Origin of the sequence: Mycobacterium sp., from assembly GCF_035697385.1 — a bacterium.
In the GTDB taxonomy this organism is placed as follows: domain Bacteria; phylum Actinomycetota; class Actinomycetes; order Mycobacteriales; family Mycobacteriaceae; genus Mycobacterium.
Window position 1 is genome coordinate 1 of record NZ_DASSCY010000175.1, and the last position, 41,515, is coordinate 41,515.

Here is a 41,515-nt window from a genome sequence, read left to right on the forward strand (position 1 = left end):
CAGCGGCACCCACTTCGGGCATCAGACCCGTCGCTGGAATCCCAAGATGAAGCGGTTCATCTTCACCGACCGCAACGGCATCTACATCATCGACCTGCAGCAGACGCTGACCTACATCGACAAGGCGTACGAGTTCGTCAAAGAGACTGTCGCCCATGGCGGCAGCATCATGTTCGTCGGCACCAAGAAGCAGGCGCAGGAATCCATCGCCGACGAGGCCACCCGCGTCGGCATGCCGTTCGTGAACCAGCGCTGGCTGGGCGGCATGCTCACCAACTTCTCGACCGTGCACAAGCGCCTGCAGCGCCTCAAGGAGCTCGAGGCCATGGAGCAGACCGGTGGTTTCGAGGGTCGCACCAAGAAGGAAATCCTGATGCTGACGCGCGAGAAGAACAAGCTCGAGCGCAGCCTCGGCGGTATCCGCGACATGCAGAAGATTCCGTCGGCGATCTGGGTTGTCGACACCAATAAGGAGCACCTCGCGGTCGCGGAGGCTCGCAAGCTGAACATCCCGATCATCGCGATCCTGGACACCAACTGCGACCCCGATCTGGTCGACTACCCGATCCCGGGCAACGACGATGCGATCCGGTCGGCCGCGCTGCTGACCCGGGTGATCGCCTCCGCGGTCGCCGAGGGCCTTCAGGCCCGCGCCGGCATTGGCGGCAACGGCGACAAGCCCGAGTCCGAGGGCGCCGAGCCGCTCGCCGAGTGGGAGCAGGAGCTGCTCGCTGGCGCCACGGCGACCGCCAGCCCGACCGCCGCGGGTGCAGAGCCCGGCACCCCCGAGGCGGACATTCAAACCGAACCGAAGACAGACGCTTCGTAGGAAAGGCTGAACATTGGCGAATTACACCGCTGCCGACGTCAAACGACTTCGGGAGCTGACCGGTGCCGGCATGCTGGACTCGAAGAACGCGCTGGTCGAGGCCGAGGGTGACTTCGACAAGGCCGTCGAGCTGCTGCGTATCAAGGGCGCCAAGGACGTCGGCAAGCGCGCCGAGCGGGCCACCGCAGAGGGCCTGGTTGCCGCCAAGGACGGCGCGCTGATCGAGCTGAACTCCGAGACCGACTTCGTCGCGAAGAACGCCGAGTTCCAGTCGGTGGCCGATCAGATCGTGGCGGCCGCCGCGGCTGCCAAGGCCGCTGACGTCGACGCGCTGAAGGCCGCCAAAATCGGTGACACCACCGTCGAGCAGACGATCGCGGACCTCAGCGCCAAGATCGGCGAGAAGCTCGAGCTGCGCCGTGTCGCGTACTTCGACGGCACCGTCGAGACCTACCTGCACAAGCGGGCCGCTGACCTGCCGCCGGCTGTCGGCGTTCTGGTCGAGTACACCGGATCGAACAAAGAGGCGGCACACGCCGTCGCTCTGCAGATCGCCGCGCTGAAGGCCAAGTACCTGACCCGGGACGACGTGCCCGAGGACTTGGTGGCCAACGAGCGCCGCATCGCCGAGGAGACCGCCCGCAACGAGGGCAAGCCGGAGCAGGCGCTGTCCAAGATTGTCGAGGGTCGCGTGACCGGCTTCTACAAGGACGTCGTGCTGCTGGATCAGCCGTCGGTGTCCGACAACAAGAAGTCCGTCAAGGCGCTGCTCGACGAGGCGGGCGTGACCGTCACCCGGTTCGTCCGGTTCGAGGTCGGCCAGGCCTGACAGCCGCAAGCACACGCAAAGGCCCCCAGATTCTGGGGGCCTTTCGCGTTGGCTGACCGAAACGGCGGTACGACTTGGTACCGTCGGTGCGTGACATCGCAAATTCATGCCTTCGGCGACGACGCCCTTGGCGACCTTGATGCTGTTGGTCTGGTTGACGCGCTGCGGGCCGGTCAGGTTTCGGCCGCCGAACTTGTCGAAGCCGCCATCGCCCGCACCGAGGCCGTCAACCCAACCCTTAACGGGCTGGCATACGAGGCGTTCGACCGGGCGCGGACGCGGGCGAAGTCGACGCGGCCCTACGGCGGCTTCTTCGATAGCGTGCCGTCCTACATCAAAGACAACGTCGCAGTCGGGGACATGCCGACGATGCAGGGCACCGACGCATGGGACGCGCACCCAGCTTCGATCGACGGCGACTTCGCGCGCGCGTATCTGGCGACGGGCATGCTGCCGCTGGGCAAGACGAGGCTTTCCGAGTTCGGGTTCAGCGCGTCGGCCGAACACCCCCGGCTCGGCCCGGTGCGCAACCCATGGAACCCCGACCACACCGCAGGCGCCTCGTCGTCGGGATCGGGCGCATTCGTTGCGGCGGGCGTGGTGCCGATCGCCCACGCCAACGACGGCGGCGGGTCCATCCGAATTCCTGCGTCCTGCAATGGATTAGTCGGCCTCAAGCCGTCGCGCGGCCGGCTCCCGCTTGACAAGGAGATGCGTCAGATGCCGCTGCGCATCGTCGCCAACGGCGTGGTGACCCGGTCGGTGCGCGACACGGCGGCGTTCTACCGGGAGATGGAGCGGGTGTCGCGCAACCCGAAGCTGCCGGCGATCGGAGACGTGACACATCCGGGCAAGCAACGTCTGCGGATCGCGGTATGCACGCAGTCGATTTCGCGCGAGGCCAGCCCCGAGGTTCGCGAACTCACCCTCAAGACCGCCGCGCTGCTCGAGGAGCTGGGTCACAAGGTCACCGCGATCGACAACCCGGTGCCGCCGCAGTTCATGAACGACTTCCTCTTGTATTGGTCGTTTTTGGCGTTCGCGCTTGTCCGCGGGGGGCGCCGCTCGTTCGGTGCGAGTTTCGATCGGACCCGACTCGACAATCTGACGCTGGGACTGGAGCGCCACGCTGCGCGCAATCTGCACAAGCTGCCACTGGCGATCGCCCGGCTCTCGCGGGTGCGCCGGATCACGTCGCGGCTCACCAGCATTCACGATGTGGTGCTGACGCCGACGCTGGCCGAGGTGCCGCCGCGCATCGGTCATCTCGACCCCACCGCGGACTACCAGCAGATCATCGACCGGCTCATCGAATGGGTGGCGTTCACCCCGTTGCAGAACGCCACCGGCGAACCCGCCATCTCGCTGCCCCTTGCGGAATCCGCATCCGGAGTCCCGGTCGGCATGATGTTCGCCGCGCCGCACGGCCAGGAGGCCAGGCTGCTCGAGCTGGCGTACGAACTCGAAGAGGCGCGGCCCTGGCCGCGCATCAACGCATGAGTCGCTACTACGTCTACGACCAAGGTCTGACGGGACAACGAAATCCGTTGCGTGCGCGCAATAGCGCCGTAACTCGACATCGGATGAGTTAACGCCGCCGACATTCCACGCGGCCGTGGGTGAAACTTTCCGATCCCACCATCCCTGTTGTGGAGACCAGTCAGGTCAGTAAAGCGCCCACAACCGTTCGATCGCCGGCGATCGCCACTGCATCCGGGAACACCTTCGTGTGCCTCGTCCGGTTCGCGTTGGCCAACATCCGTCGCCGCCCCGAACGGTTTGTGCTGTCCGTGCTCGGAATCGCGCTTGCGATCGCCTGCGTGACGGTCGTCCGCACGATCTCGTCGAGCTTCGCGATCACCGGAGCTGATTCGGTCACCGACGTCCTTGGCGGCGCGCAGCTGTGGGCGGTGCCGGCCGCCGGGGTGCACTACGACGCCAACGCACAGGCGCTCGTCGCTGACGGTGACGCGCCCGTGATCACCATCCCGGCCGGCTGGACGGCCACCCGCACCTTGTCGGGGATCACCACCATCGACGGCACAACGGTGTCGTTGCGCGGAAACGACGAAACCCCCAGCGGTCAAGCGATTTTGGGCGCCGCGCTGGCGGAGAGGCTGGGGCTGCACGCCGGCGATAGCGTGGTGGTCGGCGGGCGCAGCCTCGTCGTCAGCATTGCCGGAGGAGGCCAATCGATCACCGTTGCGACGACGCTGGCGCAGTCGATCGTCGGCGACAACGGCTGGTGGACGATCTTCGCTCCGCCCGGAGACGAGAAGCGCCGCGACCTGGCGCAGGTTTTCGGAAGTGCGGTTGGCCTCGAGTCGACATCCGACCCGTCGGTCACGCCGGACCCGAGCGGCGGCGGTCTGATCTACGACACAGTCGGCGGTTCCGGTCCGCTGACATTCGAACAGAAGTTTTCTGCGCTGTTCTCCGGCAAGGTGACTAGCTCAACCCTTGGCCTGATCTCCACCATTGGACTCGGCCTGGGTTTCATCATCGCAGTGTCGTCCTTCCTCGCTGCCGTCCAGGAACGCCGCCGCGAATTCGGCATCATGTCCAGCATCGGACTGGCCGACGAGGTGCTGTACTTCTTTCTCGTCGAGTCGGCCATCGTCTTCATCGCCGCCTACCTGGTCGGCGTGATCAGCGCAGGTGCGGCCGTGGCGCTGGTGATCCCCGGCATTGCGACGCCCACGGCGTGGCTGCAGGGGGCCGGCATGGTCGCCGGATTCCTGCCCGCGATGGCGATCGTCGGCGCGCTCGTTCCAGTACATCGGCTGCTGCAACAACGACCCGTTTCGCTGCTGGGGGACCGCTGATGAGCGCTTGTGCGAAGAAGAGAGAGCACTAATGTTGCGCAAGGGTTTGGCCTACGGATGGCTGGCCGCGCGGCGGCGAATCCGCGAGATGGTCCTACCCGTCATCACGACCGCTACGGGCGCATTCCTGGTGGTGATCGTCTTCGGCATGTCCGACGGGATCCGTGCGCAGTCGGCGACTCTGGGTCACGCCGAGGAGATCGGGCGTGCGGTTGTGCTGATCGCGGTGACCGTGCTGTTGGTCGGTGTCGTGGAGGTCGCGGTGGCGACCACCCGCACCGTCGGCCACCGCACCCGTGAACTCGGTGTCCTCGGCGCCAACGGGGTGCCTCGCAAACCCGTGGTGGCCGCATTGCTCGTCGAGCCGGTGATCGCGGCGGTGCTCGGAGCGCTGGCGGGCGCGGTGCTGGCCGCGTTGACCGGAATCATGCTCGGCGCAGTCGGTTTGGTGGCGACGGGCATGTCCGGAAACGGGCTGATGTTCGGCGCGGCGATCGCGATCGGCGTGAGCATCGTCGCGGCGTTCGTCACCAGCATCGTGCCCACCTGGAACGCCGCCTCGCGACCACCGATTCGTTCCCTGACAGCAGGAGGCTAAGCGATGACCGCAGTCGAAGTATCCACTCCGGACGTCGTGCTCGACGCCGACCGGTCCGCACCTGTCATCGAGATCTCCGATGCGTGGAAGTTGCACAAGCTTGGCGACGAGGTCGTCAAGGCACTCGTCGCTGCCGAACTCACGGTGATGCCCGGTGAATTCGTCTGCCTGATGGGGCCGAGCGGCAGCGGAAAGTCGACGCTGTTGAACATCATCGGAGGACTCGACCGGCCGACCAAAGGGACGGTGAAGGTCGCGGGCCGCGACACGGCGACGCTGACCGAAAGCCAGTTCGCGGCGTTGCGCCACGACACCATCGGCTTCATCTTCCAGAGCTACAACTTGATTCCGTTCCTCTCGGCCGTAGAAAATGTCGAGTTGCCGCTTATGTTCGAGCCGTATGATCGGAAGTCGTTGCGCAAGAGGGCGTTAGAGCTGCTCGAACTCGTCGGACTCGGGCATCGCGTGCACCATCAGCCGACCAAGATGTCGGGTGGTGAACAGCAGCGCACCGCGATCGCGCGGTCGCTGATCAGCAACCCGACGCTGGTGCTGGCCGACGAGCCGACGGCGAACCTCGACCACCGCACGGGGGAGACGGTGGTGCGCATGCTGCGCGACCTGTGTTCCGAGCTTGGCGTCACAGTTGTCGCCAGCACGCATGATCCCACGGTGGCCGACGAAGCGAGCCGTGTTGTCCGGATGAAAGACGGACAAATCGTCAACTGATCTGAATCCCGGCGATATCCAACAACTTTGGGAGCAGCATGACTCAAGAACTCGAAGCGGCAAGACCGTCAGAGCGTGACACGCTCATGACCACTGAGCTGGTCCCGGAGCAGATCCTGCCGAAGGTTCTTGGCACCTTCGGTCTCACGGCAACCTACGTGTTCATCATCTGCTGGATCACCGGCTCATCGGTGATGGCCACCGGCGGCTGGACGGCAATCCCGATGTGGGTTCTTGGCATCCTCACCTTCCTGGTGCCTGCCGGCTTGGCCGTCGCAGAACTGGGCAACCTATGGCCCGGCCAGGGTGGTGTGTACATCTGGGCCTACCGCACGATGGGCGACAAAATGGCGTTCCTGGGCGGCTACCTGTCGTGGGTGCCGGTGGTCCTCAACGCCGCCTCATCGCCGGCGATCTTCATTCAGCTGATGTTGTTGGCATTCCACGCCGAGATCGGGCTGACGTTGAGCATCACCCTGCAACTTGTCGTGCTGTGGACGGTCATCGGACTGGCGATGGCGAAACTTGCTGCCAACCAGCGCATCATGAACGTCACGTTCCTCGTGTACGGCGTATTGACCATGACGATCTTCATCGCCGGCGTGATCTATGCGTTCGGCAACGGTGGCCCCGCCACCCCGTTTAGCCTCCACGACTCGATTGTTCCCGATTTCGCCGGAGCCGGCTTCCTGTACGGCACTGTGCTGCTGTACCTGGTCGGTGTGGAGACGCCGTTCAACATGGGTGCCGAGTTCCTGTCGGTGAAGCGCAGCGCCACCAAGATGATCGCTTGGGGCTCGGCCGCATTGGTGGCCATCTACCTACTGACGACAGTTGGCACCATGATGGTGCTGCCTTCGGAGGAGATCGACCCGGTCACGGGCGTCGTCGGCAACCTCGACGTCTCCGGCTTCCCGGGACTGATGGAGATCGCGGCGATCGTGATGGCGCTGATCATCTTCGTCGCTCTGGTGACCTACCAGGTGGCCTACTCGCGGCTCATCTTCGTCTCAGGCCTGGAACGTCATCTCCCGCGAATCTTCACGCACCTCAATCCCCGTACCCGCAACCCGGTCACCGCGTTGCTCGTGCAGGGCACGTTGTCGTCGCTGATCATCGTCGCGCTGTACTCACAGAGCAGCATGGCCAACGTCACCGTGTATCTGCAGGGCGGCCTCAGTGTGGTTTGGCTGATCTCGGGCTTCTTCTTCTTCATCCCGTTGATCATCGCCCGCTTCAAGTACGCCGATCGCTATGCCAGCGAGGACTTCTGGAGAATCCCTGGCGGAATGCCGGCGGTGTGGGCCACCGTTGCGGTCGGCGTGGTCGCGACCTGCGCAGGCGTCTACTACTCATTCGCCTCGCCGTGGATCGACGTTCCCGTTGCCACGTGGATGACGTGGGTGGGCGGCATCGCGGCGGGCATGTTCGTTCTCGGCGCGATCGTGTACTTCTTCGGCAGGCGCTCGGCGGCCAAGGTCAGTCAGGAGGACGCGCTGGCACATCTGGCGGTTCTGGATCTGAAGAAACCCGAATCGACAAGTCCTGAGGTGGTTTAGCTCGATGACAATGGATAGCACCGTGCTGAGCACGGAAGCGACCGACGACAAGATCTCCTACCCGCTGGACCCGCTGAACGGCGCGGAGATCGAGGCAGCGGCGGCCGTCATCGTGGATTCGGAATACTCCACGCCCACACTGAGATTCGTGATGATCCAGTTGGCCGAACCGGACAAGACGCCGACGCTGACGTTCGACGCCGCGATGGAGGTGCCCAGGAGGGCATTCGTCACCATGTACGACGGTGCGGCCAAGCTCATCTACGAAGCCGTCGTGGACCTCGGCGCGAGGGTCATCGACTCGTGGAAGGCGGTGCCCGGTCGCTTCCCGTCGTACCTCGTCGAGCACATGACCGGAGTGGAGGAGGTGGTCCGTCAAGACCCGAGATGGCAGGAGGCCATGCGCAAGCGCGGCGTCACCGACTTCGATCTCGCCATGATCGACCCCTGGCCCGCAGGCTATTACGGCCCGCAGGACCACTACGACAACGCGCCGCTGGTCTGCCGGCCGTTGACATTCATGCGGGCAGCGCCGTCGGAGCACGGCTACGCGCGACCGATCGAGGGGTTGATCGTCACGTTCGACCTGGATGCGATGAAGGTCATCGACGTCGAGGATCACGGGGTCGTGCCGCTGCCGCCGACGGCGGGCAACTACGCCGAGAAGTTCATGTTCGACGAGAACAACCGGCCCGCGTTCACCGAATTCCGCGACGACGTCAAGACCATCGAGATCACTCAGCCCGACGGGCCGAGCTTCACCGTCGACGGCTGGAAGGTGCAATGGCAGAAGTGGTCGATGCGAGTGGGCTTCAATCCACGCGAGGGCATCACCCTGCACGAGATCACCTACACCGACCGCGGCGAGACCCGACCCATCGTCTACCGGGCATCGCTTTCGGAAATGGTTGTGCCGTACGGGGATACCGAGCCGACGCACTGGAACAAGAATGTGTTCGACATGGGCGAAGTGGGAATGGGCTTTTCGGCCAACCCATTAACCCTCGGCTGCGACTGCCTCGGCGAGATCTTCTACTTCGACGGCACCGTCAACGACTCCTCGGGCAACGCGGTCACCATTCCGAACGCGATCTGCATGCACGAAGAGGACTACGGAATCTCCTGGAAGCACACCGATTTCAGAACCGGTGAAGTGGAAGTGCGACGGGCTCGGCGGCTGGTGATCTCGATGATCTGCACCGTCGGCAACTACGAGTATGGATTCTTCTGGTACTTCTACAACGACGCGTCGATGGAGGTGGAGGTCAAGCTCTCCGGCGTGCTCACCACCGGCGCCGTGCCCGACGGCGAGGAGCCGCGATGGGGAAAGCTGGTCGCGCCCAACATATACGGCCCCAATCACCAGCACTTCTTCAACTTCCGGCTCGACATGAGCGTCGACGGCGCGGCCAACAGCGTCTACGAGGTGGACTCGATTCCCGAGCCCGACCCGAAGCTCAACCCGCACCACAATGCGTGGATCACCCAGGACACGCTGGTGGCGTCGGAAGCAGAAGGGGCGCGGGACTGGGACTGGACGAAGGGCCGCTACTGGAAGATCGCCAACCCGTCGAAGGTCAACGAGCTTGGTAGCCCGGTGGCCTACAAGCTCACGCCGCGCGAAGTGGTGCCGGTGATGGTGCAGGAGGGTTCCTACATCTACGACCGCGCGCGGTTCGTGCAGCACAACCTGTGGGTGACCAAGTACGACGCCGACGAGAAGTTCGCCGCGGGCGATTACATGTACCAGTCACCCGACGCGCAGGGTCTACCGGAGTTCATCGCCGACGATGCGCCGCTGGCGAACACCGACGTGGTGCTGTGGTACACGGTCGGCGCTCACCACGTGGTGCGGCCGGAGGACTGGCCGGTGATGCCATGCGCGTATACGGGATTCCACCTCAAGCCGGTGGGCTTCTTCGACGGTAATCCGGCCCTGGACATCCCGCCATCACCGCCGGCGGCCTGCCACCACCACTGATTTTGACGCAGGTGCGTCAGCGCACCGGCGTCAGCGGTGGATTGCCGGCGAGCACGGCCGCGGCGTTGTCGATCGCCAGAATGCCCATCGCGTCGCGCGTCGCCTCGCCGGCACTGGCGATGTGCGGGGTGAGTAGCAGGTTGGGCGCGTCGAGCAGGGCCGGGTTGACATGCGGTTCGTTCTCGAAGACGTCGAGGGCCGCGCCATGAATCTGGCCCGACTGAAGGGCCTCGATCAGCGCTGCTTCGTCGACGACGCCGCCGCGGGCCGTATTGATCAGGTATGCCGTCGGTTTCATCGCGGCCAGTGCAGCGGTGTCGATCAGGTGATGAGTTTCCGGCGTCAGCGGGGTGAGCCTGAGCGCGTTCTCGTGGACCTACGCGCTAATGCAGATCCCAGCCGGCCGGCTCATCGACCGGTTCGGCGAGCGGCTGATGTACGGAGCCTCGGTGCTGGCCTGGTCGCTTTTCACCGCCGCTACCGGTTTGGTCTCGAGTTTCGGCGCCCTGCTCGGGCTGCGGCTCGGCCTGGGCATCGGCGAAGCAGGCGCGTATCCAGCATCGGCCAAGACCGTCTCGCACTGGTTCCCGTTGCGGCTGCGCAGCCGAGCCACGTCGGTGTACGACAGTGGTGCGCGCATCGGCAGTGCAGCGGCTACCCCGCTCATCGCTTTGATCATCGGCCTGTGGGGTTGGCGGGCAGCGTTCCTGTTCGCAGGCGCGCTAGGCGTGCTGTGGGCCATCGGGTGGTGGGCGTGGTACCGACGCCCCGAGCTCCATGCCGCTGTCAACGAGGCGGAGATGGCGATCATCCACGAAAGCCACAAGGAGCAGGCCGCCACGAATCTCAACCCAGACGCCGAGCCGACGCGCGTTGTCGACTTGTTCAAGAAGCGAACGGTCTGGGGCATGATGATCGGCTTCTTCTGCTTGAACTTCATGATCACGTTCTTCCTCACCTGGTTTCCGTCGTATCTCGTGAAGGAGCGCGGGTTTGATCTACTCAAGCTCGGTCTGTTCGGCATGATCCCTCCGCTGGCGGCGATTTTGGGCAGTTGGCTCGGCGGTATCACCGGCGACTACCTACTCAACCGAGGGTGGTCACTGAACAAGGTCCGCAAGACCTGCCTCGTCGGCGGCATGCTCGTGTGCTCGGTGATCGCGCTGGCAGCCATAGCGCCTGAGGCGTGGCAGGCGCTGGCTCTGATGTCGATTTCCTATGCGGCATCAGCGTTCACGATCGTGACGATCTGGTGCCTGCCCTCCGATGTCGTCGACTCCAGTACCGTCGCGACTTTGGGCGGCACGCAGAACTTCTTCTCCAACATCGGAAGTGCCTTGAGCCCGATTGTGATTGGTGCTCTCTACGGTGCGACCGGATCGTTCGAGGTGCCGCTGCTGTTGACCGGCGTGATCGTCGTAGCCGGCGCGTTGTGCTTCGGACTCCTCATCAAGAAGGTCGAGCCGATCCGACGGGTCTGAATTTCACGCTGAGCGGGGCCCCCGCCCATGGGCCCGCGCGCAAGCTGGGGGGCTGGGGAACGCAGAAGGCCCAATTTCGCAACGAAATTGGGGCTTGTGCGTTCCCCGTTGCACGCGGGGTGGGGGTACCCCCAGCTTGCGAGGGGGAGTGCCCCCAGCTCGCGCTAGACGAGATCTGTGCCGAGGGCGGCCAGGATGCGCTTGAAGTCGTAGCGCTCCCGGTCTGACAGATTGGCCATCAGCCGGCGCTCGGCTGCCTGCACACCGGCATCTGTGCGCTTCAGCAGCTGCTCGCCTTCGCGGGTCAGCTGAGCGGGCAGTGATCGGCCCGACGACACGGTTGCCGGCCGAGTGACGAGTCCACGATCCTCGAGACCGCGCAGGACCATGTTCATCGCCTGCGGTGAGACGTTCTGGGCGCGGGCCAGATCGGCGTTGGACTGTCCCGGGTACTTGGACAGCACCCGCATACAGAGGTATTCGGGAAACGCCACTTCCAGCGGGTCCAGGACGGTCGCCGTCACATCTGCCTTCAGTGCAAACATCACCCGGCTCAGCAGATAGCCCAGCGGCTGGTCCTCAAACGACTCGCTCATATCAAGCATATTGACACATATCAATGAGGTTGATATACACGAGTCATGACTATGCCAGAAAATCTCTTCGATTCCGCATACAAGGGCGAAGCCGTCGAGATGGGTCTCGGAACCCGGCCGCCTTGGAGCATCGGCGAACCTCAGCCGGAGCTCGCTGCGCTGATCGAGCAGGGCAAATTCCGCGGTGATGTGCTCGATGTGGGCTGCGGCGAGGCCGCGATTTCGCTGTATCTGGCTGAGCGGGGGTTCACCACCGTCGGGCTGGATCTGTCGCCCACCGCCATCGACCTCGCCCGCGCGGAGGCGGCCAGGCGCGGCCTGTCCAACGCCAGCTTCGAAGTCGCCGATATCAGCGCGTTCTCCGGCTACGACGGCCGGTTCGGCACGATCGTCGACTCCACGCTGTTCCACTCCATCCCGGTAGAGCTGCGCGAGGGCTACCAGCAGTCGATCGTGCGCGCCGTCGCCCCCGGTGCGTCTTACTTCGCCCTGGTGTTCGACCGCGCCGGCCTGCCCGACGGCCCGGCCAACCCCGTCACCGAACAGGAGCTGCGCGACGTGGTCGCCAAGTACTGGGCCATCGACGAGATCAGGCCGGCACGCATCCACGCCAACCTGCCCGAAAACATCGAGGGATTGCCCATGCCGTTCGGCGACGTGCGCGACGAGCCGAAGGGTCGCAAGTCGGTTCCGGCCTGGCTGCTGACCGCGCACTTGCCTGGCTAATCCGCGAGAGACGGACCCCGTAGCGGCTGCGCGGCCCCCATAAGGCAGGATTAAGGGGATCTCAGCGAGGACCCCGAAGGAGTCGGATGGCGGAGCCAACCAGCCCCAACGGTGACGAGGCTTCCTCTACGCCGATCCGTCCGATGTACTCCCGCGTGCTGCTCAAGCTCGGCGGCGAGATGTTCGGCGGCGGGCAAGTGGGCCTCGATCCCGACGTGGTGCATCTGGTGGCGCGGCAAATCGCCGAAGTGGTTCGCAGCGGTGTGCAGGTTGCCGTCGTCATCGGCGGCGGCAACTTCTTCCGCGGCGCGCAACTTCAGCAGCGCGGCATGGAACGCACCCGGTCGGATTACATGGGGATGCTCGGGACCGTGATGAATAGCCTTGCGCTGCAAGACTTTCTGGAGAAGGAAGGGATTGCGACGCGGGTGCAGACCGCGATCACCATGGGCCAGGTCGCCGAACCGTACATTCCGCTGCGGGCACGCAGGCACCTGGAAAAGGGCCGGGTGGTGATCTTCGGCGCAGGCATGGGCCTGCCGTACTTCTCCACCGACACCACCGCCGCGCAACGCGCGCTGGAGATCGGCGCCGAGGTGGTGCTGATGGCCAAGGCTGTCGACGGTGTCTTCACCGCCGACCCGCGCGTGCACCCCGACGCCGAATTGCTCACCGCGATCAGTCACCGCGAGGTCATCGACCGCGGGCTGAAAGTCGCCGATGCGACCGCGTTCAGCCTGTGCATGGACAACGGCATGCCGATCCTCGTGTTCAATCTCCTGATCGACGGCAATATCGCGCGGGCGGTCGCAGGTGAGAAGATCGGAACACTGGTCACCACCTGACGGGTGGTATCGGGCCGGGCGATAGCGACGGGAGAAAGCACCGTGATCGACGAAACGCTCTTCGACGCCGAGGAGAAGATGGAGAAGGCGGTGTCGGTGGCGCGCGACGACTTGGCGTCCATTCGCACCGGCCGCGCCAACCCCGGCATGTTCGCGCGCGTCAACGTCGACTACTACGGCTCGGCCACCCCGATCACGCAGCTGTCCAGCATCAACGTTCCCGAGGCGCGGCTCGTCGTGATCAAGCCGTATGAGGCGAGTCAGCTGCGCAACATCGAGGACGCGATCCGCAACTCCGATCTCGGGCTCAACCCCACCAACGACGGCAACGTCATCCGCGTCGCCATCCCGCAGCTGACCGAGGAGCGTCGTCGCGACCTGGTCAAGCAGGCCAAGGCCAAGGGCGAGGACGCGCGCGTCTCGGTGCGCAACATCCGCCGTAAGGCGATGGAGGAGCTGCACCGCATCAAGAAGGACGGCGAAGCAGGCGAGGACGAGGTCGCGCGCGCCGAGAAGGATCTCGACAAGTCCACCCACCAGTACACGACCCAGATCGACGAGTTGGTCAAACACAAAGAAGGCGAGCTGCTGGAGGTCTAGTGGCCGATCAGCAAGCAAGTCCTGTGGCCGAAACAACGGAGCCGTCGAAGAAGGCTTCCCGGGCCGGCCGGAATCTCCCGGCCGCGATAGGCGTCGGCGTCGTCCTCGGCGCGATGGCGATCGGCGTCCTGCTGTTCGCACCGATCGGATGGCTGCCCATGCTGGCGGTGGCGATTCCGATCGCCACGCACGAGGTCATTCGCAGGCTCCGAGAGGCCGGCTACGCGCTGCCGGTGATTCCGCTGTTGGTCGGCGGCCAGGCCATGATCTGGCTGGCGTGGCCGTACGGCGTTGCAGGCGTTTTGGGGGCCTACGGGGCCACGATCGTCGTGTGCATGGTCTGGCGCCTGGTGGGGCAGGGTCTTCGCGAGCAGCCGGTGAACTATCTGCGCGATATTTCTGCCGCCGTGCTGCTTGCGACGTGGGTTCCGCTGTTCGCCAGCTTCAGTTCGCTGCTGATCTTCCAGGACGACGGTGGCATCCGAACGTTCACGGTGATCGTGACCGTCGTCTTCGCCGATATCGGCGGTTACGTCGCAGGGGTGTTGTTCGGCAAGCATCTGATGGCGCCGGCGATCAGCCCGAAGAAGTCGTGGGAGGGGCTGGGCGGCTCGATGCTGTTCGGCATCACCGCAGCCGTGTTGACGGTGACGTTCTTGCTGGACAAGCCCGCATGGGTCGGCGTGCCGTTGGGGCTGATGCTGGTGATCACCGGTGTGCTCGGCGATCTGGTCGAGTCGCAGGTCAAGCGCGACCTCGGGGTCAAGGACATGGGCAGGCTGTTACCCGGTCACGGGGGAGTGATGGACCGGATCGACGCGATGCTGCCCTCGGCCGTCGCCGGCTGGATTGTCCTGACGCTGCTGGCGTGACCCCTTGGCGTTGAGCCAACAGGCGGCCGCGCCGACCACCAGGCCTACGGCGATCCCGATGTCGGGCCGCTGGCTCAGGATCAGCCACGACAAAAGGCCCGCGACCGCAGGGATGACCGCGAAAAGCATCGCAACCGCTGCCGCGCCGTAGTTGTTGATCGCGCGCACGTACATCGCCATGCACAAGGTGGCGTTGAGCAGAACGACGGCGGCCAGCGCGCCCGCCGCCTTCCACGGGTCGGTCACGTGCCACGGCATGACTGTGGCCAGCGCCGCCACCGGCAGCAGGGCCACGCCGTTCTGCAGCGCCGCCGAGGCGCGAAAGTCCACACCGGAGCAGAACCGCTGCTGATACACCCCGCCCGCGGCGACGCTGACAAGCGCCGCCAGCAGAAGCAGCACAACCATGTCGACTCCGCCGATCGTCATCAGGCGTCCCGCGCACGCCGCCAGCACCGCGAGGACCCCGAGGACCAATGCGCCGACCCGCGTCCAGGTCAGCCCCTCGCGGAGGAACACGGCCGCAAGCAGCGCGGTGACCACTGGGTTCATCGAGATGACGACTGCGGCGAGCACCGCCGGCGCGCCGTGCATCAGCGCCAGGTACAAGCAGACGAACTGCAACACCTGGGTGAGCAACCCGGTGACCATCACGTGCGCAAACGTGCGACCAGTGGGCCATGTCACCCGGGCTATCAACGCCCAGCCGGCCAGGATCGCACCAGCCAGCCCGAACCGGAAGACGAGCACCGCCATCGGCGACATCACCGAAACCGCAAGTGCGCCAATCGGATAGCCCAACGCATAGAAGAACGTCAGAGCCGACGCGGCACCGAAGGGCATCGTCCGCATGGGCATACGCTCCATAGTTGCGACCAACGCCCGTCATCGCCAATCAATTTCCGCCATGCACAGGTGAGATACTGACGGAGAATCATGGCCATCTCCCTGCCCCTGGTATTCGATCCGCCGCGACGTGCGATGCCGCCGCGCCACCTCGCCGACCTCGACGAGGCGGGCCGCGCTGACGCCGTCGCGGAACTCGGGCTGCCCGCATTTCGCGGTAAGCAACTGGCCAATCAGTACTACGGACGGTTGATCGCCGACCCGCGCCAGATGACCGACCTGCCTGCCGGCGTGCGCGATCAGGTCGCCGACGCGCTGTTCCCGAAGCTGCTTGACGCCGTTCGTGAGATCGAGTGCGACGCGGGCGAGACCCGCAAGATGTTGTGGCGCGCGGTTGACGGCACGACATTCGAATCGGTGTTGATGCGCTATCCGGAGCGCAACACGGTGTGCATTTCGTCGCAGGCCGGCTGCGGGATGGCGTGCCCGTTCTGCGCGACCGGCCAAGGCGGGCTCAAGCGCAATCTGTCGACGGCGGAAATCCTCGAGCAGGTGCGGTCAGCCGCCGTGGAATTGCGCGACCGCGACGGGGACGGGATGGCACGCCCCGCGCGCGGTGGCCGGTTGTCCAACATCGTGTTCATGGGCATGGGTGAACCGCTGGCCAACTACAACCGGGTGCTCGCCGCGGTGCGCCGCATCATCGCGCCTCCACCGCAGGGGTTCGGCATCTCGGCGCGTTCGGTCACGGTGTCGACAGTGGGGCTGGCGCCTGCGATCCGCAAACTGGCCGACGAACGACTCGGTGTCACGCTGGCGTTGTCGCTGCATGCACCCGACGACGAGCTGCGAGACACACTGGTCCCGGTCAACAGTCGATGGAAGGTTTCCGAAACACTGGATGCGGCAAGGTATTACGCCGACGTGACTGGCCGGCGGGTGTCGATCGAATACGCGTTGATCCGTGACATCAACGACCAGCCGTGGCGGGCCGACCTTCTCGGTAAGCGGCTGCACGGCGCACTTGGCCCGTTGGTGCACGTCAACGTGATCCCGCTGAACCCGACGCCTGGCAGTAAATGGGATGCCAGCCCCAAACCCGCCGAACGCGAGTTCGTCCGACGCGTGCGCGAGCGCGGGGTGTCTTGCACGGTGCGCGACACCCGCGGCCGCGAGATCGCTGCGGCCTGTGGGCAATTGGCCGCGGAGGGCTGACCCGGGCCGGAGAGAGGAGCGACCGGTGGACCCCATCGCAATCTTCATAGGCGTTGGCGTCTTCATCGCGCTCATGTTCGTGGTCGCATTGGTCGTGCGCATCGTCTTCCGGCCACCGGGCGTTGCCGCGGTCGTCAAGAAGGTGCGTGAGGTGCTGGCAGCGCGGGATGTCTTCGAGAAGGCGTACAGATTCACGACGGCGTCATCGGCGCAGCAGGTGATCGACGCGATCGAAAAGCGCTGGGACCGCCCCGTGCCAAAGGGCCCACGGGATTTTTACATCGAAAGTACGATCGCAGAGCAACAAGTCATTCTCCTGTACGGAAACCAGGACACACCTCGGGTCTTCGCCGCTCGCATCGACTTCGAGTCGCGGGACCCTGCGTCGGGCACATTGTGGTTCTTCGACGCCATAGTTCTCTCGCCTGGCACGGAAGCCGCCGACCAGTTACGCGCGGACTTCGCACGCCTGATTGCCGAGCTTTCGCCAGGTTCTCTTCTTGAAGAGTGCGAAGGAGACGTCACCCTTGCCACCTGGTTTCCCAAACAGCGCGAACCGGGTCATCGGCGGCAACACGGCCACCATCGCCGCGGCCGGACCGATGTCTGAATTGCCCGCGTAGCGAGCGACAACTGGCACCTACAGTCGGATGCCGCCGATCCACAGGGGTTTCGCTGCAGCGCGAAGTGCCATCACGTGTCGGTGAATGCGGTACTCCGTCGCGCGCGTTACATATCCCGGACCGTAGAGGCCGTGCGCTAGTCGTCGTACCCTCCCGCGTCTTCTTTCCCAGCGCAGGGCGTCCGATATTTGTTTCGACGCCCGCCCACCGATCGCGAATCCCTGCCACTCCATCGCATCGACGAGCTCACCGACGGTGGTAGGGCCATGTTGCAACAGGTACATCGTCAGCGCGTAGCGCAGCTCGAGCCCCTGCAGTGGATGTCTGCTGTCCATAGTCGAACCGTGGCATGTACATCCGACATGTCGACGTTGTCGCTCGCTACGCGGGCAAAATCAGGTGTGCGCTTCCTGAACCCCGGTGGGCGCGTTGGCAAACCACACGTTCTCCTCGCGAAGGTTGCGGCTGCGCCAGCCGCCGGGCGTGCGCACCAGCTCGTGGTGGTAGTAGCCGCCGCAGTAGCTGGGCTCCGTCATTCCCGGCAGCTGCATCGGGTTGTAGAACATCGCCCGCACGCGCGCGCTGTCACCGTCGACGTCCGCCTCGATGTTCGTGATGTAGTGCATGCTCCACGGGATCACCCCGAAGTTCGCCGCGAACCACTCGACGACCTGATCGCGGTCACCCACAAGAGCTCCCGCCGACGAGTAGTCGATGCGCGCGTCGTCTGTGAACACCGACCGATACAGGTCCCAGTCCTTGGTGTCGATCGCGCGCGCGTATCGGTAGAGCAGCGCGGCGATCTCGCGTTCGTCGCTCACTCCAGTCTGATTCACGGCGCCGCCGTGTCCGGCATGCCGATCGTCTTGGCCTCCAGGTACTCCTTGTAGCCCTCTTCGCCGTTGCGGTAGCCCAGGCCACTTTGCTTGGTGCCGCCGAACGGACTGCTGATCCCGAAGTGGCTCTTGCCGTTGATCGTGACGTTTCCGGTGCGCATCCGCTTGGCCACCTCCAGCGCGCGGTCGACATCGCCACTGCTGACCTCACCCGACAGCCCGTAGATCGAATTGTTGGCGATCGCAATCGCCTCGTCGTCGCTGTCGTACGGCGTCACCGTCAGCACCGGCCCGAAGATCTCCTCCTGGGCGACCTGCGAGTCGGGGTCCACATCGGCCAGCAGGGTCGGCTGCACGTAGTAGCCCGTCGGCAGGTTCTCGGGCACGCCGCCACCGGTGACCAACCGGGCCCCGGAATCGATGCCACTCTTGATCAGGCCCAGCACCTTCTGCCGCTGGGCCGCGCTGATCTGCGGACCCTGCATATTGCCAGGAACCCACGGATCACCGACCGGAAAGCCCTCCATCATGGACTTGAGGATCTCGATGCCTTCGTCATACCGGATGCGGGGCAACAGGATTCGGCTCGGCAGGATACAACTTTGACCCGACATGACGCATGCCATCATCGCCGCCATCGGTAAGGCCGAGTTGAAATCGGCGTCGTCGAGCACGATGTGAGCCGACTTGCCGCCCAGCTCCAGCAGCGTCTTCTTCACCGTCGCCGCGCCTGCCGCCAGGATCGCCCGGCCTGTGGCCGTCGACCCGGTGAAGGTGATCATGTCGACCCGCGGATCGGCCGACAGCGCCGCCCCGACCTCGTTGGCGCCTGCCACCACCACGTTGAACACCCCTGGCGGGATGTCGGTCTCTTCGGCGACGATGCGCCCGTACTCGGTGCCCGACCACGGCGTGAGCTGTGCAGGCTTGAGCACGACGGTGTTGCCTGCCATCAGCGCAGGCACCGTCTCGGCGATGTTCAGGTAGAACGGTACATTCCACGGCGTGATCGCGCCGACCACGCCGACCGGCTCGTAGTGGATCTTGCGCCGTGCCGGACCCAATTGAGTGGGGTGGACGCCGGTGTCGACGAGGTACTCGAAGTTCCGGCCGTGCTCGGCCCAGTGCTTGACCTCGTCGATGGGGCTCTCGATCTGGCTGCCGGACACGGTGACGGGACAGCCGACCTCGGTGATCAGGATCCGCCGCAGCCGCTCCTTGTCCTTCTGCAGCGCCTCGTGCAGCTGGTTGACGCAGTGGTAGCGGAACTCGACATCACGCGACCAGTCGCCCGTGTCGAACGCGCGGCGCGCCGCCGCCACGGCCCGCTCCATGTCGGCCATCGTGCCGTCGGTGGCCTGGCCGGCGACTTCCTCGCTCGCCGGATGGATAACGTCGAATTTGGCGCCGCTGCTGGTGAACTGCAATTCGCCGTCGATGAGCATCCGCTCGTCACCGGCTAGTACGCCCGTCTCAGTCTGCACTTCCGTCATGGGAGACAGCTTTACAAACTACGGCCTAAGTGTCAGCACTTCGGCGAAGCCGAAAGATTGAGCCCTGTGGCGAAGCCGAAAGATTGAGCCCTGTGGCGAAGCCGAAAGATTGAGCCCTTCGGCGAAGCCGAACGATCATTCCTGCTGCTTTATCCCCACGGCGTGGCGCAGTTGCGAGAGGAACTGGTCGGCGTCGTCGCTGCGGACGATGTAATGGGAGATGGCAACGCGAATTGCGGTGGCCGCCTTGACCGCTGCGTTTGGTCCGGTCAACAGCCGCTCCAGGCGCGCACGCATCAACGGAATCACGTCCGTCAGCTGGGCGATGGTCACCTCGGGCTCGATGTCGACGACCCGGACCCCGGAGTAGGACTGCTGGTACTCGACGATGAACCTCAGCGCGGCATCCAGTTTGTCGGTGCCGCGAAGTCCCGCGGTGGCCTTGCTTATTCCACTGTCGAACTGGTGCCGTTCGAAGAGCCCGAACGCGTCGAGAAGCTCCTCTTTGGACGCAAACCACCGATACAGCGTTGGTCGCGAAACGCCGGCCTGCAACGCGACCTCGGACAGGCTGAGCTTGGTCTGCCCGTTGCGCTTGAGCACCTCGGAGGTGGCCACGAGGATGCGTCGTCGTGTCGAGGTGTCATCCTCGACGGCGGCTGCTTCGCGCCGTGCGGCCGATTGCTGTTCCACTCCTGAAGCCTTACAAACTCGTGAGCAATTGCGACGTTGTCACTCGGTCACCAGATCGTAGTTCACAGCGACGCCTTCAGAAGCGTCACTGTGCCGAGATCATCGAGCGCCGCGACGCTTCGCCGCAGGCCTTCCATGGCGATGCGCTCGGCCTGCAGCCGCCCATACCGGCGGTGATCAGCGCCGCCACGTACGCATACAGCGCTCCTGTGCGGTAGCGATCCCACAACTCGTCGCGGTCGAGCTCGGGTCCACCCGCCCGCCGCAAGCGTCTGTCGATAGTGGTCGAGCATGTCGTGCTCGGCAGCCTGGCGATCGGCGGTGTCATGCCGGTGACCAGCGTGTAGGCCAGTTCGCGAGCGGGGTGGCCGCGGCGCACCGCCTGCCAGTCCATCGCCGGTGAGCGCCAGCCGAGCGCGCGACGAGGTGCCCGCGTCGCCGGCGATCACCGACACCGAGGTCACTGTGCGCCCCATGATCTTCGACAGCGCTGTCGCGTCGAGATCCTCGACCTTGCGGGGGAGAGAACGAACGCGGCCGACGACCGCGTCGGTTGCGATACGTTGCAACCCGCGCCCCAGGTGCGTGGCCAAGCCGAGGACAGGCGCCGCCCGGCACGGAAGTTGGGGCACTTGGCGAGTTTACAAAGCCGCGCGTGTTTGTAATCTTCTACGGAAGGAAGGCCGATGGCCGGGCCGATGGAGGGCGTCAGGGTCGTCGAGCTCGGCGTGTGGGTTGCGGGCCCGGCGGCAGGCGGAATTCTGGCCGACTGGGGCGCCGATGTCGTCAAAATCGAACCGCCGGACGGCGATCCGGCACGGATGTTCGGCCGGATGCTGGGCATCGAGGGCGGCATGAGCCCGCCATTCGAGATGGACAACCGCGGCAAGCGAAGCATCCTGCTCGACCTGACGACCGAGGATGGGCGCGCGGCCGCACACGAATTGTTGAGCGCTGCAGACGTTTTCCTCACAAATGTGCGGCCCGGTGCGCTGAAGCGAATCGGCTTGGACTTCGAGTCGGTGGCCGCGCGCAATCCGCGTCTGGTGTACGGGCTGATCACCGGGTATGGCGAGACCGGGCCCGATGCCGATCGCCCCGCCTACGACGTCGCCGCGTTCTGGGCACGGGCGGGTCTCGCTCACCTGCTGACCCGCCCCGGTGACACGCCGCCCTTCCAGCGAGGCGGGATGGGCGACCACACGGCGGGCATGACGCTGGCTGGAGCCGTGTGCGCTGCCTTGGTTGCCCGAGCGAGGACAGGCAAGGGGCAGTTGGTCAGCACGTCGCTGTATCGACAAGGCGCCTACACCGTGAGCTTCGACCTCAACACGTTCCTGCTGACAGGGCATTCCATCGCGATCGGCCAACGCGAGTCGATGGGCAATCCCTGCATGAACAACTATTCGGCGGGCGACGGTCGGCGGTTCTGGATCGTCGGCTTGCAGGCGGGCCGGCACTGGCCGCCGCTGTGCAGGGCCGTCGGGCGCGCTGACTGGCTGACCGATCCCCGCTTCGACACCGCGCAGGCCCGTGCCGCCAACGCGACAGAACTCATCGCCGAGCTCGACGAGATCTTTGCGACCAAGCCACTCGACGAATGGGCGAAAGTTTTTGCGGGCGAATCGGATTTCTTCTGGTCGCCGATCAACTCGATCGACGATGTGGTGGCCGACGACCAGTTTCACGCTGCTGGCGGCGTGGTCTACGTGCCCGACGACGACGGCAGCATGCCGATGGTCGCGACGCCCGCCGACTTCCACGGCACGCCGTTGGAACCGCGGTATCGGGCACCTGGACTCGGTGAGCACACCGAGGAGATCCTCGCCGAACTCAAGACGCGCCGGGTTTGATTCCTGCTGCGTGCCGCAACTGTGCGAGGAAATCGTCGTCATCGTCGCTGCGCACCAGGTAGTGAGAAACCGCTACGCGGACCGCCGTCGCGACCGCCAAGTGAGCGTCGGGTCCGACGGCGAGTCTTTCGAGGCGCTCCCGCATGAGCGGAATGACCCGCGAGAGCCGCCTGATGACCTGGGCCGGCTCGATGTCGATCATGCGCAACCCCGGATAGGAGTGTTGGTACTCGACGATGACCCGTAACGCCGCGTCGAGTCTCTCGCTTGCAGGAAGGCCAGAGGTCGCAGCGGCCACCGCCCGCTCGTAGTACTGCCGCTCCCACACCACGAAGGCGTCGAGCAGATCCCTCTTGGAGTCGAACCACCGGTACAGCGTCGGCCGCGACACTCCGGCCTGCACCGCGACGTCGGAAAGGCTGAGCTTGGTCATGCCGTTGCGGCCGAGGACTTCCGCGGTGGCCGCCAGGATCCGCTGACGTGTCGAGTGGTCAGCGTCTGCCGAAGCGTCCGCGGCGACGGTCGCCGGTTCCTGCATCGTCATAGCTTTACAAATTTTCGCTGAAGTGTCACGCTGAGTTTTGTGACTGTAGCTAGTTCGCCGCAGGTTCGTGAGTACAGCCCGCACGATCTCTCGACGCGACGATTCTGGAGCCAGCCTTTCGAGGTTCGAGACGAAACCTTCGCGCAGCTACGCGCAGGCGACGGACTCAGCTGGCATCATCCGTTGCCCACGATGTGGCCGGTGGAGGAGCCGGGATTCTGGGCGCTCACTCGGCGCGCCGACATCGCGCACGTCAGCCAGCACCCCGAGTTGTTCACCTCCGCCCGCGGTATCGCTTTGGACCCGATGCCGTTCGAGGTGCAGCAAATCGCGACGTTCTTCCTGGCGATGGATCCGCCGCAGCACACCACGTACCGGCGGCTGATCAGCTCGGCGTTCACTCCGCGCAATGTGCGCCGTATCGAGGAGCAGATTCAGAAGAACGCCGTCGCGGTCGTCGACGATCTTGTCGGTGCCGGCGATGTCGACTTCGTGACAGCGTGCTCGGGCCGGCTGCCGATGATGACGATCTCCGAAATGCTCGGTGTGGCACCGTCGGAACGTGAGGCGGTCGCGAAGGCCGCCGAGAAGCTGTTCTCGATGAGCGACGACGAGTACAGCTCATTGGAAGAGCGGGCGCAAAACACCATCAACGAGATGATGTTGCTGGTCAACACCGGCATCGAGCTTGCGAAGCACCGGCGCGCTCACCCCTGTGATGACTTGATGACCAGCATCGTCGAGGCAGAAGTCGACGGTCACCAGTTGACCGACGAGGAAATCGGCGCGTTCTTGATCCTGCTCGCGTCCGCAGGAAACGACACCACGAAACAGACCACAACACATGCGATGTTGGCGCTGGTGAACAACCCGGCGCAGCGTGACTGGCTGATGGAGGACTTCGACGGGCGAATCACTTGGGCGATAGAGGAATTCGTGCGATGGGCGACGCCGGTGCTGCAGTTCGCGCGGTTCGCCACCGAGGACACCGAGATCGCAGGCCAGGAAATCAAGGCCGGCGACAAGCTCGGTCTGTTCTACTGCTCGGCTAACCGGGACGAAAGTGTCTTCGACGAACCGGGCACCTTCAACCTGCGGCGCTCGCCCAATCCGCACCTTGGCTTCGGCGGTGGCGGTCCGCACTTCTGCCTCGGCAACCAGCTCGCCAAGGCAGAACTGCGAAACCTGTTCCGTGAGTTGTTGACCCGATTGAAGCGGATCGAGTTCGGCGAGCCCGACTACCTGCTGAGCAACTTCGTGCACGGCATCAAACGCGTGCCGGCGAACGTGGCTTAGGGAGACGTGATGCGCGTCGAAGTAGACCTCGACAAGTGCACCGGACACGGGATCTGCGAATCGATCGCCGAGGATGTGTTCGAGGTGCAGGACGACGGCACCGTGCTGATCCACGCCAACGAACGGCCGGAGTCGGACCGCGGCCGAATGCAGCAAGCCGTAACGCAGTGTCCCGCAGCGGCGTTGTATCTCGTTGATTAGCGCCGAAATAGAATTCCGGGTCGCCAATTCGCGGCGGTAACGACCCGGAATTCTATTTCGGCGAAACCGGCATTGGACGCACCAGTACTGACTGCTGGATGGCGCCGACCGCACCGCTTTCGTCGAACAGCGTGCCGATCGTCGTGCCGATGCCGTCAGGCCCGTAGTTGGTTTCCGCGCGGATGCCGATCCATTCGCCATCGGGAATCCGGTGCACGTGCACGACCAGGTCGGTGTTCATGAACGTCCACTCGCGAATGTCGAGCTTGGTTCCGATGCCGTTGGCGTCGTCTGCCACTGCGAAGAGTCGTTCCAGCGGCGTCAAGGTTTCGCCCTTGACGAGGTCGACCTCCGGCTTGATCCAGGACTCGCCGGGACCTTCGTTCAGCGGCTTGGTCAGCCAGCGCCAGTCCAGGCTGTGCACGTAATTGCGGTCCCAATCCTTCTTCATGTCGCGGCCGCGCGCGTCAGACAGGGGGCGCAGCGGCGACGCCGATGCATGGACCACTGCGGTGGTGTCGATGGTCGCCAGGCGCCATCCGCTGGCGCGGGCCACCGGCCTTGGCTCGCCGTCCCTTCCCGGGGCCAGCATCTCCGCACTGGTCAACTCAATTTGCTTGCCGGAGCGCTCGATTCGAGCACGCACCCATAGGTCGCCCTCGGCGGGGACACCGCCCAACAGGTCGATCATCACTCGGCTCAAGCGGGTGTCATCGCGGGCTTCACATCGCTCAAGTGCACGAACCAGCAGCGCTGAGACCGGCGCGCCGTGCTGTATCGCCGCCGACCACGTGCTGCGTACCAGGTCAGTTGCCCTGAACTTCTCGCCCAGCGGGTCATCGGCGTCGATGAGCTCGTAATACGAGTCGCTCACGGCAGACCGGCGCCCGGGATGTCGACGGTCACCGCGTCGAGTCGCGAGAGCTTGGTCCCGATCAGTCGCTGTGGATAGGCGTCGGTGCTCGACAGCAGGAACAGCGTGCGCCGTTCTGGGCCGCCCAGCGTGCAGGCGATCGCGGTGCGCTCACCCAGGTCGATGCGGTCAGTCACGGTGCCGCCCTCGACAATCCGCTCGAACTGGTTGGCCAGCGTCATCGCCGCCCAGACCCCACCTTCGGCGTCCAGGGTGATGCCGTCGGGTGGCCCGTCGAGCCCATCGGCGAAGATCCGTCGATCCGACAGCGAGCCATCGGCTGCGATGGTGAACGCCGTCAGCCGTCGGCCGATCGACTCGGCAACGATCAACGTCCGGCGGTCTGGCGTGATCACCATTCCGTTCGGGAAGGCGAGATCGTCGGCAACGACGGTGAACGTGTCGTCGGGATCGACCCGCACGATCGTGCCGCCCTCGTATGCCTGGGACCCGACGTACGCACGGCCGATGTCGTCGATCACCATATCGCCGAGGGCCGCGGGCACTGTGTCGGACAGATCGGCGACGCACGCGACGGTCTCGCCGTCGTAGCGCAGCACCTTCCGGTCCTCGGTCGAGGCGATCAGCAGCGACCCGTCTGGGCGAAATCCCAAGCCGGAGGGCGCGTGGCCGGGAAGGCGCAGTGTCGTCATCGCTCCGTGGAGGGTGACGGTGTGCACCGCCTCGCCCAGCATGTCCGAGAACCACAGCAGACCCTCGAACCACCGGGGACCCTCTCCGAAGCAGAAATTATTGGCCAACGGCGTCAGCAAGTCCGCACCTTTACAAAACACGCCATAAGTGTCACGCTCGCTAGGTGCCACTGTCAACTGCCTGCGGTGTTCGGTTGTGAACATGAAGCGCTACCACGGCCACACGCTTCTTTACTTGCACGAGACGATCGACCTCGGATCGGGCCGAAGCGACCGGTTTACGGAAGTGTTCAGCGACGTCTACCACCCGATGATGGAAGAGCTCGGCGCGCGGCTGTTCTCCATCTGGGAGGCCACCCCGTACAACGGGCACTGGCCGCAGGTCACGATCATCTGGGAGATCGACGCGTTCTCCGACTACGCGCGCATCGGGAAAGCCCAGGCGCGTGGTGGCAGCCACGAGGAGTCAGCGGCGAAGTGGGCGATGTTCCTCTCCGAGATCGGGGCATCGGGCGAGGGACGGATCATGTACGCGGGAGCGAGCAACAAGCCCCTCGCCCAGCTGCAAGAAACCAACTTCACGGCCGGGTTGGTGATCCAGGAGATCATGCAGACCAAACCCGGCCGCCAGGACGACTACATCCGTGAGCTGGAGCGGCTGTATGTGCCGTGGTCGGAACGGACGGGCAAGCGGTGGCTCGGTTCGTTCATCACCACGTTCCGGTTCAACGAGGTCATCCACTACTGGGCGCTGGACGGTGACTGGGACTGCTTCGCCAACCACTACCCGTCGTGGAAGGACAGTCCGCCAGCGGAGATCGTCACCTGGATGAGCGTCGCGCCCGCGCTGCGCGACGGTTGGGAAGATTCGATTCTGCAGGCACTTCCGCCCTCGCCGCTGCGATGAATTCATCTGTGATGCAAGACTTCACCTACGATCCATTCGACCCGTCGGTGATGGCCGACCCGCTGCCGTACTACCGCGTGTTGCGCGACGAACATCCGGTGTACTACGTCGACAAGTGGGACACCTACGCATTGTCTCGCTTTTCCGACATCTGGGGTGTGCTCGAGATCAACGACGGCACGTTCGTCGCATCGGAGGGAACCCTGCCCGCCGCAACGGTTTTGGCGCAGCGCAACGGCGGCCCGGTACCGGATCCGCCGCAGCATCCGATGCCGTTCCACGCAAACTTCGACGCGCCGATCTACGACAGCGTTCGTCGCTGCACGTCCAGCCCGTTCCGGCCGAAGTCCGTCTCCAAACTCCACGAGCGGATTCGAACCCTGGCCAACGAACGGCTCGACGAACTGCTGCCGCGCGGGCAATTCGATCTCACCCAGGAGTACGGCGGCATCGTGGCCGCCTCGGTGGTGTGTGAAGTACTGGGCCTGCCAGTCGATCTGGCTGCAGATGTGCTCGCCACCGTGAACGCGGGAAGCCTTGCGCAACCGGGCAGCGGCGTTGAGGTGGCCAACGCGCGGCCCGGCTACCTGGAGTACCTCGTCCCGATTGTTGAGCGCAGGCGCGCCAACGCTATCGACGGGGAGCTGCCGATCGTCGACAACCTCCTCGGCTACCGGTTGCCCGACGGATCCGCGTTTACCGACGTCGAGGCCGCCATCCAGATGCTCGGGGTGTTCATCGGCGGAACCGAGACCGTCCCGAAGATCGTCGCGCACGGGTTGTGGGAGCTGGGCCGACGGCCCGATCAGATGGCGAAGGTGCGCGCCGATCTGGATGCCAACGTGCCCGTCGCGCGAGAGGAGATGATCCGCTACTGCGCACCCGCACAGTGGTTCGCACGGACGCTGCGTAAGCCCTTCACCATCCACGGCACCACCATCAAGCCGGGTCAGCGAATCATCACTTTGCTCGCGTCGGCCAACCGCGATGAGCGCGAGTATCCCGACCCTGACGACTTCGTCTGGAATCGTCCGATCGAGCGCCTGCTGGCTTTCGGTCGCGGACAACACTTTTGCCTTGGCGTTCATTTGGCGCGGCTCGAAATTGCGATCATGGTGTCCGAATGGCTCAAGAGGGTGCCCGACTACCGCATCGTCAGCGAGGCGGCGTCGCGGCCGCCGTCGAGTTTTCAATGGGGCTGGAACAACATCCCGGTGGAGGTATGAACGTGTGGGCCTATCGGCTTGTTGCGCCCTACACCTTTGAACGAGTGGACATCCCGGAGAAAACGGCGGAGTCCCTAGGCGACCGCCAGGTGCTGCTGCGCTTTCTCGCGGCGGGTGTCTGCGGGAGCGACCTGCCCGGATTCCGCGGTACGAAGGGCCGGCTTCCCGGTGATACCGGGGTTAGCGCAGCGGAGATGGACGGCTTTCCGATTCACGAAGTCGTCGGCGAGGTGATCGCGAGCCGCCACCGCGGCCACGGGATCGGGGATCGAGTCGTCGGCTGGGCGTCGGGTTTCGACGGCCTGATGCAACATGTCGTCGCCGACGGTGACGGGCTCGCGCCGTTCGATCCGTCGCTGACTCCGCAGCATGCGGTCGCGCTGCAGCCGCTGGCATGCGTGCTCTACGCACTCGAACAAATCCCCGGAATCAAGGGCAGCCATGTCGCGGTGATAGGACAGGGCTCCATCGGGCTGCTGTTCTCCTATGCGGCAAAGGCTTTGGGGGCTCGCCACGTCACCGGTGTCGACCCCATCGACCGCGACGTGATCGGCAAGGAATTCGGCGTCGATACGATTGTGCGCGCCACCAGTGACCGCTGGGTGAGTCACCTGGACCCCCGTGACCGGCCGGACATCGTGATCGAGGCCGTCGGCCATCAGGTGGCGACCCTAGGGCACGCGATCGAAGCGGCCGCAGCATCGGGCACCGTCTTCTATTTCGGAGTGCCCGACGACGACAGCTACCCGATCAGCATGCGCACCATGCTTCGTAACAACCTGACTCTCAAATCGGGTGTGACGCTGGATCGCCGGCGAGTGCTGTGCGCCGCCAACGAATTCGTTCGCGGCCACCCTGAGTTGCTCCCCGCATACGTCACCCACACGTTCGGTGTCGACGACGTGCAAGCCGCCTTCGAACTGGCCTGCAGGCCGACGCCGGAGCGGATCAAGATCGCGATCGTCGAGTGATGCCGAGCAGACTGCAGGAAGCCCTCGCTGCCAAGCAACAGCTATGGGGCGGATGGGTGGTGGGGCCAACCATCATCGGCCCGGAAGAATTCGCGTCGGCGGGGTATGACTACGTCGGCTTCGACGTTCAGCACGGCTATCTCGACGACGCCGATGTCGCCCTTTTGCTTCGCCGGCTGGAGCACATTCCGATCGCGACTGTGGTGCGGCTGCCCTCACCGGCTCCGGCACCGATCGGTCGGGTGCTCGACGCCGGCGCCGACGCGGTCATCGTCGCGATGATCGAGTCGGCCGAACAAGCCGCGGCAGCGGTTGCCGCGACTCGCTACGCGCCCGCAGGGGTGCGCAGCTTCGGGCCGCTGCGGGCAAGCCTCGGTCTTGACCCCGCCACGCTGGAGGCGCGTGCAAGCGTGTTCGCGATGGTGGAAACCGCCCGCGGCCTAACGGCGCTCGAGCAGATCTGCGCCGTGCCCGGGCTAACCGGTGTGTATGTCGGGCCGGCCGATCTCGCGATCTCGATGGGATACGGCGTGACAGACGCATGGAGCCACCCCGCCGTTCGTGACGCGATGACGCGCATCCAGGCCACCGCCTCGGCGGCAGGCTTGGTCACCGGCATTCACGCTGGCGCGGGAAAGCTGGGAAAGGCGATGGCCCAGTCAGGCTTTCGGCTCGTCACGCTGGCCTCGGAGTCACAAGCACTGCGGCGCGGCGCGGCCGAGCACCTCGCAGAGGCAACGGCGGCGAGCAATCACGAGAGCACCGACCGAACGGCGATGAGGGGCTACCACTGAACAGCACAACGTCGACCGATCGTGTCGCCCTGGTGACGGGTGCTGCTCGCGGACAAGGGGCGGCAATCGTCGAGCGACTGCGCAAGGACGGATTTCGTGTCGCCGCCTGCGATCTGCTGATCGACGATCTCACGGTGGCGGTCGACGGGCTCGACGACGACGCGGTGCTCGCCATTGCGCTGGATGTCACATCGGAAGATCAGTGGAGCGCGGCGGTGAGCCAGGCCGTCGAGCGGTTCGGGTCATTGACGACCCTGGTCAACAACGCCGGCGTGCTGCACCGCGCGTCGTTGGCCGACGAAACGCCTGCGGGTTTCGAAGGAAGCTGGCGCGTCAACTGTCTCGGCCCGTTTCTCGGCATCCAGGCGTCGCTCGACGCGCTACGGCAGGCCGACGGCGCCGCGATCGTCAACACCTGCAGCACCGGAGCCATCCGGGCGTTCCCGAACCACGCCGCGTACGGCTCGTCCAAGTGGGCACTTAGGGGTCTGACCCAGATCGCCGCGGCGGAGCTCGCACCGTCCGGTATCAGGGTCAACGCGGTGTTTCCCGGACCCGTCGCGACACCGATGCTCGACGAGACCACCCAGGCCCGCCTTGCCGAGCAGGCCGTGCTCGGCCGGCTTGGCAAGCCCATGGAGATCGCCGACGCGGTGTCATTCCTGGTGTCCGAGCAGGCCTCCTTCATCACCGGTTCAGAACTCGTCGTCGACGGCGGGCAGACCCTGCAGATTGGATGAGGTGGATGGCCAACACTTTTTCGGTGGGAATCATCGGTGCAGGCCCTGGTGGGCTAGCACTGGGAATCTTCCTGAGAAAGGCCGGTTTTCGCGACTTCACGATCTTCGACCGTGAGGACGGCGTCGGCGGAACGTGGCGCATCAACACCTATCCGGGGCTGGCCTGCGACGTCAAGTCGCACCTGTACTCGTACTCCTTCGACCTGAACGCGAACTGGTCGCGCCTGTGGTCGGCACAGCCCGAGATCCTGGATTATTTCGAGGACTGCGCGCAGCGCTACGAGCTTGGCCCGAACCTCAAGCTGCACACCGAAATCACTGCCGCCCGGTGGGATGCCGACACCAAGACCTGGCAGCTGACCGCGAGCACGGGCGAGCAGTACACCTTCGACGTCGTCGTCTCGGCGGTCGGTCTGTTCACCCAACCGGTGCTTCCGAACCTCGTCGAGGAAGAACCCTTCACCGGTTCACTGATGCACACGGCGCGCTGGGATCACTCCGTCGATCTCACCGATGCCACCGTCGCGGTGCTCGGCACCGGCTCAACCGCATCTCAGCTTCTTCCCGAAGTCGCGAAAGTGGCCAAGAAGGTCTATTCCGTTCAGCGCTCACCGACGTGGATCCTGCCCAAGCCGGACCGGCCCTACACCGAGCGCGAGAAGTGGGTCTTCGCCCATATCCCGTTCGCCAAGAAGGTCTACCGCACGCGCTTATGGCTCCGCAGCGAGTCGAACATCTCGGTGATCGAGAACGGCAGCGACAAGACACAGGAGTTCAAAGGCATCGCTCTGCGCGCGCTCGAGTCGACGGTCGACGATGAAGAGTTGCGCCGCAAGCTGACTCCGGAGCACCCCTTCGGGTGCAAGCGGCTGGTGTTCGCCACCGACTATCTGCGGGCGTTGACACAACCACATGTCGAGGTGGTGTCGAGTCCGGCGCGGACGCTGCGCGCCCGGTCACTGGTGACGGAAGACGGCAGCGAACTGGCGGTGGATGTCGTGTTGTGCGCAACGGGCTATGCCGCGGCCGATTACCTCGGCCAGATCGAGGTATCGGGAGAGGGCGGGGCGACGCTGCATGACACATGGCGCGACGGGGCGTACGCGTATCTGGGGATGGCTGTGCCCGGGTTTCCGAACTTCTTCATGCTCTACGGCCCCAACACCAACGTCGGCTCCAACAGCGTGATCTTCATGCTGGAGGCGCAGGCCCACTACATCGTGCGGGCGTTGAAGTACATGCGACGCAAGCGCAACTCGTACATAGCGGTCCGACCTGCGACCATGGCGCAGTTCATCGCCAAGATCGACGAGTGGATGAAGGGCACCGTGTGGCTGACGCGATGCAGCAACTACTTTCGTGCTCCCAACGGCCGCGTGGTCACTCAGTGGCCCCGCAGCGCGCGTTCGTTCTGGACGCTGACCCGCCGATTCAGGCCCGCGGACTACACGTTCGACGCTGCCACCTCACCGGCCAAGGCCGATGTGCAGGCACGCGCGGCGGCGAATCGATAGGCACCGCCATGATGCATCGGCTCGATCCTGCGCTGCACCATCTGGTGTCGGCGCGCACCGATTTGTCGCCAGGCGTGCTGGGGGTCGTTCGCGATTCACTGAATCAACGCCGGGCCGAATCCGTCAGGGATGTCAACACCACGGGCGTCGAAGTCGAGCACCGCGACGTGCACGTCGATAACTTCCGGTCGATACCGGTGTGCATCTATCGCGGTGCTGCTCCGCCTTCACCTGCGGTGATCTATTGCCACTCAGGTGCTTTCGTTCTTGGGAATCTCGATACCGATCACCGCCAGTGCGTCGAGTTCGCCAGGCGCGGTGCCTGCACGGTCGTGTCGGTCGATTACCGGCTGGCGCCGGAGGACCCGTACCCGGCGGCTCTGGACGACGCGATCACCGTGCTTCAATGGGCGGCGGACAACGGCACCGAACTGGGAGTCGACACAACCCGGTTGGCGGTCGCGGGCAGTAGTGCCGGCGCGTCGCTGGCCGCGCTGCTTGCCCAGCGCGCCGCAGCTGGTACGGGGCCGCCGATTGCGTTCCAGCTGTTGCACCAGCCGGTGCTCGATGATCGGCCGATGCCGTCGAAGGACGAGTTCGACGCCACCCCGGGCTTCGACGGGCCCGCGGTGGAGCAGATGTGGCAGCACTATCTGGGTGGCGAACCGATTCCGCCCGATGCTGTTCCTGGTCGTGCCGCCGAATTATCAGGTGTGGCAAGCACATTGATCACGTGTTCGGAACTGGATCCGCTTCGCGATGAAGCGGTGGACTACGCGTTGCGGCTGATGTGGGCGGGCGTCGCGACGGAGCTACACGTGTTCCCGGGCACTTGCCATGGGTTCGATTCCCTGCTCCCGGAGTGGGAGATCAGCCAACAATTGTTCGCCCTTCAAGGCTCGGCGCTTCGGCGGGCGCTACACGGAAGACGAAGTGACGATCACCCGAGTTCCCGGGCGATCGCGGCGTGGTAGGCGTCGATGTTGGCAGGATTGACCGTGCGGAAGAAGGCGTCCGGCAGTGGCGCATGTTTGTAGGCTTCGATCGTCATGGTTCGGGTGAAGAGCGTGATTCCTTGGCCGGGCTGGGTGAAGTGGTACTGGACGGTGATGCGCCCTTCCATCCCGCCGTTGCCGTCGCGATCATGGCCGAGGCGACCGACCGAATTGAACACCCACAGCGTCGCGCGCATCGCGATCGCGAGATGCCATGTGAAGATCCGCTCGCCGTCAGGGCCGGCCTCTGTCCAGGTATCGCCGACCTTGAGTGGCAGGTTCGTCGGCAACTCGCCGACGTGTGCACTGCCCGGATAGGTTTTCGTCCAGTTCGCGGGGTTGGTCACGAAGTCGTAGATGGTCTCCGGGGAGTGGCTGAACGTGGTCTCCGAACTCGTGGTGACGATGCCCAACGTGCTGCCTTTCTCCACGGGTCGACTATGAGTACTTTACAAAAGTATGCACAAATGTCACGGTGTCTCGGGGAAAGGGCCGCCTGGTGGACTTCTCACGCGTAGAGCTCTCCGACGAGGAGCAGGCGTTTCAAGACGAGGTGCGGACGGTACTGACCACCATCGTGACCGACGAGGTGATCCGACGCGACCGTGAGACCGGCGAGAATTTCGACCAGGGCGTGCACTTGGCGCTTGGCGCCAAGGGCTATCTGGCCGCCGACTACAAACCCGAGGCCGACGGCGGGTTTTCCGCGGTGCGACAGCGTCTCTGGGAGCTGGAAATCGGCCGGGCACACGCGCCGTGGTTCCATTGGCCGACAACGGTCATGGTTGCGCGCACTCTTGACCAGTTCGGCTCGGCCCAGCTCAAGGACGAGGTGCTGCCGAAGGTGCTGTCGGGGCACTACCGCCTCTGCCTGGGCTACACCGAACCAGAGGGTGGCTCCGACGTCGCAACGTGCAAGACCCGCGCGGTGCGTGACGGGGACGGCTGGATCATCAACGGGTCCAAGATGTTCACGTCCAACGCACACAACGCACACTTCGTCTTCTTGCTCACCAACACCGATCCCGAGGCGCCGAAACACCAGAGCTTGACGATGTTTCTGGTGCCACTGGATACACCCGGCGTCGAGATTCAGCCCATCCGCACCGTCGACGGCGATCGCACCAACATCACCTACTACAGCGACGTCCGCGTCGACGACAGATATCGTGTCGGCGAGGTCAACGGGGGCTGGGCAGTCTTGCGGGAGGCGCTCAACGCCGAACACGGCACCGTCGAGCGCGATGCCCACGGCCTCCAGAAGCTCGCGACGATGACCGAACACATCCTGCTGTTGGCCGAGGCGGTCGACACCGTCGCGGCGACAGCGCCTCTCGACGACGAATCGGTGAGATACCGCTTAGGCCGCAGCATCGCAAGAATGGAAGCGGCGATGAGCACTCCAGAGATGTTCGGCCGCGTCGCCATCGCGCAGGCCTTGCGCGACGTCTCGCCGGATTTGATGGACATTCTCGGGGCCGCGTCGGCGCTGCCGATAGGCACCAACGGCGCCGTCGATGACGGGGGAGCAGAGTACATCTTCCGGCTGGCGTCGCCCACAGGCATCTACGGTGGCACCCTCGAGGTGTTCCGTAACATGATCGCCCAGCACGCACTCGGGCTCGGCCGTCCGAATTACTCGCCGCCGGTGAAGCAGCCGACCTAGAGGCGGGCGATCACCTCGGAGGCGAGCAGTTCAAGCGTCTCGTCCGATCCGCGATCGTGGGTGAACAACACGATCTGGCCGAACCCGAGCTCAGTCAGCTCGTGGAGACGGTCGACAATCGCGGGTGGCGTGCCGATCAGGCCGCCCTCCTTGAGGCCGAATGCGGGTACCCCAAACCGCTTCTCGGCGAGCTGGCGAACTCCGGGCAGCGACGCGTCGTCTCGCGCCAGCGCCATCACCGCCTCGACCGACAGCACAATCGTCGAGGGATCCCGGCCGATGCCATCGCAGATCGAGCGCAGCACCGCAACCTTGTGCTCGAGTTCACCCAGGGCGTAGGTGGGTACGTTCCACACATCGGCATACCGCGCCACGAGTGGGAGCGTGTACTTCTCACCGACACCGCCGACCACGATCGGCGGCCGCGGTTGTTGGACCGGCCCTGGCTTGATCGGCATGTCCTTGACGGTGAAATGCTTGCCGGTGAAATCGATTACCTCGTTGGCGAAGGCCTGGTGCAGGATCTCCAAGGTCTCACCCAGTCGTTCGGAGCGCTCGCCGAACGTTCCCCAGTCCAGCCCGGCGCGGCGGTGTTCATCCTCGATGGAACCGCTGCCGATGCCGAGTCGAAGCCGACCCGCCGAGATCTGGTCGAGAGTCGTTGCCATCTTGGCCAGCACCACAGGATGCCGGAACTGGTTGCACAACACCATATGTCCGATCTGGATGCGCTCGGTGCGGCTGAGCAGCGCCGCGGCCAAGGTCCAGGCCTCCATCGACGGGTAGTCGGGAACGCCGGGTCCGTAGACGTGGTCGTATAGCCACAACGAGCCGATGCCAAGCTCTTCGCAACGCCGCGTGCGGTGCAGGATTTGGTCGTAGGTGAAGCCCATCTGAGGCAGATATACGCCGATCTCCGGCTTGTTCATGACCGCAGTTCCAATCTTCCGTGGGTGATGGTCGTCGTACCGTTGGCGGCGGCCTCGAAAGCGAACGAATTCTCGTTGATACCAAAGGCGTTCACCGTCAGGTCGGAGTCCAACGGTGTCGGTGACGCGAACCGCACGGCGATCCGCCTAACCCTGGCTGGGTCGTCGACGCCGAGCAGACCGAGAAGGCGGTGAGCGCAAATCGCCATCGTGCACAGTCCATGCGTGAACACGAAGTCGTAACCGGCCGCGCGCGCCACCTCGATGTCGAAGTGATGCGCCGACCAGTCGCCGGACACCTCCGCATAACGGCGTGCCACGTCCTTGTCGATGTGCTGGCTGGCCGACCCGAGTGGGTGCGCCCGCGCATCGTCAGGGAACCGATGGCCGTCCGGCGTCGCTCCGAGATCCGCCATGCCGTGCAGACCGAGCAACACCATCGTCCACCACTGTTCAACGGCGACGGCGCCGTTGGCGTCGATCTGCTCGAGTTGCACCACGACCTGAGTGCCTGCCCGAGCCGTCCGTACTGCCGAGATCCACGACCAGGTATCCAGTTTCTCGCCAGGTACCAGCGGTCGGTGAAACACGATGTCGTGCTCGCCGTGCACCCCACCGCGAACGCGCTGCCACGCCGCCTGGGGCACATCTGCCCTCGCAGCCTCTTGCGGAGCGAATACCAGGATCACCGGAAACACCGCGGGCACAGCATGGCCGTTTAGTACTGCGGCGGTCGAGTCACCGGTCGCTGCAGCGTAGGCGGCGATGTTCTGCGGTTGGAGGCTGCCGCGGAATGGGCCGTGCCGGACAGGGGCCACCGTGAACTCGCTCATGCTCGGTGACCCTTCTGCGGCGAATCCTGTACTTTCCGTGCTTCGCATGGTAACGACATTCTCAGAAAACAAGAAGATAGTTCTAGGGCGGAGCAGCTACATGCGGTTTGCGTTCACTCATCCGATGCACAGCCATCCCTATAACCCGGAGCTGGTCACCGGGTCGAGTATCGCCACGGTTGCGGCTGCCGCGGAAGCCGCCGGATTTCACGGGTTCGGCTTTACCGATCACCCCGCGCCAACACAACGGTGGCTGGAGGCGGGTGGGCATGACGCGCTTGATCCTTTCGTGGCAATGGGATTCGCGGCGGCCCGGACGTCGACCCTGCGGCTGATCCCCAATATCGTGGTGCTGCCGTACCGAAACCCGTTCGTGGTGGCCAAGTCCGGCGCGACGCTGGATCTGTTGTCGAACGGGCGGTTCACACTCGCCGTTGGCGTGGGCTACCTGAAGCGCGAATTCGCCGCCGTTGGTGTGGACTTCGACGAGCGCGCTGCTGTGTTCGAGGAAGCGCTGGAAGTGATTCGCGCTATCTGGACCACTGACGACCTGTCCTATGAGGGTCGGCACTTCAGTGCCAAGGGAATCACCGCGCACCCGCGGCCGGTGAGCACACCGCACCCGCCGATATGGATCGGCGGCAACACCGCCGCGGCACGCAAGCGGGTGGCCAGATACGGCGACGGATGGTGCCCGTTTCCGGCGCCCGCCGTGCTCGCCCAGACGGCGCGCACCGCAGCCATGGACTCGGAAAGCCTTGCCGGCGGCATCGAGGATCTGCGCAGGCGTTTCGACGACGCGGGCCGGGACTGGTCGGGAATCGACGTCACCTTCACCAACCCCGACGGTGGCAGCCCGGGAGACGACGACTTCAACGCCGACGCCTATCTATCGGGCGTGGAAAAGCTTGCGGCCGTGGGCGTGACGTGGCTGCAGGTCTCACTGCCCGGTGACAGCCTGGCGCATGTGCTGGACAGCATCGAGCGCTTCGGCGCGTCGGTTATCCAGGCGGTCTGAGGGCGCTCAGAAGGCGGCGCCGGGAAGTTCGGTGAGCACGTCGACTCGGGAGGCGTCGAAGCTGAGATAGCCCTTGATGGGAAGGCTTTCCGGTGGCGGGTCGCCGTAACTCCACGCGGCGTCCGCGACGACGACGTCCCCGACCGCAGCAGACCAATACGTTGCGTAGCCCTTGTAGTTGCAATAGCTCGACGTGTCCGAGCGCCGCAAGAGGTCGGTGCGCACGAATGCCGGATCGACGTAAAGTCTTGGTTCCAGAGACGTTTCGAAGACGACGACCGTGTCCGTGGTGTCCACCAATGTGGTGCCGGCGACGGTGACGCGCAATCCGCGATTCGTGGGCAGGCAGTCCACGCGGTGATACGGGTTGGGCGGATAGTGGACCAGCGTGCGCCCCTCTTCGAGCCAGGTGTCGACCGCGTCCCATGGCACCGCGACATAGCCCGGTGCCTCAAGCACCGGGGCGTTGGGCAGCGCGGCGACGGCGTCTGCAGGGAAGGCGTAAGTGAGGGGGTGCCCCCGTCGGTGCACCATCAACGCCCGCTCGGTGTCGATCACCACGTGGCCGTCGCGAAGCGCCTGTACGCGCCGCGGATGCGGCTCGACGTAAACCACGTCGACGGGCAGCGGAGGTGAGAACCATCCGGCGGGGTCCTTGCTGAGCGGACCACGTCCTGCGACGAGACTCATGTCGGCTCCATTCCTGCTGTCAGCTCGTCAGCTTGACAATCTTCGGCCATAGTTTCGCGCGTTGCGGGCGCGGGCGACACGTTCATCGAAACCAGTTGCGCTGAGGGCCTTTCCAGCGGCCTGACGCCTTTGAAGTCGACGCAGCCGTTGGCGGAGGCTGACGCTGAGCGCCACCCGAGTGCGGGTCAGCCGAGCATCGCCTTTACAGATTACATCGAAAGTGTCACGCTGTGTAAAACGGTGTCGACTTGACTGCCGATGTTCCACGAGAGCTTTACAGATCACGACAATAATGTCACGCTCTTTGGTGTGCCGCCGTTGGACGACAAGTTGACCCAGCCCGTCGAAACTCTCGCTGACTAGCCGGATAGGACCCCCATGGCAACGCGACCCTTTAGCACCGATGACGACGGCGTTGAGAGCTTAGTCCCGGGTGGCCGCCCGCAGGCCGGCGCACGGATCAACCGGTATCAACTCCACGTCGTGGCATCCGGCATGGCTGACGTCGTGCAGTCGGCCGGGGGATGGTTATGCGACCGCGCAAGGGCGGGCTGGGATGTCACCGTGCTGGTGGCCGACAATCAGGACGCCCGTCCGCTGTCGATCCTCGGCGCGACAGCACTCGCCCGTGACGCCGAGTTCGCGTCGATCATGAGGCCGGCATCGCGGGGCGGCGCGCTGGCGATCAGCGCCGAACTACTGGCCGGCAATACCCGCGTTCGCGACGACGTGCTGAGGCTGTTGAAGCGCGGCCTGACCGAGGTCATCGTCTGGGGTGACGAATGGCCTGCCGAACTCGGCCGCAAGGTCGACCCGGTCCAGCACCAGATGAGCTGTGCCGCACGGGCATTCAAGGCCAGTGCCCTTGTTGCCGCGGCGGTCCCGAGCGACGCCGTCGCGCCGGCCGAGACGCTGTACCGAATCGGAACCGGATCGTTTCGCCCGCTGTACGCGGTGTGAGCTTCTCTACCTGATCCAACCGCGGCGGCGCAGCCACCAGTCGCGTGCGACCGCGATGACAATGATCAGGGCGAATCCGATGAGGAAGAAGTCCTCGACGTGGCCGACGTGGTTACCCCGCAGCATCAGTAGCAAAAAACCCGCCGCCAGCAACCCGCCGATGTGGATCAGCCGGTGGTTTTCCTTGGACCAGCCCCAATGCGCGGACGGCACATCCTCGACGTCGACGTCGGTGAGTCGTTCCACTTCGGTGCTGGCCACGGCTTCTCCTCGCGGTTGGTGAACTCTGCGGCCAATTCTGACATAGGTCTACTACACGCCGCCGTACAGCTGACGCCTCTAGGTTTGCAGTTTGCTGAATCTGCGATGTCGTGAGGCGTAGCGTCGTCGTCGCACAAAGGGGGAATCAATCATGGCACTGCAGTTCGAGGGCAAAGTTGCACTTATCACCGGAGCGGCGCGGGGACAGGGGCGCTCCCATGCCGTTCGATTTGCCGAAGAGGGCGCCGACATCATCGCGTTCGATCTTTGCGAGCAGATGGACTGCGTCGCGTATCCGCTCGCGACACGTGAAGATCTCGATGAGACGGTCAACCTCGTCGAGAAGACAGGCCGCCGCATCGTGGCCGAACAGGGCGACGTCCGCGATTTCGAGCGATTGAAAGCCGCGGTGGCCAGCGGTGTGGCCGAATTCGGACGCATCGACTTCGTCCTCGCGAATGCCGGCATCTTGTCCATCGTTGATGAAATGTCCCAACGTCTTTCGGCCTATGTGGATTCGGTTGATGTGCTCCTCAACGGCGTGTATTACACGATCGAGGCGGCGCTGCCCGCTCTGTTGGAGCACGGTGACGGTGGGGCGATCGTGATCACGAGCTCGACAGCGGGGCTGAACGGCCTGTGTCCCAGCTACAGCGTCCGAAGCCACGGCTTGGCCGGCTATCAGGCCGCCAAGCACGGCGTGGTCGGTTTGATGCGGTACTACGCCACCGCGCTCGCCGAGAAGAACATTCGGGTCAACACCGTGCACCCGACGGGGGTGGCGACCCCCATGCTGCTCAACGAACCCGTCGACCGGTTCATCACCGAGCATCCGGAAGCCGGGTCCGCCTTGGCGAACTTGCTGCCCGTCGAGTTGATCGAAGCAGCCGATGTCAGCGAGGCGATGGTCTACCTGTGCGGGCAGTCGGGCCGATACATCACCGGCGTCACATTGCCCGTCGACGCCGGGTTGGGCGTCCGAAAGTAGATACCCATTGCTGCTGCCCGGGTTTCGCGATAGAGAAACAGAATGGAGTTTTGGTCCGGCACGGCGTTCATGAAGACATCGGAGTGTGTCGCAGTGGCGCGGATGTTCGACGAAGCCGGTTACGACGGGATCGTGTGTTCAGATCACATGATCTATCCGCGCCAGCTGTCGTCGCCCTATCCAGATTCGCCGACCGGCAAGCCGATGTGGACTCCCGACACCGCATGGCCCGATTCCTGGGTGCTCATCGGGGCGATGGCCTCGGTGACCCGTCGGCTGCGGTTCTCCAATGCCGTGTACGTCGCCCCTGCCCGTCCGCTGCTGGAGGTCGCGAAGCAGGTCGCAACCGCGTCAGTCGTCTCGGACGGACGCGTGGCGCTCGCGGTCGGCGTCGGCTGGATGCGCGAGGAGTACGAGCTGATGGGCCAGGACTTCGACAACCGCGGAAAGCGTCTCAACGAGATGATCCCGGCGCTGCGCGAGCTGTGGCGCGGCGGCTGGGTGTCGTGGAGCGGGCAGTATTACCGCGTGCCCGAACTGATGATCGAGCCGCATCCACAGACGCCGGTGCCGATCCTGTGCGGAGGTGAGTCCGAGGCCGCGCTGCGGCGTGCGGCACGGCTGTGCGACGGCTGGGTCGGTTACGCGTACGGCTGGGACGACGCCGTGGGCTACGTGCAGAAATTGAAGGCCCTGCGCCGCGAATACGGCCGTGACAATGAGCCGTTCGACATCATGCTGGCATTGCTCGAACCGCCCTCGCCGGACCTGTACAAGCGGGCACGGGACGTCGGCATCACCGCGGTGATGTGCAGTCCATGGGCGGGGTTGGACGACATGGGATCCGGAGACGTCGAGCGCTTCCGCGAGCCCATCGAGCGGTTCGCCGAAACCATCATCGAAGTGATCCGCTCGTCAGCCTGATCCTGGGCGGCTTCGCCAGCAGGACCAGAAGGTCGGACGTGCTGAGTGGGTGGCTGTAGTAATGGCCTTGGGCGACATCGCATCCGTAGCGGGCGAGTTCGTCGGCGACCGCGGCGGTCTCCACGCCTTCCGCCACGGTTCGCAGGCCCAGCGTGTGCGATAGGTCGATGACGGAACGCACAATCGCTGCGGCCCGGGGGTCTTCGGTTACCGGGGCGATGAATGAACGATCGAGTTTGACTTCGTCGATCGGGAGTTCGCGGAGGTAGTACAGAGCGGAGTAGCCGCTGCCGAAATCGTCGATGGCAATGGTGACGCCGAGGTCGCGCAATCCGTCCAGCACGGTGCGGGCCCGGTCGAGGTTGCCAAGCACGAAGTCCTCGGTGATCTCGACGGTAAGGGACTCCGGCGGAACACCGTGGCGGGCCAGGGCCTCCTCGATGCGGGCCGGCAGGTCGAGATC

At 64.8% G+C, this 41,515-nt stretch carries 46 protein-coding genes and 1 pseudogene; 30 read left to right on the forward strand and 17 right to left on the reverse strand.

What is annotated here, in order from left to right; genetic code table 11:
- From rpsB to VFH65_RS14380, 8 genes are all read left to right on the forward strand, one after another.
- Positions 1 to 829: 30S ribosomal protein S2 (rpsB, locus tag VFH65_RS14345; RefSeq protein ID WP_353322354.1), on the forward strand; the 829-nt coding region annotated here is incomplete at its 5' end.
- 13 nt (positions 830 to 842) lie between these two features.
- Positions 843 to 1,658 (forward strand): translation elongation factor Ts, encoded by an 816-nt coding sequence (gene tsf / locus VFH65_RS14350; protein WP_353322355.1) that lies wholly within the window; start codon positions 843 to 845, stop codon positions 1,656 to 1,658.
- 90 nt (positions 1,659 to 1,748) lie between these two features.
- Complete coding sequence (locus VFH65_RS14355; protein WP_353322356.1) at positions 1,749 to 3,158, forward strand: amidase; 1,410 nt, start codon at positions 1,749 to 1,751, stop codon at positions 3,156 to 3,158.
- Positions 3,159 to 3,307: 149 nt separating this feature from the next.
- Positions 3,308 to 4,483, forward strand: a complete 1,176-nt coding sequence (locus tag VFH65_RS14360) for an ABC transporter permease (RefSeq protein ID WP_353322357.1) — start codon at positions 3,308 to 3,310, stop codon at positions 4,481 to 4,483.
- 31 nt (positions 4,484 to 4,514) lie between these two features.
- Positions 4,515 to 5,081, forward strand: a complete 567-nt coding sequence (locus tag VFH65_RS14365; RefSeq protein ID WP_353322358.1) for an ABC transporter permease — start codon at positions 4,515 to 4,517, stop codon at positions 5,079 to 5,081.
- Between the two features lie 3 nt (positions 5,082 to 5,084).
- A complete protein-coding gene (locus VFH65_RS14370; RefSeq protein ID WP_353322359.1) occupies positions 5,085 to 5,810 on the forward strand; it encodes an ABC transporter ATP-binding protein in 726 nt (241 codons plus the stop codon).
- A 38-nt stretch (positions 5,811 to 5,848) separates the two neighbouring features.
- On the forward strand, positions 5,849 to 7,369 hold the full coding sequence (locus VFH65_RS14375; RefSeq protein ID WP_353322360.1) for an APC family permease: 1,521 nt from the start codon (positions 5,849 to 5,851) through the stop codon (positions 7,367 to 7,369).
- Between the two features lie 4 nt (positions 7,370 to 7,373).
- Positions 7,374 to 9,350: a primary-amine oxidase gene (locus VFH65_RS14380; RefSeq protein WP_353322361.1), complete on the forward strand. Its 1,977-nt coding sequence runs from the start codon at positions 7,374 to 7,376 to the stop codon at positions 9,348 to 9,350.
- 16 nt (positions 9,351 to 9,366) lie between these two features.
- Here the strand turns inward: VFH65_RS14380 and VFH65_RS14385 are convergent, their stop codons facing one another.
- Positions 9,367 to 9,648: a 2-hydroxyacid dehydrogenase gene (locus VFH65_RS14385; RefSeq protein ID WP_414688416.1), complete on the reverse strand. Its 282-nt coding sequence runs from the start codon at positions 9,646 to 9,648 to the stop codon at positions 9,367 to 9,369.
- A 52-nt stretch (positions 9,649 to 9,700) separates the two neighbouring features.
- On the opposite strand from VFH65_RS14385, the gene VFH65_RS14390 reads away from it, so the two are divergent.
- Positions 9,701 to 10,831 (forward strand): MFS transporter, encoded by a 1,131-nt coding sequence (locus VFH65_RS14390; protein WP_414688417.1) that lies wholly within the window; start codon positions 9,701 to 9,703, stop codon positions 10,829 to 10,831.
- A gap of 164 nt (positions 10,832 to 10,995) precedes the next feature.
- Here the strand turns inward: VFH65_RS14390 and VFH65_RS14395 are convergent, their stop codons facing one another.
- Positions 10,996 to 11,427, reverse strand: a complete 432-nt coding sequence (locus VFH65_RS14395; RefSeq protein ID WP_414688418.1) for a MarR family transcriptional regulator — start codon at positions 11,425 to 11,427, stop codon at positions 10,996 to 10,998.
- A gap of 45 nt (positions 11,428 to 11,472) precedes the next feature.
- On the opposite strand from VFH65_RS14395, the gene VFH65_RS14400 reads away from it, so the two are divergent.
- The 4 genes from VFH65_RS14400 to VFH65_RS14415 all read left to right on the forward strand — a co-directional run bounded on the left by VFH65_RS14400 (position 11,473) and on the right by VFH65_RS14415 (position 14,470).
- Positions 11,473 to 12,153, forward strand: a complete 681-nt coding sequence (locus tag VFH65_RS14400) for a class I SAM-dependent methyltransferase (protein ID WP_353322363.1) — start codon at positions 11,473 to 11,475, stop codon at positions 12,151 to 12,153.
- Between the two features lie 86 nt (positions 12,154 to 12,239).
- Positions 12,240 to 12,998 (forward strand): UMP kinase, encoded by a 759-nt coding sequence (gene pyrH, locus VFH65_RS14405; protein WP_353322364.1) that lies wholly within the window; start codon positions 12,240 to 12,242, stop codon positions 12,996 to 12,998.
- Between the two features lie 42 nt (positions 12,999 to 13,040).
- A complete protein-coding gene (gene frr / locus VFH65_RS14410) occupies positions 13,041 to 13,598 on the forward strand; it encodes a ribosome recycling factor (protein WP_353322365.1) in 558 nt (185 codons plus the stop codon).
- Positions 13,598 to 14,470, forward strand: a complete 873-nt coding sequence (locus VFH65_RS14415) for a phosphatidate cytidylyltransferase (RefSeq protein ID WP_353322366.1) — start codon at positions 13,598 to 13,600, stop codon at positions 14,468 to 14,470. The genes frr and VFH65_RS14415 overlap by 1 nt, the downstream gene beginning before the upstream one ends.
- Here VFH65_RS14415 and VFH65_RS14420 read toward each other — a convergent pair.
- Complete coding sequence (locus tag VFH65_RS14420; protein ID WP_414688421.1) at positions 14,381 to 15,313, reverse strand: DMT family transporter; 933 nt, start codon at positions 15,311 to 15,313, stop codon at positions 14,381 to 14,383. The genes VFH65_RS14415 and VFH65_RS14420 overlap by 90 nt on opposite strands.
- Positions 15,314 to 15,406: 93 nt before the next feature.
- On the opposite strand from VFH65_RS14420, the gene rlmN reads away from it, so the two are divergent.
- Both rlmN and VFH65_RS14430 read left to right on the forward strand, forming a co-directional pair.
- A complete protein-coding gene (gene rlmN, locus VFH65_RS14425) occupies positions 15,407 to 16,531 on the forward strand; it encodes a 23S rRNA (adenine(2503)-C(2))-methyltransferase RlmN (protein WP_353322368.1) in 1,125 nt (374 codons plus the stop codon).
- Positions 16,532 to 16,556: 25 nt separating this feature from the next.
- Positions 16,557 to 17,141 (forward strand): hypothetical protein, encoded by a 585-nt coding sequence (locus VFH65_RS14430; protein WP_353322369.1) that lies wholly within the window; start codon positions 16,557 to 16,559, stop codon positions 17,139 to 17,141.
- 30 nt (positions 17,142 to 17,171) lie between these two features.
- On the opposite strand, the gene VFH65_RS14435 is transcribed toward VFH65_RS14430, so the two are convergent.
- The 5 genes and pseudogenes from VFH65_RS14435 to VFH65_RS14455 form a co-directional block, all read right to left on the reverse strand.
- Positions 17,172 to 17,489 (reverse strand): hypothetical protein, encoded by a 318-nt coding sequence (locus VFH65_RS14435; RefSeq protein WP_353322370.1) that lies wholly within the window; start codon positions 17,487 to 17,489, stop codon positions 17,172 to 17,174.
- 60 nt (positions 17,490 to 17,549) lie between these two features.
- Positions 17,550 to 17,990 carry a nuclear transport factor 2 family protein gene (locus VFH65_RS14440; protein WP_353322371.1) on the reverse strand — a complete coding sequence of 147 codons (441 nt, stop codon included), beginning with the start codon at positions 17,988 to 17,990 and terminating at the stop codon, positions 17,550 to 17,552.
- Complete coding sequence (locus VFH65_RS14445) at positions 17,987 to 19,483, reverse strand: aldehyde dehydrogenase family protein (protein ID WP_353322372.1); 1,497 nt, start codon at positions 19,481 to 19,483, stop codon at positions 17,987 to 17,989. The genes VFH65_RS14440 and VFH65_RS14445 overlap by 4 nt, the downstream gene beginning before the upstream one ends.
- A 135-nt stretch (positions 19,484 to 19,618) precedes the next feature.
- Positions 19,619 to 20,176 (reverse strand): TetR/AcrR family transcriptional regulator, encoded by a 558-nt coding sequence (locus VFH65_RS14450; RefSeq protein WP_353322373.1) that lies wholly within the window; start codon positions 20,174 to 20,176, stop codon positions 19,619 to 19,621.
- Between the two features lie 62 nt (positions 20,177 to 20,238).
- Positions 20,239 to 20,808: pseudogene (locus VFH65_RS14455) on the reverse strand (oxidoreductase family protein).
- A 54-nt stretch (positions 20,809 to 20,862) separates the two neighbouring features.
- Between VFH65_RS14455 and VFH65_RS14460 the strand changes: the two are divergent.
- Positions 20,863 to 22,029 carry a CaiB/BaiF CoA transferase family protein gene (locus tag VFH65_RS14460; RefSeq protein ID WP_353322374.1) on the forward strand — a complete coding sequence of 389 codons (1,167 nt, stop codon included), beginning with the start codon at positions 20,863 to 20,865 and terminating at the stop codon, positions 22,027 to 22,029.
- Here VFH65_RS14460 and VFH65_RS14465 read toward each other — a convergent pair.
- Positions 22,010 to 22,573, reverse strand: coding sequence for a TetR/AcrR family transcriptional regulator (locus tag VFH65_RS14465; protein ID WP_414688419.1), 564 nt, complete (start codon positions 22,571 to 22,573; stop codon positions 22,010 to 22,012). The two genes, VFH65_RS14460 and VFH65_RS14465, sit on opposite strands and share 20 nt — an antisense overlap.
- Positions 22,574 to 22,612: 39 nt before the next feature.
- Here VFH65_RS14465 and VFH65_RS14470 point away from each other — a divergent pair, with 39 nt between their 5' ends.
- On the forward strand, positions 22,613 to 23,869 hold the full coding sequence (locus tag VFH65_RS14470) for a cytochrome P450 (RefSeq protein ID WP_353322376.1): 1,257 nt from the start codon (positions 22,613 to 22,615) through the stop codon (positions 23,867 to 23,869).
- Positions 23,870 to 23,878: 9 nt separating this feature from the next.
- A complete protein-coding gene (locus VFH65_RS14475) occupies positions 23,879 to 24,070 on the forward strand; it encodes a ferredoxin (protein ID WP_353322377.1) in 192 nt (63 codons plus the stop codon).
- Between the two features lie 52 nt (positions 24,071 to 24,122).
- Here VFH65_RS14475 and VFH65_RS14480 read toward each other — a convergent pair whose 3' ends face one another.
- Both VFH65_RS14480 and VFH65_RS14485 read right to left on the reverse strand, forming a co-directional pair.
- The gene (locus tag VFH65_RS14480) at positions 24,123 to 24,944 is read right to left on the reverse strand and encodes a thioesterase family protein (RefSeq protein WP_353322378.1); all 822 of its coding nucleotides are present in this window, start codon (positions 24,942 to 24,944) and stop codon (positions 24,123 to 24,125) included.
- Positions 24,941 to 25,777 (reverse strand): SMP-30/gluconolactonase/LRE family protein, encoded by an 837-nt coding sequence (locus VFH65_RS14485; protein WP_414688420.1) that lies wholly within the window; start codon positions 25,775 to 25,777, stop codon positions 24,941 to 24,943. Before VFH65_RS14485 ends, VFH65_RS14480 begins: the two co-directional genes overlap by 4 nt.
- A 61-nt stretch (positions 25,778 to 25,838) precedes the next feature.
- On the opposite strand from VFH65_RS14485, the gene VFH65_RS14490 reads away from it, so the two are divergent.
- The 7 genes from VFH65_RS14490 to VFH65_RS14520 are packed head-to-tail and all read left to right on the forward strand — an operon-like array spanning position 25,839 to position 32,762.
- Positions 25,839 to 26,543 carry an NIPSNAP family protein gene (locus VFH65_RS14490; RefSeq protein ID WP_353322379.1) on the forward strand — a complete coding sequence of 235 codons (705 nt, stop codon included), beginning with the start codon at positions 25,839 to 25,841 and terminating at the stop codon, positions 26,541 to 26,543.
- Positions 26,540 to 27,769: a cytochrome P450 gene (locus VFH65_RS14495; protein WP_353322380.1), complete on the forward strand. Its 1,230-nt coding sequence runs from the start codon at positions 26,540 to 26,542 to the stop codon at positions 27,767 to 27,769. The genes VFH65_RS14490 and VFH65_RS14495 overlap by 4 nt, the downstream gene beginning before the upstream one ends.
- Positions 27,770 to 27,771: 2 nt before the next feature.
- A complete protein-coding gene (locus VFH65_RS14500) occupies positions 27,772 to 28,740 on the forward strand; it encodes a zinc-binding dehydrogenase (RefSeq protein ID WP_353322395.1) in 969 nt (322 codons plus the stop codon).
- Positions 28,740 to 29,534 (forward strand): HpcH/HpaI aldolase family protein, encoded by a 795-nt coding sequence (locus VFH65_RS14505; protein ID WP_353322381.1) that lies wholly within the window; start codon positions 28,740 to 28,742, stop codon positions 29,532 to 29,534. The genes VFH65_RS14500 and VFH65_RS14505 overlap by 1 nt, the downstream gene beginning before the upstream one ends.
- Entirely contained in the window at positions 29,531 to 30,274 is a 744-nt protein-coding gene (locus VFH65_RS14510; protein ID WP_353322396.1) for an SDR family NAD(P)-dependent oxidoreductase, read from the forward strand. The genes VFH65_RS14505 and VFH65_RS14510 overlap by 4 nt, the downstream gene beginning before the upstream one ends.
- A gap of 5 nt (positions 30,275 to 30,279) precedes the next feature.
- Positions 30,280 to 31,788: a flavin-containing monooxygenase gene (locus VFH65_RS14515; RefSeq protein ID WP_353322382.1), complete on the forward strand. Its 1,509-nt coding sequence runs from the start codon at positions 30,280 to 30,282 to the stop codon at positions 31,786 to 31,788.
- An 8-nt stretch (positions 31,789 to 31,796) separates the two neighbouring features.
- Positions 31,797 to 32,762 carry an alpha/beta hydrolase gene (locus VFH65_RS14520; protein ID WP_353322383.1) on the forward strand — a complete coding sequence of 322 codons (966 nt, stop codon included), beginning with the start codon at positions 31,797 to 31,799 and terminating at the stop codon, positions 32,760 to 32,762.
- Here VFH65_RS14520 and VFH65_RS14525 read toward each other — a convergent pair.
- Positions 32,729 to 33,196, reverse strand: coding sequence for an SRPBCC family protein (locus tag VFH65_RS14525; RefSeq protein WP_353322397.1), 468 nt, complete (start codon positions 33,194 to 33,196; stop codon positions 32,729 to 32,731). The two genes, VFH65_RS14520 and VFH65_RS14525, sit on opposite strands and share 34 nt — an antisense overlap.
- Positions 33,197 to 33,282: 86 nt before the next feature.
- Here VFH65_RS14525 and VFH65_RS14530 point away from each other — a divergent pair, with 86 nt between their 5' ends.
- Positions 33,283 to 34,449 (forward strand): acyl-CoA dehydrogenase family protein, encoded by a 1,167-nt coding sequence (locus VFH65_RS14530; protein ID WP_353322398.1) that lies wholly within the window; start codon positions 33,283 to 33,285, stop codon positions 34,447 to 34,449.
- Here the strand turns inward: VFH65_RS14530 and VFH65_RS14535 are convergent.
- Positions 34,446 to 35,378, reverse strand: a complete 933-nt coding sequence (locus VFH65_RS14535; protein ID WP_353322384.1) for an LLM class flavin-dependent oxidoreductase — start codon at positions 35,376 to 35,378, stop codon at positions 34,446 to 34,448. The two genes, VFH65_RS14530 and VFH65_RS14535, sit on opposite strands and share 4 nt — an antisense overlap.
- On the reverse strand, positions 35,375 to 36,211 hold the full coding sequence (locus VFH65_RS14540) for a MaoC/PaaZ C-terminal domain-containing protein (RefSeq protein ID WP_353322385.1): 837 nt from the start codon (positions 36,209 to 36,211) through the stop codon (positions 35,375 to 35,377). The genes VFH65_RS14535 and VFH65_RS14540 overlap by 4 nt, the downstream gene beginning before the upstream one ends.
- A 100-nt stretch (positions 36,212 to 36,311) precedes the next feature.
- Here VFH65_RS14540 and VFH65_RS14545 point away from each other — a divergent pair, with 100 nt between their 5' ends.
- Complete coding sequence (locus VFH65_RS14545; protein WP_353322386.1) at positions 36,312 to 37,229, forward strand: LLM class F420-dependent oxidoreductase; 918 nt, start codon at positions 36,312 to 36,314, stop codon at positions 37,227 to 37,229.
- 6 nt (positions 37,230 to 37,235) lie between these two features.
- On the opposite strand, the gene VFH65_RS14550 is transcribed toward VFH65_RS14545, so the two are convergent.
- A complete protein-coding gene (locus VFH65_RS14550) occupies positions 37,236 to 37,919 on the reverse strand; it encodes a DUF427 domain-containing protein (protein WP_353322387.1) in 684 nt (227 codons plus the stop codon).
- Positions 37,920 to 38,297: 378 nt separating this feature from the next.
- Here VFH65_RS14550 and VFH65_RS14555 point away from each other — a divergent pair, with 378 nt between their 5' ends.
- Entirely contained in the window at positions 38,298 to 38,879 is a 582-nt protein-coding gene (locus VFH65_RS14555) for a hypothetical protein (protein WP_353322388.1), read from the forward strand.
- A 6-nt stretch (positions 38,880 to 38,885) separates the two neighbouring features.
- Here the strand turns inward: VFH65_RS14555 and VFH65_RS14560 are convergent, their stop codons facing one another.
- On the reverse strand, positions 38,886 to 39,140 hold the full coding sequence (locus VFH65_RS14560; RefSeq protein WP_353322389.1) for a DUF2631 domain-containing protein: 255 nt from the start codon (positions 39,138 to 39,140) through the stop codon (positions 38,886 to 38,888).
- 151 nt (positions 39,141 to 39,291) lie between these two features.
- Between VFH65_RS14560 and VFH65_RS14565 the strand changes: the two genes are divergently transcribed.
- Positions 39,292 to 40,128, forward strand: coding sequence for a mycofactocin-coupled SDR family oxidoreductase (locus VFH65_RS14565; RefSeq protein WP_353322390.1), 837 nt, complete (start codon positions 39,292 to 39,294; stop codon positions 40,126 to 40,128).
- A 42-nt stretch (positions 40,129 to 40,170) separates the two neighbouring features.
- A complete protein-coding gene (locus VFH65_RS14570; protein WP_353322391.1) occupies positions 40,171 to 41,052 on the forward strand; it encodes a TIGR03619 family F420-dependent LLM class oxidoreductase in 882 nt (293 codons plus the stop codon).
- Here the strand turns inward: VFH65_RS14570 and VFH65_RS14575 are convergent.
- Positions 41,024 to 41,515 (reverse strand): EAL domain-containing protein (locus VFH65_RS14575; protein ID WP_353322392.1); only part of this gene is annotated, 492 nt, incomplete at its 5' end. The genes VFH65_RS14570 and VFH65_RS14575 overlap by 29 nt on opposite strands.

Coding starts and splice junctions, on each gene's coding strand:
- VFH65_RS14420 (WP_414688421.1), bottom strand. CDS start 15,313: ATGCCCTTCGGTGCCGCGTCGGCTCTGACGTTCTTCTATGCGTTGGGC.
- VFH65_RS14520 (WP_353322383.1), top strand. CDS start 31,797: ATGATGCATCGGCTCGATCCTGCGCTGCACCATCTGGTGTCGGCGCGC.
- VFH65_RS14380 (WP_353322361.1), top strand. CDS start 7,374: ATGACAATGGATAGCACCGTGCTGAGCACGGAAGCGACCGACGACAAG.
- VFH65_RS14545 (WP_353322386.1), top strand. CDS start 36,312: ATGCGGTTTGCGTTCACTCATCCGATGCACAGCCATCCCTATAACCCG.
- rlmN (WP_353322368.1), top strand. CDS start 15,407: ATGGCCATCTCCCTGCCCCTGGTATTCGATCCGCCGCGACGTGCGATG.
- VFH65_RS14515 (WP_353322382.1), top strand. CDS start 30,280: ATGGCCAACACTTTTTCGGTGGGAATCATCGGTGCAGGCCCTGGTGGG.
- VFH65_RS14565 (WP_353322390.1), top strand. CDS start 39,292: ATGGCACTGCAGTTCGAGGGCAAAGTTGCACTTATCACCGGAGCGGCG.
- VFH65_RS14540 (WP_353322385.1), bottom strand. CDS start 36,211: ATGAGCGAGTTCACGGTGGCCCCTGTCCGGCACGGCCCATTCCGCGGC.
- VFH65_RS14550 (WP_353322387.1), bottom strand. CDS start 37,919: ATGAGTCTCGTCGCAGGACGTGGTCCGCTCAGCAAGGACCCCGCCGGA.
- VFH65_RS14490 (WP_353322379.1), top strand. CDS start 25,839: ATGAAGCGCTACCACGGCCACACGCTTCTTTACTTGCACGAGACGATC.
- VFH65_RS14570 (WP_353322391.1), top strand. CDS start 40,171: ATGGAGTTTTGGTCCGGCACGGCGTTCATGAAGACATCGGAGTGTGTC.
- VFH65_RS14555 (WP_353322388.1), top strand. CDS start 38,298: ATGGCAACGCGACCCTTTAGCACCGATGACGACGGCGTTGAGAGCTTA.
- VFH65_RS14460 (WP_353322374.1), top strand. CDS start 20,863: ATGGCCGGGCCGATGGAGGGCGTCAGGGTCGTCGAGCTCGGCGTGTGG.
- pyrH (WP_353322364.1), top strand. CDS start 12,240: ATGGCGGAGCCAACCAGCCCCAACGGTGACGAGGCTTCCTCTACGCCG.
- VFH65_RS14385 (WP_414688416.1), bottom strand. CDS start 9,648: ATGAAACCGACGGCATACCTGATCAATACGGCCCGCGGCGGCGTCGTC.
- VFH65_RS14465 (WP_414688419.1), bottom strand. CDS start 22,573: ATGACGATGCAGGAACCGGCGACCGTCGCCGCGGACGCTTCGGCAGAC.
- VFH65_RS14435 (WP_353322370.1), bottom strand. CDS start 17,489: ATGGACAGCAGACATCCACTGCAGGGGCTCGAGCTGCGCTACGCGCTG.
- VFH65_RS14375 (WP_353322360.1), top strand. CDS start 5,849: ATGACTCAAGAACTCGAAGCGGCAAGACCGTCAGAGCGTGACACGCTC.
- VFH65_RS14395 (WP_414688418.1), bottom strand. CDS start 11,427: ATGAGCGAGTCGTTTGAGGACCAGCCGCTGGGCTATCTGCTGAGCCGG.
- VFH65_RS14475 (WP_353322377.1), top strand. CDS start 23,879: ATGCGCGTCGAAGTAGACCTCGACAAGTGCACCGGACACGGGATCTGC.
- VFH65_RS14365 (WP_353322358.1), top strand. CDS start 4,515: ATGTTGCGCAAGGGTTTGGCCTACGGATGGCTGGCCGCGCGGCGGCGA.
- VFH65_RS14505 (WP_353322381.1), top strand. CDS start 28,740: ATGCCGAGCAGACTGCAGGAAGCCCTCGCTGCCAAGCAACAGCTATGG.
- VFH65_RS14495 (WP_353322380.1), top strand. CDS start 26,540: ATGAATTCATCTGTGATGCAAGACTTCACCTACGATCCATTCGACCCG.
- VFH65_RS14445 (WP_353322372.1), bottom strand. CDS start 19,483: ATGACGGAAGTGCAGACTGAGACGGGCGTACTAGCCGGTGACGAGCGG.
- VFH65_RS14535 (WP_353322384.1), bottom strand. CDS start 35,378: ATGAACAAGCCGGAGATCGGCGTATATCTGCCTCAGATGGGCTTCACC.
- VFH65_RS14370 (WP_353322359.1), top strand. CDS start 5,085: ATGACCGCAGTCGAAGTATCCACTCCGGACGTCGTGCTCGACGCCGAC.
- VFH65_RS14400 (WP_353322363.1), top strand. CDS start 11,473: ATGACTATGCCAGAAAATCTCTTCGATTCCGCATACAAGGGCGAAGCC.